This is a genomic window from Halorussus aquaticus, assembly GCF_024218795.1.
Lineage (GTDB): Archaea > Halobacteriota > Halobacteria > Halobacteriales > Haladaptataceae > Halorussus > Halorussus aquaticus.
This window is the reverse complement of sequence record NZ_CP100400.1, coordinates 57672-111762: the sequence shown is the minus strand read 5'-3', so window position 1 is coordinate 111762 and position 54091 is coordinate 57672. Positions and strand designations below refer to the sequence as shown.

Here is a 54091-nt window from a genome sequence, read left to right as displayed (position 1 = left end):
CGCCGTGGCCGTCCATCTGGTCGTCGGCGAGGTCGTGTTGGGGATGCGAGTCGAGACCGGGGTAGTGGACCGCCGAGACGCGGTCGTGGGATTCGAGGTAGGCCGCGACCTCCGCGGCGTTCGTCTCGTGCTGGGCCATTCGCAGGGGCAGGGTCTTCATCCCGCGCAGGACCATGTAGGCGTCGAACGGAGCCATCACGTTCCCCATCCCGACCTGCTGGAGGAACCCGATTTCCCGCGCGTACTCGTCGTCCGAGAGGACGGCCACACCGCCCAGCGAGTCGCTGTGGCCGTTGATGTACTTCGTGGTGCTGTGGACCACCACGTCCGCGCCGAGTTCGAGGGGCCGCTGGAAGTACGGTCCCATGAAGGTGTTGTCCACCCCGAGCAGGGCGTCGCACTCGTCGGCGACGGCGGCCATCGCCTCGATGTCACAGAGTCGGAGCAGGGGATTCGTCGGGGTCTCCATCCACAGCAGGGCGGTCTCCTCGGTCGTCGCGGCCCGAACGTTCTCGGGGTCGGTCGCGTCCACGAAGTCCACCGCGACGTTCAGTCTGTCGCGGAACAACTCCTTGAGCATCGTGTTCGTCCCGCCGTAGAGGTCCTCGAAGGCGACGACGTGGTCGCCGGGTTCGACCGCGGCCATCACGGTCGAGACGACGGCGCTCGTGCCGGAGGCGAACGCCATCGCGTGGTCGCCGCCTTCGAGCGCGGCGATGCGTTTCTCGACGGCGTGGCGGGTCGGGTTCGAGAGGCGAGTGTAGAGGAACTCGTCGGCCTCGGGGTCGAGGTCTTCGAGCGCGGTGTCCATGTCGATGCCCTCGACCGTGTAGGTCGAGGCGAGGTGAATCGGCGAGGTCACGTCACCCACGCCGTTCGAGAGGTCCGGCTCTTCGCCGTAGGTCACCGAGAGCGTCTCGAAGCGTCTGTCGTCGGCCGCAGTCGATTTTTCGGAGGACATACACAACCATCGGACCTCCGACGCAGAGACACATCATTGCTTCGACCGAGTAATGCACCGAAAGAATCTGTGTCTCGCAAATATTACCGCCGAAAATACAGGCAGTTTTTGCCACGGACTCGCGCGAAATTTCATAATTCGACAAGACCGAATCGAATCGCGCGCGGTCGCTCGGAGACCGGTGAGTGCGCCTCGGCGCGGGTGAGTGCGCCTCGGCGCGGGTCAGTGCGCCTTGGCGTAGACGTTCTCCGTCCGGGTCGCTCCGTCGAGTTGAGTCTCCGCCTCGTCGGTCTTCTCGAACCCGTGGTCCTCGTAGAAGGCGTTCCCCATCTCGTTGTCGGCCAACACCATCGCCTGAATCGTCTCCGCGCCCATCGCGGTGAGTCGCTCCTCCATCGCCTCTAGCATGGCAGTCCCGATGCCCTCGTTCCACCTGTCGGGGTGGACGTACAGCCGGAGTACGTCGCCCGCACCGTTATCGGTCGCTCCGTGCGAGAACCCGACGATGTCGCCTCGCGGTTCGCTCCGCTCCTCGCTCGCGTCTTCCGAGTCGCGGGACGCCTCGCCGTCGTCGATGGCGACCAGACACACCTGCTCGTCGTCGGCGATGATTCGGGACATCGTCTCCTCGGCGTACCACTCGGAGACGGCGCTCTCGACGACCGATTCGGGAACCGTGTCGGCGTAGGCTTCCGTCCACGCGTCGCGAGCGACCGACCGGATGGTCGGGATGTCGTCGTCGGTGGCTTCTCGGATTTCCATGGTCGGTGTTAGCGCGGAACTCGGTTAGCAGTAGCGGTCGATTTCGTGGCGCGGTATGAACGAACGATAGCAGGTCGACCGCATCGACTCCCCTCCTCTTTTTTGGGACAGCTATTCCCGTAGAACAGTCGGCCACTACGGATGCGTCTCTACCGTTCCTTCTTGGCCATGCCATTCATGCAAATCGAGACTCCAGTGATACAGTAGAGCTCAGACACTTCCATGGTCGAAACAACCGCTGTCGTCTTGGGAGTGCTTGTCTCCTTCACCATTGCTATCGGCGTTCGAATTCTGGCAAACCGAATCTTGCTCCCGTACACCGTTTTACTCGTCACAGTCGGGTTCACGTTGTCGGTTTTTCCTCTTCAGACGTACCTCGGGTTCAGCCTCGACCCCCTCTTTACGCACGACGCGATTCTCTTCATATTTCTGCCTGCAATCGTGTTCCTCGGCGCCGCGGAGATCGACCACAAGAGATTCCGACAAAACTTGCTGATTACTGTAATAACGGTTCTCGTGGGCCTCCCCCTCGCCATCACAGCCATCGGCTGGCTCGGGGCGAAGCTCTTCGGAATGCCGCTGTTGATCATGCTCCTGTTCGGATCGATGGCCTATCCGATCGATCCCGTTGCCGTCCTCTCACTGTTCGAGGACGCCGGAGTTTCACCACGACTGGCGGTTCTCGTCGAGGGAGAGAGCCTTCTCGATGACGGTCTGTCGATCGTCGTGTTCTCGGCGTTGTTAGCACTCGTACGAGATGCTACTCCAGCGGAACTTACCGGAACCGGACTCTTCTCGTTAAACCGGTTTGGGGGGTTCGTGATCGATTTCCTCACCGTGAGTCTCGGCGGAACTCTCGTCGGAATCGGTATCGGATACGCCACGTACCGAATGCAACGGGCGACGAACGACCAAGCGAATCTCTTCATGATATCGTTCATCGCGGTCTACGGGGGTTTTTACGTCGCGGAACACGTGCTCCACGTGAGTGGAATTCTCGCCACGGTAGTTACGGGCCTCATCTTGGGGACGTTCTCCAAAGAGTACGCACTGACCGAGGAGAATCTGGAGTTTCTGGTGGGGATTTGGGAGAGCATCGTCTTTCTACTCGAAACGATGCTGTTCGTCGCCATCGGCATCGAGGTATCGTCGAGGCAAGTGCTCAGCACTCTTCCAATCGTGCTAACTACGTTTGTCCTCCTGATCGGTGTCCGTGCCGGCGTAATCTACGGAATCATGAATCTCCTGAACCAAGTGATCGAGGACCCCGTTCCCGTGAGCTACCAGCACGTTATGATCTGGGGCGGAATGCACGGCGTGATACCGATCGCTCGCGCGCTCAGTCTCGGACCGGCCATCCCCTTCGGAGGGCAGCTCAGAACGGCGGTGTTTGGTGTTGTCGTCGCAAGCATGATCATCCAGGGACTGTCGATAACGAGCGTGCTCGAATCGACCGGTGTAACCTAATCCGATTCTGTGTCTATCCTCTTATTTAGACTGATGAAGGCGCGAAGCTACCCGAGAAAAGCGATAGCGGCGTTCAGTCGTCGCCGGAGGCCGCCGCGCCGCCGGAACTCACGCCGGTACCGGGGCCGACGTCGATGCCGAGTTCGTCGAGTTTCTCGTCGGGGACCACGCCGTCCTCCCAGTCGCGGACCTCGTAGTACTCGTCCTTGAGTTGGTCGAGTTCCACGAGTTGACCCTCGGAACCGCCCTCTCCGGGGATGGCCTTCTCGTTGCCCTCCACGAACCGGGCCGGAAGGTCGTCGTCGCTCCCGTCGAACCCGACGAGGTTGTTGTAGTAGCGTTCGAGGTTGTAGATGCGCTCGCCCGCCTCCATGAGTTCCTCCTCGCTCACGTCCAGTCCCGTCATGCCGTTGTACTGCATGACGTACTCCTCGATACCCTCCGCGAAGGCGTTGAACTTGCAGATGTCGAACGAGTCGCTGATGGCGTGGAGGTCTTGGAACGTGGCGCAGAGTTCGCCCTTCCCCTCGGGTTCGCTCGGGTCCACCTTGTTCGGGATGCCCAGAATCTCGGCCGAGGGCGTGTACCCCCGGAGGTGGCAGGCCCCGCGGTTCGAGGTGGCGTAGCCGATAGCCATCCCCTTCATGGCGCGCGGGTCGTAGGCCGCCATGCTCTGGCCCTTCACGTCGAGGGACATGTCGCCGTCGCCGAGTTCCTCGGACGCGCGCATCGACCCCTCCGCGAGCAGGTCCGCGAGGTCGTCCTCGCGGTTGGCGACGCGCTCTATCATCTCTATCATGGTGTCGGCGTCGCCCCAGTCGAGGCCCTCGTCGAGGTAACCCTCTTCGGAGGCCTCCATCGCCATGGCCATCGTGTTGCCCATGTCGATGGTGTCCACGCCCATGTCGTTGCACCGGTCTATCATCATGGCGACCTTGTCTCGGTCGTCGTTCATCGAGTTCGGGCCGAGCGCCCACGCCGACTCGTACTCGTAGGACTCCATCCGGACGTTGTGGTCCTCGCCCTTGTGGTGGACCTGCACCTCGACCTCCTTCTTACACGCGACGGGGCAGGAGTGACAGGTGGGTTCGTCCACGAGGATGTTCTCCCGGACGTTCTCGCCCGAGACGTTCTCGGCGTCGATGTTGGGTTCGGAGGGGTCGGCCGCCGCCTCGCTGCTCGTACTCGTGTGCTGGGCGTTGCGCGTCGGCAGGCCGTCCATCTCCTCGGTCAGGTTCATGAGGACGTTGGTGCCGTACATCGACAGGCCGCCCTCGTTCGGCGCGGTCACGTCCGACTCCTGAATCACCTGCATCGCCTGCTGGTGGCCCTCTCGGAACGTCTCTTGGTCGGCGGGCTTTGGCATCTTCGTGGAGGACTTGACGACGACCGCCTTGAGGTTCTTCGACCCCATCACAGCGCCGGTGCCGCCCCGACCCGAGGCGCGGTCGTCCTCGTTCATGATGCAGGCGTACCGGACCTGATTCTCGCCGCCGGGTCCGATGGCCATCGCCGAGAGGTTCTTGCCGTACGACCCCTCGCACTCGTCTTCGAGTTCGTCGATGGTGTCGTGGACGCCCCAACCCCAGACGTGGGAGGCGTCGCGGAGTTCGACTTCGCCGTCCTCGACGAAGGCGTAGACGGGGTCTTCTGCCTCGCCCTCGAACAGCAGGCCGTCGAACCCGGCCCACTTGAGTCGCGCCCCGGACCACCCGCCGTGGTGGGAGTCGGTGACGGTGTTCGTGAGCGGCGACTTGGTACACACCGCGATTCGCCCGCTCATCACGGTCTGAGTTCCCGTGAGCGGGCCGTTCATGAACGCGAGCAGGTTGTCCGGACCGAGCGGGTCGACGTCCGGTCCTTGGTCGAAGACGTACTTCGCGCCGAGTCCGCGCGCGCCGATATACTTCTCGGCATCCTCGTCGTCGATGCCTTCGTAATCTACCGCGCCGTCGCTCAGGTCGATTCGGGCGACGTGGTCTTGGTATCCGCCGAGGTCAGTCATAGTAACGGTCTATCCTTATATTGGGCCGCAAGCGTGTTAGTCATTGCCTCGTATCCGTAACCGGTATCGGTTACGCCGTCCAGTTACGGCCAGTGAACGACACGCCAGTCACGGCGTCGCCGACCGCCGCATTTTACTCGCGGCCGTGGCAATCCCCACGCGATGAACCTCGCCGACGTTCGGCCGCCCCACTGGCTCCGCTGGTTCGCCGTCGCGTTCGTCGCCGCCGGAATCTTCTACGCCTCGGTCCTCGACTCGCCGTCGTCGGGTCTCCCGTCGCTCGGGCCGCTCGGCGTGTTCGGCATCGACAAGTGGCTCCACGCGCTCGCCTACGCGGCGCTGGCCGGGGCGCTCGCGAGCGCGCTCGCCCCCGGTCGCGCTCCCGCAGTCGTGGCCGCGCTCGCCGCCCTGCTGGCAGTCGGCTACGGCGTCGGCATCGAGTTCGTGCAGGCCCCGCTCGCGCGGCGACACTTCTCGGTCGCGGACATGGTCGCCGACGGGGTCGGGGCGTTCGTCGCGGTTCTCGTCTGGCGACTCGGCGTCGAGTTCGTGGGTCGGTCCTCTTCGGGGAGCACGGTAGAACGAGAGGTGTGACTGCTGGTTCGAGTCACGGAGTCGGTTCACGATTTCTTTTGACTATCTTTTCTGGCGCGCGAGTAACGCGCGAAGGACGAGCATCGGAGGGAGCGAAGCGACCGAGAAGCGCAGGAGGTTGGGGAGGACCGAGGTTGCGGTCTCATAGGAGTCGGCAGTAGCTAGCTCGTTTTGACGAAACACAAAGAAGCTAGCTACTGCCGACGCAAAGGAGTAACCGCACTGCAACCGCACAGCACCGCGACAGCCTCGGGCCTCCCCAGCCTCCTGCGTTGCTCGTTTCACTGCGCTACTCGTCCCTCACGCGCATGGGCGCGACCCCGTGTCGCGCCAGCGCGTGCCGGACGAGATTGTCGAGGACGACAGTCAGATTCCGAGCTATCCCGAAATGCCCCCGGTCGGACCCGAAGCCGATTTACGCGCCGGACCGCTACTCGTCCGGTAATGAGCAAGCCGAGTCCGGACGTCTACGAGCAGGGCCGGGGGATGGACGCGCACAACAAGGTGATGCGCGACATCCGCGCCCAGAAAGATAAGACGTACGACCCCCACGAACCCACGCGGGTCTGGATAGACGAGGACCGCACGCCCGGCGGCGTCTACCAGAGCCTCACCATCATCCTCAACACCGGCGGGTGTCGGTGGGCGCGCGCCGGCGGGTGTACCATGTGCGGCTACGTCGCCGAGTCCGTCGAGGGCGGGTCCGTCGCCCACGACGCGCTGATGGACCAGATAGACGTCTGTCTCGACCACGAACAGGAGCAGATCGAGGCGGGCGAGGCCGACGGGAAGTCCGGTCTCATCAAGATCTACACCTCCGGGTCGTTCCTCGACGAGCGAGAGGTCGGCGCGGAGACCCGGCGGGCCATCGCCGAGACGTTCGCCGACCGCGAGCGCATCGTGGTCGAGAGCCTCCCGGACTTCGTGGACCGCGAGAAACTGGCCGACTTCACCGAGCAGGGCCTCGACACCGACGTGGCCATCGGTCTCGAAACCGCGACCGACCGCGTGCGCCACGACTGCGTGAACAAGTACTTCGACTTCGAGGACTTTATCGAGGCGAGCGAACACGCCGAGGCCGCCGGAGCGGGCGTGAAGGCCTACCTCCTGATGAAGCCGCCGTTCCTCTCCGAATCCGAGGCCATCGAGGACATGAAGTCCTCGGTCCGGCGGTGCGCCGAGTACGCCCACACCGTCTCGATGAACCCGACGAACGTCCAGCGCTACACCATGGTGGACGAACTCTACTTCCGGGACGGCTACCGCCCGCCGTGGCTCTGGTCGGTCGCCGAAGTCCTCGAAGACACCGCGGACGCCGACGCCATCGTGGTCTCGGACCCCGTGGGTCACGGGTCGGACCGCGGCCCCCACAACTGCGGCGAGTGCGACGACCGGGTTCAGAAGGCCATCAAGGACTTCGACATCCGCCAGGACCCGAGCGTCTTCGCGGAAGTGTCCTGCGAGTGCGAGGCGACGTGGGACGCAGTCGTGGAACGCGAGAAGAGCTTCAGCCTCCCGCTGGCGCGGTAGTTCGGCGAGTTCGGTGCTGCGGCCGGTCCGTGACTCGGGTTCTACTGTCGGTCCGTGATTCGAGTTCCGTTATCGGTTCCCGAGGGAACGTCTAGAAACCACCGCCACAACCCATCGCCGTCGAAATCGTCTGGCTCTCCATCTCGTCGTCCCGAATCGCCACGTCGGTCGCCGAATCGTTGCAGTCGAACTGGGACTTCCGAACTTCGACGATTTTCTGGCGGTCACCGACCTCGACCGCAATCGCGTATTTGCGGCTCTCGCGCAGGTCGATAGCGAGGTTCGCGTCGGCGTCGAGCGCGTAGCGCTCCCGAAACCACGGCTCCTCGTCGGGCGCGCCGCCGATTCCCAGTGTGACCTCGCGACTCCGTCCGGTCGCGTTCCAGATCCAGACCTGATGGTGTTGGCTCCCGCGGCCGACCGCGAGCGTCGCGCGCGTCGCGTTCGCGGAGAGGTCGTGGATGGCCGAGGGCACGCCTCTGTCGGGGGGGTCGGACTCCTCGCGGACTTCGGGCGGTCCGCCCGCGAGCGGAACCGACGAGAGACACCCGGAGAGCGAAGCGGCGAGACCCGCCCCGCCGACCGCGAGGAACGCGCGTCTGGAGGGCACGGCGGGGAGATTGTCGTCGTCCGACAAGTGTCTTCTGTCGGAGCGGGGACGGTCGGCAGAGCGCGCGAGACGGTGACGTATCGTCCCTGTCGCGAGGGTAAGCGGGCGCGGACTCGATTCAACGTGGCGTTCGCGCGGCTAAGGCGCTCGTACCGCCGCGATACTCACCGGATAACAAAGTCCGCAGTCGCCATCTGATTGGCCCGGGGGTGGCACATCGAGGGCGGCGCGCGGCGACCCGGGGAGTTCGCCGGACGCCGCCGACTCGGTGTGTCGGACACAATGTCCGAGGGATGGGGCGACTACGAAACTATCTTCTGTTCGAACGGCTGGATCGAGATTCGGAACAGCGACGAGACCGACGACCAGTGGATCGCGAGCGACACGCCCGTCTCGATAGAACGATGACGGTCGCCGCAGGGCCGCTCTCGGCGTGGTCGCTCGTGGTCGTAATCGGGTGGGTCGTCGTCGTGGTGCTCGTCTGGGCGCTGCTGTTCGCCTACGGCAGGGACCGGAAGCGACGGTCGAGGTTCTGAGTTCGACGCAGAGGTCAGGATAGAGAGGATTCGACCCGCGCGTCCGGAGCGAGTCGGTACTCGACGCTTCAGGTCTCGAATCCGCGCAGAATGCCCTGACCGTCGGTCCCGCCGATGTCCGGGAGCGAGATCCGCTCGGGATGGGGCATCAGCACCGCCACGTTCTCGGTCTCGCCCGCGACGCCCGCGACGTTCTCCTTCGACCCGTTGGGGTTGGCCTCGTCGGTGACGTTGCCAGCCTCGTCGCAGTACCGGAAGAGAATCCGGTCGTCGGCGTTCAGGTCGGCGAGGTGGTCGTCGGTGACCTCGAACCGGCCTTCGCCGTGGGCGATGGGCAACTCCACGACTTCGCCCTCGTCGTAGTCGGCGGTCCACGGCGTGTCGGCGTTCTCGACCCGGACGTGGACGCGTTCGCACTGGAACCGCGCGGATGCGTTCGTCGTGAACGCGCCGGGGGTCAGGCGCGACTCCGAACCGATTTGCGCGCCGTTACAGACGCCGAGGACGGGCGTGCCGGACTCGGCGGCGTCTCGGACTTCGGCCATGACGGGACTGTTCGCGGCGATGGCTCCGGCCCGGAGGTAGTCGCCGTAGGAGAACCCGCCCGGCAGCATGATTCCGGACACGTCCTCGGGGAGACCGTCCTCGTGCCAGACGAGTTCGGCGTCGATGCCGAGGTGCGAGAGCGCTTGCTCGGCGTCTCGGTCGCAGTTACTACCGCCGAATTGGACGATAGCGACCGTCACGCCGACCGCCTCCTGTGGCGTCGGCAGACAGTCGGTGTCGTCGAGATAGCGACCGTCACGCCGACCGCCTCCCGTGGCGTCGGCAGACGGTCGGTGTCGTCGAGATTGCGCCCGTCATTCTCGGGGTTCGACCTCGACGTCGTAGTCGTGGATGGTCGGATTCGCCAGCAGGCGCTCGGCCATCTCGTCCGCGCGCTGGGCCGCGGCGTCCGTGGATTCGGCGTCCACGTCGAGTTCGAACCGGTCGGCCGACCGGAGACTCTCCAACTCGAAGCCGAGTCGCTGAAGCGCCTTTTTGGTCGTCTCTGCCTCGGGGTCCAAGACGCCCTCCTTCAGGCGAACCGTGACCGTGGCGGTGTAGGCGGTCATCGTGTGAGGGTGGTCGTCCATGCTCAAAAGCACTTTCGGATTCCGCCGTCAATCCACGAACGTGCATACTGTCCGGGGATGTTGCACCGAAACGGTCCCTTTTTACGCCAGACCCCCTCAGAACCGCCAACAATGTCCCCCGCGCAGGTGGTACGATGAGCCAGCGTGAACTGACCGAAATCACCGTCGTCGGCGACGACGACACCGGACTCGTCGCGCGCGTCACCACCCTGCTGTTCGAACGCGGAATCAACATCGAGGACCTCGACCAAGCGGTCCGCGACGACCTCTTCCGGATGACGATGCGCGTCGACGCTCGGGGGATGGACGGGTCGAAGGCCGACCTCCGGGCCGACCTCGACGAACTCGGCGCGGACCTCGGCGTGGACGTGAACGTCCGGTTCCCCGCCGACCGCGAGACCCGACGCATCGCGGTGCTCGTGACCAAGGAGAGCCACTGCCTCCGGCGACTCTGCGAGGCCGAGGCCGACGGCGACCTCGACGCGGAAATCGCGGTCGTCATCGGCAACCATCCGGACCTCCAACCGGTCGCCACGGAGTACGGGATTCCGTTCCACGACGTCGGCGACGCCGAGGGCAACCCCGACGAGGACGAACTGCTCGACCTGCTGGCGGAGTACGACGCCGACCTCGTCGCGCTGGCGCGCTACATGCGCATCCTCGGCCCGAACGTCGTCTTCCGATACGAGGGCCGCATCATCAACGTCCACCCGAGCCTCCTGCCCGCGTTCCCCGGCGCGAAGGCCTACCGGCAGGCGAAGGAGGCGGGCGTCCGCATCGCCGGGGTGACCGCCCACTACGTGACGACAGACCTCGACCAAGGCCCCATCGTCGCCCAACGCGCGTTCGACGTGCCGGACGGCGCGAGCGTCGAGACCATCAAGGAGCGCGGTCAACCGCTCGAAGCCGAGGTGCTGCTGGAGGCGGTTCGACTCCACCTCGCCGACGACCTGACCATCCACCGCGGCCGGACGGAACTCCGCGAGAACGCCGCCGAGGAGCGCGAGGACGAGGACGGCTACAGGCTCGGGATGGGGCCGGAACTCGACCGACTGACGCCGGACGAACCCACCGACGAGAGCGTCGTCACGCCGCCCAACGCCGACGACTGAGGTTCGGACCCGGTATCGACTGACGTTCCGAACCGCCTGCTCTTCGACGCCGAAAACCATCGAACCGCCGAGAGCTATCGCTGCCGTTGGCGTTCTATACCGTGAAAATCGCGTGCGCCCGACCGGTTCAGAGGTCCCGGACCTCGGCCACCGCGTCCTCCAGCGAGGGCGCGTCGAACAGTTCGCGGCCGACGTAGGCGTTGGTCCCCGCGGCGTAGAGGTCGCGGGCGGCCGCGACGACCTCGTCGTCCAGCGGTTCGGGCGACTCCTCGCACAGCGACTTCCAGTCGGCGACGTCGCGCTCCTCGGCCTCACGCTTCGCCGCATCGACTGCCTCGACCCACTCGGGTTGGGTGCGCTTGTGGTACTGGCGCACGAACTCCTTGCTGACCTGCTGGCCGTGGAAGGTGAAGCGGTTCTCGTCGAAGGTCCCCACCACGTCGGCGACGCGAATCTCGCCGTCGAAGTAGCAGCACTCGATTTTACCGTCTTCGTGGACTAACTCGGCTTCCGCGGCCCGTTCGGTCACGACGCGGTTCACCTCGCGGGCGACGTCCTCCAGTTCCGTCACGTCGGCCAGTCCGGCGATGCGGTCGGCCTCGGCCCGCGAGAGGTAGCGGTCGCTCTCCTCGTACTTGGTGGAGAACTCCACGATGGGTTCCTCCAGTTGGACGACGCCCTCGGGCCACTCCTCGAAGTCGAGAGCGTGGTCGGCCGGAGTGGTGCGCTTCCGGAGGCTCGACCCCACGGGGACGCTGTTGCGGAAGACGACTTCGAGCGGAATCAGGTAGTTGTCGCCCGCCGCGGCGTGGAACGCGTCGTAGTCGTAGTCCCGACCCTCGTGTGGTAAATCCGGAACCTGCGTCAGTTCGATGGCCATCTCAGTCGGCGGTTCGTCCGCCTCCGAGAGCGAGACGACGTCACCGCTGTCGGGGTCGTCTCGCGGTTCTCCCGCTCGACCGTCCGAGGCGCTCTGCGCCTCGCTGACCACTCCCCGGTAGTGGGTCGGCACGCCCTCGTCCTCCAGCAGTTCGAAGTTGAACGCGCCCATCGAACAGAGACTCGCGCCCTTGTCGGGGATCTCGTCGGGCATCTTCCCCCAGTCGAACACCGAGTAGTCGTCGGTGAAGACGAACGCGCCCCGGCCGAGGGTGTTCGCGGTCGGTTCGCGCTCGACGCGGAACTCCTTGACGCTCGTCACCGCAACCACCTCGGCGTCGCGCCGCCACTTACGCGTGCCCCGTCGCTGTCGGTCATGTGCGAGGGGTTGCTTCGGTCGGACTAAGGCGTTTCCATTCACGTGCGCACTTTCGAACCTGTCACCCGCGAAAGTATGCATCTTCACGCATCGACCCGCGGCACCGCGAGTCGCTTCCGACGAAGCGGCGTCGTAGACCGACGCTCTGCCGTAACCCGTCGGTTTTTATCGCTCCCGGTCGTCGTCTGGAGTGATGGAAGACGCGGCCCGGACGAACGTCCCGCGAGAGCAGTTCGACTTCGACTGCGTGCCGGAGACCGACCAGTCGTTCGAGAACGCGCTGGCGAAGGCCAGCGACGGCGACCGCCTCACGGTCGCGGACGGCATCGAGTTGCTGACCACCGGCACCGACCGCGAGGGCATCGACCTCGCCCGCAAGGAGCGCGTGCTGGAGGCCGCCGACCGGAGGCGGGCCGAGGTGGTCGGCGACGACGTGACCTTCGTCGCCAACCTCAACAACAACGTCACGACCGCGTGCAACACCGGATGCCTGTTCTGTAACTTCAAAGACACCGCACAACACTTCGAAGAAGAGTCCGACGACGACCACGCCGGGTTCACCAAGACGCCCGAGGAGTCGCGAAGAATCGTCGAATCGGCCCGCGAGACGGGCATCTACGAGGTCACGTCCGTCAGCGGTCTCCACCCCGCGCTCGCGCTGGACGACGACCACGTCGAAATCCTCGAATCGAGCGAGCGCGGCGACCTGAACTACAAACCCGCGGCGGCCTACGAGACCGACCCCGGCACCTACGTCGATCAGATGGAGGCGATGGACGTCGAGGGGATTCACCTCCACTCGATGACGCCCGAGGAGGCCTACCACGCCCGCCGGGGCACCGACTGGTCCTACGAGGAGGTGTACGGCCGCCTCGCGGACGCCGGACTCGACAGCGTGCCCGGTACCGCGGCCGAGATTCTGGTGGACGAAGTCCGGTCGGTCATCTGCCCCGGCAAAATCGGCTCCGACGAGTGGGTCGAGGCCTTGGAGGCCGCCGCCTCGGTCGGACTCGACACGACCGCGACTATCATGTACGGCCACGTGGAGAACGAAGCCCACCGCGTCCGGCACCTGAAACGAATCCGGGACCTGCAGGACCGCACCGACAACATCACGGAGTTCGTCCCCCTCTCGTTCGTCCACCCGAACACGCCCCTCGCCGAGCGCGGGATGATAGACGCGGGCGCGACGACCCACGAGGACGAACTGATGATAGCCGTCTCCCGCCTGTTCCTCGACAACGTCGAGAACGTCCAGTCGTCGTGGGTGAAGTACGGCGACGAGCAAGGTCTCAAGATGCTCTCGTGCGGCGCGAACGACTTCATGGGCACCATCCTCAGCGAGGAGATAACAAAGCGCGCGGGCGGCGAGTTCGGCGAGGCCCGCTCGTTCGCGGAGTACGTCGAGATGATAACCGCGGTGGGCCGGACACCGGTCGAGCGCTCGACCGACTACCGACAGACGCGAGTTGTCGACCCCTCGGACCCGCCGTTCGGTCCCGAACTGGGTCCGGCCGCCGACGGGACGCCGCTGGTGAACGCGAACGGGACGGCGGCCGCCGCCGAGGACACCTCGCCCGCCGACGACTGAACTCGACCCCCGAGAGAGACGACGCATGATGAACACCACCCACGCCGCGATGGGGGTCGCGCTGGCGGCCCCGCTCGCGGTCGTCGCGCCCGAACTCGCGCCCGTGGCCGCACTGCCCGGACTCGCTGGCGGGGTCTTCCCGGACCTCGACCTGCTGTCGGGCCAGCACCGCCGGACGCTCCACTTCCCGGTCTACTACTCGGTCGCCGCTCTCGGCGCGAGCGCACTGGCGCTCGTCGTCGGCGGTTCCGCGGCGCTCGCCGCGGCGTTCTTCCTGCTGTCGGCCGCGCTCCACTGCGTCACCGACGCCGCGGGCGGCGGTCTCGAACTCCGACCGTGGGAGGCCACCGACGACCGCGGCGTCTACGTCCATCCCGCGAAGCGGTGGGTGCGGCCGCGGCGCTGGATTCGCTACGACGGCGCGCCCGAGGACCTCCTGCTGGTGGGCCTGTTCTCGCTGCCGGGCCTGCTCCTGTTCGACGGGGTGGTGCGACAGCTCACGGTAGTCGGACTGGCGCTCTCGGTTGTCTACGTCGCGGTCCGGAAGCGACTGCCGGAGCTAGAGACGCGGTACCTGCGGTAGAGTCGTCCCGCCTCGGTCGCTCGACGTTCCGTCAGACCGTCGAGTAGTCCGTGTTCGCCCATTCAGGCGCGTCAGTTCAAAGATAAACAAGATTGTGAGCGAGTTCAGTACACTTATGAAAGTAGATACGAACCTGCCAGACACATGGACACCTCTATAAGGGTGTTAGTCGTCGACGACAGCAGTTTCTACGCGCAGGTCGTCGCCGACACGCTCGCGACCGACTACGACATGACGACGATGAAGGCGAACGACGCCCGCGAGGGGTTGGAACGCCTCGACGCCGCGGACGTCGACTGCGTCGTCACTGACTATCAGATGCCGGAGACGAACGGAATCGAGTTCCTCGAAGCGGCGCGCGAGCGCGGTTTCGAACAGCCGTTCATCCTGTTGACAGGCACCGGAAGCGAGGCGGTGGCGAGCGAAGCGGTCGCCGCCGGCGTTACCCACTACTTCCAGAAGGACGAAGGCGAACAGCAGTTCGAGAAACTGGCGAACCAGATAGACAACGCGGTCGAACAGCGCCGCACCGAGCAGAAGTACGAACTGCTGGTGAACAACTCCCCGGACCTCATCGCGCAGATAAAGGCAGACGGAGAGTTCGTGATGGCGAACGCCGCGATGGCGGAGACGCTCGACTCCACGCCGACGGCGCTGACGGGCCAGTCGCTGTTCGACGTGGTTCCGGACGACGTGGCCGAGCGGCGACTCGAAATCGGTCGGGAGGTCATCGAGACCGGGACGACCAGACGGTTCGAGGACGGGTACGATGGGAAGTACTTCCACAACGTCTTCGCGTCGGTGGACCTGCCGGGCGAGCGCGAGACGTTTCAGGTCATCACGCGCGACATCACCGACCGCAAGGAGGCCGAGATAGAACTGAAGGAGACCGTCGAGAAACTGGAGGAGTCGAACGCCCAGTTAGAGCAGTTCGCCTACGTGACCTCCCACGACCTCCAAGAACCGCTCCGAATGGTGTCAAGTTACATGCAGTTGCTCGAACGCGGGTACAAGGAGGACCTCGACGAGGACGCTCAGGAGTTCATCGACTACGCGGTGGACGGAGCCAACCGGATGAAGGAGATGATAAACGACCTCCTGAAGTACTCCCGGGTGGACTCCAGAGGCGGCGAGTTCGAGCGGACCGACTTCGAGTCGGTCGTCGATCAGGCGACCGACAACCTGCAGGTCGCGATTCACGAGAGCGGTGCCGAGGTGACCCACGACCCGCTCCCGGCCGCGGTGTGCGACGAGAGCCAGATGGTCGTGTTGCTCCAGAACCTCGTGAGCAACGCCATCAAGTACTGCGACGAGGAGACGCCCCGAGTTCACGTGTCGGCCGAGCGCGACGGCGAGACCCACGTGTTCTCGGTGAGCGACAACGGCATCGGCATCCCCGAGGACGAGTCCGACGAGGTGTTCCGCATCTTCTCGCGGCTTCACGGCAACGACGAGTACTCCGGCACCGGCATCGGTCTCGCCATGTGTCAGAAGATACTCGACCGCCACGAGGGCGACATCTGGCTCGAATCCGAGGTGGGCGAGGGTTCCACGTTCTACTTCACCCTCGCGGCGGGAGGTGTCGGCGATGAATAGCGACCCGCCCGGAGAGGCGATAGAGATTCTGTTAGTGGAGGACAATCCCGGCGACGTGCGCCTGACCAAGGAGGCGCTCAAACAGGGCGACGTGCTGAACAACCTCCACGTGGTCAAGGACGGCGTCGAGGCGATGGCGTTCCTGCGCCGCGAGGGCGAGTACGAGGGCACGCCCCAACCGGACCTCATCCTGCTCGACCTGAACCTCCCCCGCAAGGACGGGACGGAGGTCCTCGAGGAGATAGACGAGGACCGCGAACTCCGGCGCATCCCCGTGGTCGTGCTGACCAGTTCGGAGGCCGAGGAGGACATCGCGAAGAGCTACGAGTTACACGCCAACGCCTACATCACCAAGCCGGTGGACATCGACCAGTTCATCGAAGTCGCACAGAACCTAGAACAGTTCTGGCTCTCGATAGTCAAACTCCCCCCGAACGATGAGTGAACAGGACAAGACGACGGTCCTGCTGATAGAGGACAATCCGGGCGACGCTCGCCTCTTCGAGGAGATGCTCCAGATGAAGGGCAACATACTGGACGACAGCGACAACCTCTCGCCGAACCTCTCGCTCGTCCACGAGGAGCGCCTCGAAGACGGTCTCGAACAACTCGAAACCGAACCGGTGGACATCGTCCTGCTCGACCTGATGTTGCCCGACAGCGGCGGCGAGGCGACCCTCGATTCGGTCCTCGACCAGACCCGCGAGGTCCCCATCGTCCTGCTGACCGGACTGAACGACCGCCAGTTCGGCGTGGACGCGGTCCAGCGCGGCGCGCAGGACTACCTCATCAAGGGCGAAATCGACGGCGAACTCCTCGTTCGCACCATGCGGTACGCCATCGAGCGCAAGAAGAACGAACGGGAACTCGCCCGCCGGACCGAACAACTCGCCATCCTGAACCAGATTCTCGAACACGACATCCGCAACGACATGAACGTCGTCCGGGGCATGGCCCAACTCCTCCGAGAGGAAATCGAGGACGACGACCACGAGGAGTACCTCGACCGGATGCTGGAGAACACCGGCCACGTGGTCGAACTCACCGAGACGGTCTCGACGCTGCTGGAGACCATCACGGGCGAGGAGGACCCCGACCTCGAACCCGTGGACGCTGACAGCGTCCTCGAGAGCGAACTCCGGAAGGTCCGGACCTCGTACGACGACGCCACCTTCGTCGTGGACGGCGAGATACCCGAGGTCCGGGTTCGGGCGAACAACATGCTCTCGTCGGTGTTCAGCAACCTGCTCAACAACGCGGCCCAGCACAACGACGCGGACGACCCGAGGGTGGAAGTCGGCGTCGAGACCGACGACGACGCCGTGACGGTTCGCATCGCCGACAACGGGTCGGGGATTCCGAGCGACCGGCGCGAGGCAATCTTCGGCCGGGGCGAACAGGGCATCGACAGCACGGGCACCGGCATCGGTCTCTACCTCGTGGACACGCTCGTAGAGCAGTACGGCGGCGACGTTCGCGTCGAGGGCGAGGACCCCCGAGACGCGGCGTTCGTGGTCGAACTGGTGAGACTGTAGACGAGAATACGGACTCTTCGTTCCGACTTCTCCGTGCGAGCGTTCGTACGTCGAGGAGTCGCCAGTGGTGTCGTCCGGTCAGCCGACCGACTACCTGTTGTCGACTGACCGACGCCGAAATCCTGTTGGAACACCAACAGACGTTAACTGGGTCGGTCGAATACGTGGAACCGATGTCGGAGACGCTCCTCGACGGACTCCGCGAGCGAGTCCGGGTTCGGTCGTTCCTGCTCAGCAGCGGGGTGCTCGCGGCGCTACACGTACTGTTCGACGCGTCGGTCGCACAGCTCGTGACTACGGCCGTCACTGCGGCCATCGTCGGCCTGTCTGAGGTCGTGGAGGACGCCTACGGCCTCCAGTCTGGCGTTCGGGCGCTGGGATTCTCCGTCGTACTGCTCGTCTCGGGGGCCGCGCTTCTGGCGTTTGACGGCGGAAGCCACTGGCTCCCCGGAGCCTTCCTCGTCGTCGGCGCGTGGATTCTCCTCGATTCGGTCCAAAGACTACGCTATGACGGACTCACGGACGACGACGCCCGCGACGGCGAGACGGTGTACCGGACGTACGTCGCACGGCGTGTCCACGAGACGCTCGCCGAGCAGTCCCGAACGCGGCGAGAGTTGTCCGAGGCGCTCGACGCCGACGACGAGGCCGTGGACCGTGCACTCGACGCGCTCCGGGAGCGCGGCGTCGTCGACCGTGAGGGGAGCGAGCTTTGCGTCTCGTCGTCGGAGAGAGGAACGCTGGAATCCATCCGGAAGAGAATCGGCGACGGGGCTAGCCGACTGGCCCGACCGCTCGCGCTGGAGTTCGAAGAGCGATAGCGGGTCCCGTGGCGCTTCGGGTGCGGTCCGGTTCGGCCCCGACCGAATCAGTCGTCGACCACGGCGCGGTACCGCCCGTCGGTCTCGATGGTCCGTCGGACTCGCTCGGAGACCCACGATTCGTCGTCGAGAAACCGCCGGTACACCGGCAGGCGCTCGCGCAGGGGCACCCCGGCCTCGTCGGCGATGTCCTCCAACTCTTGCAGGGCGGGCCACTTGTACTCCGGATTGATGTGGTCGTCCGTGATTGGCGAGACCCCCCCTAAATCGTCCACGCCGCAGTCGAGCAGGTCGCGGGTCGGCGAGAGGTTGGGCGGGACCTGCACCGACACCTCCTCGGGGAGGCAGGCGCGGGCCATCGCCACGACCCGGCGCATGGTCTCGACAGAAGGTCGCTCGTAGGACGACCGCTCGTTGGGCACCACGTTCTGGACGATGACCTCCTGCACGTGGCCGTAGCGCTCGTGCATCTCGCGGATGGCCAGCAGGCTCTCGGCCCGGTCGCGCCAGTCCTCGCCGATGCCCACGAGGATGCCGGTGGTGAACGGGACGCCGAGTTCGCCCGCGGTCCGGATGGTGTGGAGGCGCTGGCCGGGGTTCTTGACGCGGGGACCGGCGTGGGCGTCCACGTCGGCGGTGGTTTCGAGCATCACGCCCATCGAGGCGTTCACGTCCGCGACGAGTTCCATCTGCTCGCGAGTCTGGTCGCCGGGGTTGCTGTGGGGCAGGAGGCCCTCCTCCAGCGCGATTTCGCAGACCTCGCGTAGATACGTGTGAATCGAGTCGTGGCCCCACTCCGCGAGTTGGTGGTGAATCCGGTCGTAGCGGTCGTCGGGGTCGTCGCCGAAGGTGAACAGCGCCTCCGTACACCCGGCGTCCGCGCCCGTCCGGACGATGTCCCGGACCTCCTCGGGCGAGAGCAGCGACGCCTCGCCGGGCGCGTCGAAGTAGGTGCAGTAGGTGCAGGTGTACCGGCAGGCGGTCGTCAGCGGGACGAAGACGTTCTTCGCGAAGGTGAGTTCGTCGGCGGCGTCCACGTCCGCGGGTTCGACCGAGAGCAGTCGCCGGACCTCGGTCTCGTCGAAGGTGATAGCAACGTCGTACTCGTCGGCCCCCGGAATCATCGTCCCGTTGTTCCCGCGCGGCGCTGAAAACGGTTGCTACTCCGGAAAGACCGCCGCTCCCGAACTACTCGTCCCGAACCACGCCCACGCGACTCTCGTCGCTCGCCAGCGAGAACCCCGCCGATTGCAACCACTCCAACGACTTCCTCGTCGCTCGCGGCTCCGCCGCTCGCGTGGCCGAGGCGCGTCGCGCCTCGCTTCCCCCGTGAATCAGCACCTCCGCCAAGTCCGCGCGCTCGTCCACGTCGGTCGCCAGTCGGTGCGAATCGACCACTTCGACCGCCGCACCGACCTCCTGGGCGGCCGCGAGGTGGTCGAGAAACGAGGTGCCGTGGTAGTCCACTCGGAACTCCGGATGGCGCGCGACCAGCGCGTTCGTCCCGCCGCCCCGGCCCGGCGCGATTACGACCCCGCCGTCGCGCTCGAACAACTGCCCGAACGCGTCGGGCGTCGCCAGCGCGAGGTCGGCCATCACGATAGCGACCGCCTCGTCGGTCTCGGCCAGTACGGCGTTGACCGCCTCGGTCAGCGGTCGGTCGTCCACCGTCACCGGCGCGTCCGCAGCGACCGGCGCGGTGGCGAGGAGTTCGGGTTCGCGGCCGGTCGCCCGAACCGCGGCCAGCACGTCCGCCAGCATCGCCTCGGCGAACGCCGTCCGCTCGTCGGCCGACAGCGCGTCGGCTAGTCGCGTCTTCGGGTCGGTCGCGGCGTACGGGACAACGACTCGCATCCTGAGTAGGAACTCGCTCGTCCTCGCTTAAGAGACTACGGAATAGCGTTCGGTGCGGAAAACGTCGCGGACGCGAAGCGTGAACCCCCGAAATCCCGGTCCGGAAAATGCGGCCGCGTCAGCGCAGTTTGTCGTAGTCGTCCTGCTGGTTGGAACGGTACCAGAGCGCACCGCCGACCACGACGACCAGCGCGAGCAGTCCGGCAGCGCCGTACAACAGCATCTGGGTCTGCTGGCTCGACTGCTTGGAGCTTTCGGCTTTCTTGGTGGCCTCGTCGGCGAGGTCCACCGCGTTGCCGAAGTTCTCGGCGTCGAACGCCGAGACGGCGTTCTCGAGCGTGTCCTCGGCACCCGACACGTCCGCGCCGGAACTTCCCGCGGCGTCGATAGCCTTCTGAGCCGAGTCGATGGCGTCGCGCGCCTCCTGACTCTTCTCGGTGTACGGTCGGAACGTCCACGTCTTGATGGACTCGCTACTTCCGCCCTCGCGAACCTGATTCAGTTCGGCCAGCACCAGTTTCTGCGCGGGGTCGTAGGTGAAGTTCCCGACCTCGGGCACGGTCCCCTTCACGACGACCTTCACCTCGTAGGCGTCGCTCTTCTTCAGCGCGTGGTCGAACGACTGGCCGTCGTAGGACTTCTGGTTGATTTTCGACCCGCCTTGGTCGTACAGTTGGACGGTCCACGTCACGTCTTTCAGTTCGGTGGTCGCGTTCAACGTCCACGTGTCGTACTCGCTGAACGGCTTGGTGACCGTGAACGTCGATTTCACGTCCTCGCCGACCTTCTTCTCGTCGGGCGCGCCGCTGGCCGAGGCCGACATCGCCGCGGCGGGACCGACCGCCGAGACGACCAGCGTCGTGGCGAACAACAGCGCGAGTAGTTTAGAACAGTGGTTCGAGTTCATCGTCGTCGTCCTCCACAAGTTCCTCCAAGTTCTCCTCGCTCTCCTCCTGAATCTCGTCGATGTTCTCCTGGGCCTCGATGGCGATCTCCTGTAGCTCCTTGATGCGCGGGACGTTGTTGACGCCCGACAGGAGGACCACGCTGGCGACGTACTGGGAGTCGCTAACGGGGTAGTCGCCACCGCGGACTTCCATCGACCCGGTCTGCTCCTCGAGCCACTTCCGACCGCGCTCTATTCCCTTCCGATTGAGGTGTCGAGGCGGACCGCTCAGGACCAGCAGCGCGCGCTCGGTTCCCTCGATTTCGCAGGGGAGGGTGAGTCGGCCGAGCGCGGCCTTCCGGACGAGGCTGGTGATGCGGTTCGTGGTGTTCGCGGTGTCGGTCTGGGTGTCCTCGTCGCCGCCGGTGAACCGCGAGAGCAGACCGCTGGAGGAGTCTTCGGTCTCGACTTCCTCGGCGGCGTAGCCGATGGTCGAGACGCCGCCTCCGGCGAGCGTGTTGATGATCTCGCTGGAGTCCACGACGCTCTCTGCGACTTCGTCGTTACCGCCGACTTCGCCGGCGCCGAAGAGGATGCCGAACCGCCGGACTATCTCCTCGTTTATCTCCGCGTACCCGCTCTCGATGGACTCGCCCGACTGTCGCCACGCGTCGTTGTCGAACACCATCAGGTTGTCCACCTCGCGGACGAACGTCTGGAACGACCGCGCGGCGTTCAGCGTGTAGATCCCGCCCTCGTCGCCGCCGGGCAGGATGCCGAGACCGTACACCGGTTCGGTGTAGATTCGTTTGAGGTGCTTCGCGAGAACGGGAGCGCCACCGGAACCAGTGCCACCACCCATCCCCGCGACGATGAGAAACGCATCGACTTCGTGAACCGGGATGTTGTCGATGGCTCCCTGAATCTCGTCGATGTCCTCCTCGGCGATTTCCGCGCCGAGTTCGTTGTCCGCTCCGACGCCGTGACCCTTTACTCGGGACTGACCGATGAGGACACGATTGTCCTGGGGGACCTTGTCGAGTCCCATGAGGTCGGCCTTCGCGGAGTTGACCGCGACCGCCGACCGCACTATTTCGCTTCCAGTTCGCTGGTCGTACTCCAGGAACTTGTCCACGATTTTCCCACCGGCCTGCCCGAAACCAATCATTGCAAGCTTCATTTTCCGGACCGTACTCCGTTGGGAGAAATACAACCACGAAGGGGTGATAATCCTTTTGGTCCGTTCCACAGAATGGAGAAACGGCTCGTTACGCAAAATCGCAAGACGGTAACGCGATGTTTCCTAAATGGGTGAATCAGCACCAGATGTCGAACATGTCTCTTTAAGTTTGTCCGCCGAGGGACGTGTCCGAAAACAGCAGGGAGTGCGCCCCCGTCAGACGTCCGTCAGACGGGCGTTTCCGCGGTTTTTAGGGTCTTCGACGGACCGTCCCGCGGGGGGAGACCTGACTACTGTCACTCCGAGAGACCGAGATACGACGACAGCGTGGTCAAGTCACCCTCGTCCACACCGAACGCGTCGATGTCGTTTCGAGAGACGGTGTTGTCGAGTCGCAGCGACCGGAACTGGTCGGCACCGAAGGGGACGAACGGGACGAACTCGGCCGCGCTCAGGCCGACCTTCACCAGCGGCATCGGAATCGGCACGACGGTCGCCGGTTTCCCCTCTGCCCGGTAGACGAGTTTCGTCACGTCCCCCAGCGAGAGCACCTGCGGACCGCCGATTTCGTAGACTTCGCCGTCGCGTTCCTCCTCGACGCCCGCGGCGAGTATCGGTGCGAGGTCGCCCACCCAAATCGGCTGGAACCGAGTGGCCCCGCCGCCGGGGAGCGGAGTGACGTAGGGCGTACTCAGTTTCTTCGTGAACGAGACGAACTCCCCGCCCTCGCCGAAGACGACGGAGGGCCGGAAGATGGTGAACGCCAGACCCGAGTCGCGGACGACCTGTTCGGCCTGCCCCTTCGTGCGGAGATACTCCGTCGAACCGGTCGGGTCCGCCCCGAGGGCGCTCATCTGGACGATTTTGCGCACGTCGTGGTTCTGGGCCGCCGTCACGACGTTCTCCGTGCCGCCGAGGTGGACCCGCTTGTGGGACTGCCCGCGCGACGGTTGGAACAGCGGCGAGAGCGCGACGAGATTGACTACGACGTCTTGTCCCTCGAAAGCCCCCTCGATGGAGTCGTAGGCGGTCACGTCGCCGCGGACGCGCTCGACGCCCGCGGGGAAGTCCGCCTCGCTCGGGTCCCGCGCCAGAGCGGTCACGTCGTGGCCGTCGTCGTCTAACGCTCGCACGAGGCGCGTACCGATGAATCCGGTTCCTCCGGCGACGAGAATGTTCATGTACGGGATACGTATCGACGGGAATTAAAAGTACCTGCTACGGCGGGTCGTTCCGCTGCCGACCCGCAGGTCTTTATACCGAGCCGAAACCACCTCCGAGTATGCTGATTACCTTGGAGGGTCTCGACGGGAGCGGGAAGACGACGGTCTGGGAAGTGCTGCGCGAGGAGTTCCCCGAGTTCGTCTTCACCCGCGAACCGACCGAGACGTGGTACGGCGAGGCGGTGAACCGCTCGGTCTCGGACGACGACGCCGACTCGCTGGCGGAACTGTTCCTCTACACCGCGGACCACGCCGCCCACCTCTCGGAGACGGTCAGGCCCGCGCTCGAAGACGGGAAAGTCGTCGTCTCCGACCGCTACTCCGACTCGCGGTACGCGTATCAGGCGGTCAGCATCGAGGACCACGTCAAGCGCCCGCTGGAGTACATCCGCGGCGTCCACCAGCCGTGGACCCGACCGCCCGACGCGACCCTCTACTTCGAGGTGGACCCCGAGACGGGCGCGGCCCGGAGCGGCGCGACCAACAAGTTCGAGCAGGCCGCGTTCCTGAGTCAGGTCCAGCGGAACTACGAGCGACTCGTCGACGCCGAACCCGAGCGGTTCGTCCGCATCGACGCCACTCGGTCGCCCGAGGAGGTCATCGACTCGGCGGTGGACGTGGTCGGGCGACTCCTCGACGACGGCGAGGAGCGCGACGGGCGAGACGACCCCGACGAGTAGGTCTTTGAATCCCGACCGCGTAGCACGCGCCATGGCAGACGAGGACGCCGGGCGGACCCGGCCTCGCGAACGAGGACCCCGCGAGCGCGACGAGGAGACGAAATTCAGCCTCTCGCTCCCGCCGATGTCCCTCCCGGAGATGCGCTTGCCCGAGCGCATCCGACTCGTCTTCCCGGTTCCGGACCCCCCGGAGAAGGTCTCACGGCCGACCCGCGTCAGGGTGTCGTGGGTCCTCCTCGCGGTCGTCCTCGCGGACGCGCTGGACGCGTTCGCGGTCGTGTGGGCCGGGCCGGGGACGCTTCCGTGGGTGCGCGCCGCGGTCGGACTGCTGCTCTCGTTGGTGCTGGTCGGCGGCGCGGGACTGCTCTACGCGTGGGAACTGCTGGCGGTTCTCGGCGGGTTCGGCGCGCTGTCGCTCGCGCCGACGCTGACCGCGCTAGTCCTCGCGCGAATCGTCCTCTCTCGGTAGTCGGCCGTTCGGCCGGGATACCGAGCATCTCCGCCACCGAGAGACCGAGCAGTTCCTCCATCGAGAGACCGAGCGACTCCGGGGGACAGTCGGCTTTTTAGTTGCGGGCCGTCTCACGTCCAAATATGAACGACGCAGAACTCGCCGCGAAGATAGACCACACGGTCCTCGGACCGGAGACGACCCTCGACGACGTGACGGCGGTCCTCGACGAGGCCGACGAGTACGGCATGAACGCCTGCATCCCGCCGTGCTACGTGGCCGAAGCCGCCGAGCACGCTCCGGAGGTCACCCTCGCGACCGTCGTCGGGTTCCCCCACGGACAGAACGCCACGTCGGCCAAGCGCGAGGAGGCCGTCGTCGCGTACGAGGACGGCGCGGACGAGTTGGATATGGTCCTCAACGTCGGCCGCCTGAAGGCCGGGGACGACGAGGCCGTCCGCGAGGACATCGAGGAGGTAGTGGCTTCGGTTCCCGTCCCTGTCAAGGTCATCATCGAGACGGCGCTGCTCTCGGACGAGGAGAAGCACCGGGCGTGCGAGGCCGCCGCGGAGGCCGACGCCGCGTTCGTCAAGACCTCGACCGGATTCGCCGACGGCGGGGCGACGGTCGCGGACGTGGAACTGATGAGCGAGTACCTGCCCGTCAAGGCCAGCGGCGGCGTCGGCAACTACGAGCAGGCGAAGGCGATGATAGACGCCGGGGCCGAGCGCATCGGCGCGAGTTCGGGCGTCGAAATCGTCGAGGACTTCCGAGAGAACTACTGACGGCGCGGTGACTGACTCCTACGGTTCTTCGAGCGCGTGGAGTCGCGTCGGTTCCTCCGACGGGGCGGTGTAGGCGTACAGTCGCCCGTCGGCGACCGTGACGCCCTCGCGGACGCGACCGCCGAGGTCGGTCTTCCAGCGGCGCGCCCCGACGCGGACGCCACCGAAACCGGTGCCGCCGCTCGTCTTCACCGCGTGAACGCGCCCCGACTCGTCGCCGACGTAGACGGTGTCGCCAGCGACCGCCGGGGCGCAGTTGACGTTGTCGGGGGTCGAGACCGTCCAGTCGGTCGTTCCGGACTCGGCGTCGATAGCCAGCAGACCATCGCCGTCGGTGGCGATGACCCGGCCGTCGGCGACCGCGAGGTGGTGTTCGCCGAACGCCCGACTCTCGCTGGTCCACTCGACCGCGCCCGCGTCCGCCGTCGAAAGCCTGTGGACGTTACCGCCGGACGGCAGGACGTAGACCCCCCGGCCGACGACGGCCGGAGCGACCTGAATCGTGCCGGGGACCTTCTGTCGCCACGCGCCCTCCCCGTCGTCCTTCGAGAGGGCGTACACCTCGCCGCCCTCGGTCGCCACGTAGAGGTGAAAGCTGTGCTGGGCAACCGCGACCGGCGCGACGACGTGGCCGAACAGTTCGGTGCGCCAGCTCTCCGCGCCCTCTTCGAGGTCGAAGCAGTGGACCCAGCCGTCTCGCGTGACCACGAACACCCGCTCGCCGTCCCGACCGAAGCGCGGCGCGGCCGAGACTTCACCGCGAGTGCCGAACTCGCGGACCCGCTCGCCCGTCTCCGCGTCGAGGACCCGGAGGCTGTCGGCGTTCCCTCCGGAGACGTACACCCGACCGTCGCGCACGGTCGGGGCCGACCACAGGACCATCGCGTCGCCGTCGTCGAACGAGTGCGTCCAGACCTCGCTCCCGTCCGCCTTGGCGAAGCAGTGGAGGTCGTCGCCCGAAGGGACGTACACCCTGTCGTCCGCCACGACCGGCGGAGTAGTCGCCGCGGTGAGTTCGATGCTCCATCGCTCGCGGACGCCCGACTCGGGACCGCGACCCTTCGGGTTGTACCCTGTGTTCGCGGCGTCGTGAGCGAGCGTCGGCCAGTCGGTCGCGTCGCTCGCGGCGTCCGCGGCGGCGTCGTGACCGCTGTCGGCGGTACAGCCAGCTATCGCCGCGGTTCCGACCGTCGCGACACCGGCGAGATAGCGTCGTCTGGAGGGCATGGCTCGGCGTTCAGGCCGCCGCCACAAATGTTTTTCCGGTTACAGCTACGAGACGTCGGCGACTACTCGGTCGCTCGGCGAGTCCTCAGCCGTCAGCGAACGTTCAGTCGTCCGCGGGGCGCTCGCTCGCCCCGACCGCTTCGGACTCCTCGGCGACGGTCCACTGGAGCGTGACCGTCCACCGGCGCTCGCCGTCGTCCACCGTCTGGTGTTCGACCAGTTGCACGTCGCCCGCCGGACGGGGGCGTCGGTCCTCGTCGTCCGAGTGGGCGGCCGGGCGCATCCCGTCGTAGCGCCCCGCGAGTTCGTTCCGGAGGTCCGCGAGGTAGTCGGCGAGTTCCTCGCGGTCGAGTCTCTCCTCGCACTCGGTGTCGTAACTCGTCGCGGCCCGTCCCACTCCGCCGGGTTCGCCGGAGGAGTGCCCGCCGACGACGGCGTTGATGACGGCACCGAGGAGCAGTACCAGTCCGGAGAAGTAGAGGTACGTGACGACGAGGATGACGCTCCCGAAGAAGCTCCCCGACCCGGGGTCCTTGAACAGGAGGTAGACCTGAAAGACGCCCTGAAGCCCGGCCCACCCGACGGCGGCGAACACCACGCCGGGCAGCACGTCGTCTAGTCCCACGTCCGTGTCTGGGAACCGATAGTACATCGGGTAGAACGCGACGACGAGTCCGGCGACGAGGACCAGCGGCGTCAGCAACCCGACGAACGGAATCGCGTCGGAGAACCGGGAGAACGCGACCGTGACGCCTATCGTCGAGACGACGGCGACGACGAGGGCCACGAGGACGACGATACCGTCTTTCAACTGGTCGGCGAACGAGTTGCGACCCCTCGTCTCGTATATCTCGGAGAAGGCCGTGTCGAGACCGCGGAATATCTTGAGCGTCCCCCACAGGAGGACGACGAGACCGACGACCGACGCCCCGGCGGTCGAGGAGTTGCCTCGGAATATCTCCTCGACGACGTTGGCTATCGGGCCGGGGAGCCAGTTCCCGGCGACGGCGACGACTCGGGCTTCGAGACCGCTGCCGAACGTGGAGACGACCAGCAGGAGCAACAGCAGCATCGGTGCGAGCGACACGAACGCGTTGTACGCGATACCCGCGGCCATGAAGGTCACGTTCTTCTCCGAGAAGTCGGCGTACACTCGCTTTCCGAACCCCCGTGCCCGCGAAAGAGCACTCATACACCGAACTGCGTCGGGCGGTCAAAAAACTCACGCGGCCAGTTACCGAGAAGCCGGGGAGCGTCGTCAGTCGTCGTCCGAGGTCGAGCCTTGGCCCTGCTCTTGGGACATGCTCGACGCGCTGGTCTTGGCGGTGCCCGCCCAGCGGTTCATGTTGTTGGCGATGTAGTCCTTGCTGCCCCAACCGAAGCCGACGCCGATGGCGAGCGCGAGACCCGCGGCGAGACCCCACGCGAGGGCCTGCGCGAAGATGTACAGCAACTGCACGTCGATTCCCATCGTGTCGAGACCGATGACGACGGCGGTGAAGTACAGGAACATCCGGACGCCGGTGGCGAAGTAGTGGGTGTACTGCGACTGAGTCGCCGCGCGCGTCCGTTCGATGGCGTCGCCGATGAAGTCCGAGACGATGAACCCGCCGATGATGACCAGGAGTCCGGCGACGAACGCCGGGAGGTACGACACCGCCGTCGCTATCCACTCGGAGAGTATCGGGATGGCGAGCGTGTTCGCCGCCGCGAGGATGGCCAACGCGTAGACGAACCACGCCGTGACCGACCCGAGGAAGTTCGACAGCGCGTCGCGTGAGTCTCCCATCATCCGTCCTATCGGCGTGTCCTTTGCGCTGCGGTCGATTCCGGCCCGGTCGGCCACTCGCTGTACGACGCCACCGAGTATCTTCCCGACCGCCCAACCGATGAGGAGGATGACGATAGCGCCGACGAGTCGCGGGAGCGCCGCCACTATCTCCGAGAGGGCGCTGCCGAGCCACTCCGGGAGGTTTCCTAACACTTCGCCGTCTGCCTGAAGTAGTACGTTTGGTCCGTTCATGATTTCTCGCCGGGTGAGACCGGCAGATAGGAACAGGCGATAGTCGTAGTTTGTTCTTGGCCGCATAACGAGTCGAGGGTTTCAGCCCCGAACGTCGGTGTTTCGAGACACGAATCACGGGCGCGTCGCGGACATCTCGGGGAGTTGTCGAACACCACGAGCGGACCGAGACCGCAGTGAAACACGACGAAACGAACACACGCTTGAAATTTCGACGGAACGAAGCCGACGCGACGTTCTCGGCGCTCGCCGAACCGACCGACGGGACGGTGAATCTCGTGGTCAACCGACTCCGCCCGACCTCTCGGAATTCGGGGAGCTATCGAGGGCACGTCGCCGCGCGGTCGGGAGGGTCGGAATCGGCCGCGGACGTGTCCGACTCGAAGGAGTTGAAACGAACGTTTTCTACCCCCGACACGTCTGCGATAGAAGGTCTCGCAGTGAAGAACTGCAATAGGTTGTCACGCCCGCAGTCTCCAACGTCGGAAAACACGAGACGGACCCAGAAGGACGTTTCGGCGGGCTACGGAACGGATCCACCGTCGGTCCACACCGCTGTCGCATCGTGTCCGCCAGCGAGGTCCCGACCTGTCTGTCCGTCGCCGTCGGACGCCACGAGTGCCCGGTAGAAGACGACGCGATACGTCTGTAAGACCGCCCAGCCGACGGTTCCGACGGCGAGGATTCCGAAGGTGAGCGGTGTCGAGTCGGGCGTGACGGTGGCGAGGATTCCCTCCAATTCGGAGCGCTCGACGAGCGTAGCGCCGTGGAACAGGCCGAGAGGTACTTCGAGAGCGGTGTACCCGAGGACGGGACCGAGATTCGAGGTGGCGAGGTCGTAGCTCCGTCGGATGGCGTCTCTCGGAGTCTCACCCTCCAGAACGATGGCGAGGTCGGCGAACTGGAACACGAGCGCCGCCGCGACTATCGCTACGAGGCACACGACCAGCGCCAACTGAACGGGGAGGACGGCGAGAAGGAGTATTCCGGCGATGCCACCGCCGAAAGCGAGTAGGAGAGACATCCCGACGACCCGCAGATAGTTCCGGACGCCCGCGTGGACGACTGCGTCTCGCTCCACGCTGCCGTCCACGACTGCGCGGTTCACGAGGTCGAGGACGCCGACCGTGATGGCCGGGCCGACGACTATCGAGGCGCGAGCCAGCAGTTTCTGACCGAACTCCGAGAGACCGAAGTAGTGCCCGCTCCCCAAGAGGTTCGCGACGAGACCGAGAGCCACGAGATAGCCGAAGAGCGTCGGGCGACGGCGGAGCAGCGAAACGGCGTCGCCGAGCGTATCGAGAACGACCATACGTGGGCCGTCGAATTTCGGCGTCAAAAGGTTGGCCTTTTGAACTTACCGCGGCAGGTCGAACACGTCCTGATTCGTCGCGCTTTTGCCCGCGTAGCCGAAACGTCCCGTCAGCGAATGGCCCGGTATCACATCGAAACCTACGGTTGCACGTCGAACCGGGGCGAGAGTCGCCAGATAGAGCGGCGACTCCGCGACGCGGGCCACCACCGCGTCGAGGGTCCCGGCGAGGCCGACGTGGCCATCCTCAACACCTGCACCGTAGTCGAGAAGACCGAGCGCAACATGCTGCGGCGGGCCGAGGAGTTGGGCGAGGAGACGGCCGACCTCATCGTGACCGGTTGCATGGCGCTCGCGCAGGGCGAGCAGTTCCGCGACGCCGAGGTGGACGCCGACGTCATCCACTGGGACGAGGTACCCGAAGCCGTCACGAACGGCGAGTGTCCGACGACCACGCCCGACGCCGAACCCGTGCTGGACGGCGTCATCGGCATCCTCCCCATCGCTCGCGGTTGCATGTCCGACTGCTCGTACTGCATCACCAAGCAGGCCACCGGCAAAATCGACTCGCCGCCGGTCTCAGAGAACGTCGAGAAGGCCCGCGCGCTGGTCCACGCCGGGGCGAAGGAGATTCGAATCACCGGGCAGGACACCGGCGTCTACGGGTGGGACACGGGCGAGCGCAAACTCCACGAACTGCTCGACCGAATCTGCGACATCGAGGGCGACTTCCGGGTCCGCGTCGGGATGGCGAACCCGAAGGGCGTCCACGGCATCCGCGAGGAACTCGCGGAGGTGTTCGCGGAGAACGAGAAGCTATACAACTTCATCCACGCGCCGGTCCAGTCCGGGAGCGACGACGTGCTGGGCGACATGCGCCGCCAGCACCAGGTCTCGGAGTACGTCGAAATCGTCGAGACGTTCGACGAGTATCTGGACTACTGGACGCTCTCGACCGACTTCATCGTCGGCTTTCCGACCGAGGAAGACGAGGACCACGCCCAGAGCATGGCGCTCCTGCGCGAGACCCGACCCGAGAAGATTAACGTCACTCGGTTCTCGAAGCGCCCCGGCACCGACGCCGCCGAGATGAAAGGTCTCGGGGGCACCAAGAAGAAGGAGCGCTCGAAGGAGATGTCCGAACTCAAGATGGACGTGGTGGCCGAGGCCTACGACGCGATGGTCGGCGAGACCCACGAAGTGCTGGTCGTCGAGGAGGGGACCGGCGACTCCGTGAAGTGCTACGACGAGGCCTATCGACAGGTCATCGTCCAGAACGCCGACGACCACGGCGTCGAGGTCGGCGACTTCGTGGACGTGGAAATTACGGGCCACAGCACGGTGTACGCGTTCGGCGAGCCGGTCTGACGGCGTTCGGCGAACCGGCCGGAGAACTTCGGTTACTGCTCGACTTTCTCGTCATCGACCAACTCGTCTATCGTCTCGTCGGTCTTCCACTCGCCGAGTTCCTTCGGGTCCACGTGGACGAACACGTCGTCTACTTCCTCCAGTTCGCGGATGGACTGCACCACGTCGGTCTCGATGCCGTGGGCCTCGAACAGCGTGCGGTCGCCCTCGACTTCGATGTGGAGGCTCACGTCTATCTCCGGGCCGACGTAGTGGGCGATGACGTCGTGAGCGCCCTCGACGTCCGGGTGGGCCAGCACCCGTCGGACGATTTCGGCCCGGAGGTCGTCCGGCGGGGCGCTCCCGACGAGGTAATCGACGTTGTCTTGGACGATTTCGTAGCCGGTGTAGAGGATGCCGAGCGAGACGACGCCCGCCGAGATGGGGTCCAGAATCGGCAGTCCCACGCCCGCCCCGAGGACGCCCGCCAGCGCCGCGCCCGCGGTCAGGATGTCGTTGCGGTTGTCGAGCGCAGTCGCGGTCAGCGCCGGAGAGCGAGTCCGTTCGGCGGCAGTCATGCAGTACCGATAGAGACCGAACTTCGCCGCGGCGGTGGCGACCAGCACCGCGACGGCGGCCGGGGAGGTCACGGCGGCCCCGACCTCGCCCGAGAGAATCGACGTGGTCGCCCGCCAGAGGACCGCACCGCCCGCCGCGAACACGCCGAGCGCGATGAACAGCGAGACGAACGGTTCGATTCGCTCGTGTCCGTGGGGGTGGCTGAAGTCGGGCGGTCGCGTCGTCAGGTAGAGACCCGCGAGGATGACCACGCTGTAGCCCGAGTCGGCGAGGCTGTTGACCGCCTCGGACCCGACCGCCAGACTGCCGGTCGTCCACCAGACGAACCCCTTGGCGACCACCAGCAGCACGTTGACCGCCAAGACGACCGCGCCGACGCGGCGGACCGCGTGCTTGCTCATCGCGCCCACCTTCGGACCCCGGAACCAAGGGCGTGTCGTTCGGTGGGAGTCACCGTCCGAGACAGCACCCGCCCGCCGACGCTAGAACCGGAAGCGGACCGCCGACTTCTCGTCGTCGGGAATCTCCGCGCCTTCCTGTTCGGCGAACGCCTCGCGCACCCGGTCGTACGTCTCGTCGATGGCCTCCACGATGACCTTGGTGTCCGAGACGACCGGCATGAAGTTGGTGTCGCCCTCCCACCGCGGGACGACGTGCGTGTGGAGGTGGTCGTCGATGGACCCGCCCGCGCCCTCACCGAGGTTGAGACCCGCGTTGAACCCGCTGGGAGAGAGTGCGGTTTCGAGCGCGTCGAAGGTCCGTTGCTTGAGGCGGGCGTGGTCGAGCAGGACCGCCTCGGAGAGGTCGCGGTAGTCGCCCGTGTGTTCGCGCGGGACGACCATCGCGTGGCCCGGGTTGTAGGGGTAGTTGTTGAACATCACGAAGGCGTGGTCGCTGCGGGCGACAACGAGATTGTCGCGGTCGTCGTCGCGCTCCGGAAGTTCGCAGAACACGCACCCTTCGATTTCGTCCTCCTCGTCGTCTCGCTCGACCCACTCGATGCGCCACGGTGCGAAGACCTGTTCCATGCGTCGCCGTTACGGGCGCGACGATTTATATCGTCTGCTGTCGGTCGCTCCCGATTCACGTCTCGTACGCGACCGGGCGAGTTTCGAACGAGCGACGAACTCCGGGGAGCGAGTCCTCCCGCAGTTCGAGGCGACGCACGGAGCGGAACTACCCCGTTACTGCTGTCCGCTCGCAGGTAATCTCGACTTAGAACGCGAGCCGGTCGGTTCCGATTCGCGCGAAACGCCGTGCAATCGTTCGACGGTGAAACGGAGACTCCGCTTTCCCTTGGGTAGTCCCGGTATCGAGCGACGGCGGTTCGTTTCGAACGTAGTGTTGGAAGTGCTACAGTACGTCGTCAGTTGATACCACGGTTTTGATAGCGGTTCGGGAGTCTCGATGCCCCGACTGTGCCCACCGCGTCCGTCTCGCTCCGACCTCCTCCGACAGTTCTCGGAGGTCGTTCTACGACGCCTACGACCGTGAACGCGGTACCGCCTGCAACCGCCGACGCGGTTCTCCCTGCGGACGGCTTCGGTTTCGGTCACGAAACGCCCGGTTCTACCGGCCGAACACCGCCGAAAGTAGTATATAAACATTCCGGCCGTTGCAGGCGGTTTTTGTTTCATTACTTCCGCAAACGAGCCTATAAACTGTTTCGGCCACTCTCGTCCAATTTTGCGTCTAAATCGCAAGACGGGAGCCGAATGAACGGTTCGAACGCCCCCCAACGGATTGGGGTTTTTATGCTCCTATCAGCGCAAGAAGACAGTGAGAGGAAGGTCACGATGGCAACACAAAACCAAAGCTTCCAGGCGATCACGGAATCGTGCGACGAATGCGGACGCGAGACGCCACACGACGTCTCCGTCCAGATTCGGACCGAGAGCCAGAAACGCGAGAACGCCGAGTTCTCGCGCGAACCGTACCGTGTGACCGAATGTCAGATCTGTGGTGAGGAGTCTATCCAGCGGATGAACAACGCGTAACGCCGCCACCGCTCTCCCCGCCGTAGCGAAGCGTGGGTGGAGGTTTCCGAGAAGTCCGTTCCGAGCGACCGGTCGTACTCTCTTTTTGCGGACGCCAAACGTTCGAGATATCCGACGTCCGACCTGCTCGGAGAAGGAGAAACCGGAGATACCGAGTGAGTCGCGCTACTTCGTCGTCACTTCACAGCCGTCCTCGGTCACGATGAGCGTGTGTTCCTTCTGGCTGACGAGTTTGCCGTCGTCCTCTTTGAGTACCGGGTAGCCGTGGACGATATCGTTCATCTTCAAGCGACGGAGCGCCATCTCCGCGCGGGAGACGTCCAACCACCGGGTGGCGAACGGGAGGGTCTTGAACTCCTCAGATATCTGTTCGAGTGCCTGTCGGGCCTGTCGGTCGCGGACGGACCCCTCGCGTTCGAGCGCGAAGATCTCCTCGTCGTTGCCCTCGCTGACCTTGCCGGACCCGTCGGTGGCGAACGGTTCGATGGCGACCACGTCGCCGACTTCGAGTTCGACGCCCTGCGACACCGCGCGGTTCGGGATGTTCGGCGAGACGTGCTGCTGGTACTGGTCGAGACCGTGGCCGGTGAGGTTGACCACGGGGTTGTAGCCGTAGCCGTCGATGACCGACTCGATTTCCGCGCCGATTTCCCCGGTCTCGACGCCGGGTTCGACCACGTCGAGGGCGGCCTCCAACGCCTCGGCGCTGGCCTCCTGTAGTTCGGGGTTACCCGATAGGTCCACCGTAATCGCGGTGTCGGCTATCCACCCGTCGACGTGGACGCCGATGTCGAGGTTGACCATCTCCTCGCCGAACTCGGTGTCGTCGTCCGCGGAGGGAGTGGCGTGGGCGGCCTCCTCGTCCACGCTGATGTTGACCGGGAAGGCGGGTTCCCCGCCGAGTTCCCGGATTCGGTCCTCGGCGTACTCGGCGACTTCCAACTGCGTCGTCCCGACTTCGACGCGCTCGGCGGTCTCCTCGCGGACCTGTGCGAGAATTTCGCCCGCCTCGCGGTGCTTCTCGTACTTTTCGGCGTCGAGGTCGATTTCGGTGCTGCTCATGCCCCTACGTTGGCCTGAACGCCGGAAAGAGTTTGCGTCTCACGAGGGGCGCGTTCGTGACAGCCCGTCTACGGTTGGACAGACGTTCCCGTCGGGCCACATATCACCGAGCGGTTAGGGGTGTCGTACCAGCGGGACAACTCCGCGGTAACGGCAGTAATAGGCCGTCAAAACCCCAAACGGTACGAAACAGTTGGTCCCGTTTATTGGCGGCTCCGGCGATATGACTGCCTGCATATGCAACGAGAAACCGGTGCAGTGCTGATGGTGACAGCCCTGATGCTCGCCAGCGTCCCGCTGGCGGCACTCGGCGGCACGTCACCGTCCGCATCCGACGAAACGAACGGAGTGGAGTTACAGAACGTCACGGTCGAACAACTGGAGTTAGCCAACGCCACGGTTCAGAACGCGACGATTCAGGTGATGCAGGTCGATACGGTCGAAGTCGTCGGGCAGAACGAGACCCTCGACAACGCGACGCTGCGGAACGTCAGACTCGAGAACCTGACGTTCGAGAACGTCTCGATGGAGAACCTCCAGACCGACGACCAGACGCTCTCGCAGGCGCTGAGCGGGAACGCGTCGGTCCAGTCGGTCGTCGTACAGGACCTGACGATTCAGCAGATGAACGTCTCGCGTCTGGTCGTTCAGGACATCCGCGTCCAGAGTAGCGCGGGCCAGCAGGCGGGTGCCCAGACGACCACCGAGGAGGCCGCACTACAGGAGGAGACTACGACGACCGAGGAAGGTATGGGTGCACAGGAGACCACCACCACCGAAGCAGACGGACAGGAGACCACCGCCGCGGGTCAGCAGACCACGACCGCCGCCGACGGTCAGACCCAACTCGGCGAGGTCAGTGTCGATAGCGCGACCATCCAGTCCGTCGACGTTCAGGAGATGAGCATCCAGTCGCTCGTCCTGCTGAACGTCGATACCGGCGGTATCCAGACGCCGACGACCACCGCCGAAGAGACGACGGTCGCGGCCGAAGAGACCACGACAACCACCGAGGAGACCACGACGACCGAGGAAGGCGTGGGTGCCGAGGAGACGACTACCGAAGAAGGTGAAGTGGGCGTCGAAGAGACTACCGCCGCAGAAGGCGGCGTCGGTGCGGAGGAGACCACGACCGAAGAGGCCGCGCTACAGGAAGAGACGACGACCGAAGAGGGCGTCGGTGCGCAGGAGACCACCACCGCGGAAGGTGAGGTCGGTGCCCAAGAGACCACGACCACCGAGGAAACCACCACGACCGAAGAAACCACCACGACCGAGGCCGCGGGCGCACAGGCCGGTGACGGAACCACCGTGAGTAGCGTCTCCGTCGAGAGCGTGAGCGTCCAGCAGGCCACCATCGGTACGGCCTCCGCCGACGCCGTGCAGGTGCAGGGCGGCGAACTCTCCGTCGTCTCGTTCCGGAACCTGCAGGCCCCCTCGGAGGTCCAGCAGGGCGAGCAGTACACCGTGAGCGCGACCATCGTCAACATCGGTACCGACCGAACCACCAAGCAAGTGTCCTACCGCATCGCCGGGAACGTCATCGAGGCCCAACTCGTCGAGGTGCCCGCGAGGGGTGCCGCGACCGTGACGTTCAACGTCAGCGTCGGACAGTTCCCCGCAGGAAACTACAGTCACGGGGTCTACACGGACGGCGCGCGACTGACCGGGCAGCTATCTATTGCGGAGAGTAACCAGACCGACACGGGCGAGATGAACGTCGGCGCTCAGGAGACGACCGAGGCCGGTCAGCAGACCACGACGACCGAAGAAGAGACGACGACCGACGAAGGCGCAGGTGCCGAGGAGACGACCACCACGGAGGAAGCGGCCGAAGGCGAACAGACGACCACTGCGGAGATGTGAACGGCGCTCCGACGCCGATTTCTTTTTTCGAGCGCGACGACGGGTAGCCGCGGCGTCGTCCGCCAGTAGCAATCGTGTCCTCGTCGTTCAGCGTCCGACTCGCAGTTCGTCTCGCTACTCGGTCTGACTACCTGTTCGCGGTCCGACTGCTCACCGACGTCTGCATCGCGTCGCTGTTGAAGGCGCTCCCGGCGTTCCCGTCGCGGTCGAGGACGATGACGCCCGCCGACGACCCAGTGAGTTCGGCGAACTCCTCGACGGCCCGGTCGGCGGCCTCCTGAGCACCGTGACCGGATTCGAGGTGTCGGACCGCCCGCCGGGTCAGCGTGGCCTTGGCGATGTCTTCTCCCGCGCCCGTCGCGCTGGCCGCGCCCGCGGGGGCAGCGAAGAATCCGCTCCCGATTTGGGGCACGTCGCCGACTCGACCCGCCAGCGCCAGCCACCGGCCGCCCGTCGAGGTCGCGGCGGCGAACTCGTCGCCGTCGTACGCGACCGCGCCCACCGTGTCGGCCCCGCCGAACTTCTCGCGGAGCCAGTCGAGGTGTTCGCTCGGCGTCCCGTCCGGAGTGTCGTCGAGGTCGGCCCACTTCTCTCGCTGCTTCTCCGACCAGAGGTCCGCGCCCGTCTCGACCCCGAAGTCGGCCGCGAGGTCCACGGCGTGGTCGCCCGAGACGAGGACGTGAGGCGTCTCCTCCGCGACGACGCGCGCGGCGCTTACGGCGTGTTCGACGCCCGGCATCGAGCAGGCCGCGCCCGCCTCGCGGTCGCTCGTCATCACGCCCGCGTCGGTCCGGATTTCGCCGTCGCTCTGGACCGCGCCGCCGACGCCCGCGTTGAACCGCGGCGAGGATTCGAGGACGTGAACCGCCGACTCCACCGCGTCGAGGACGCCGGATTCGGCCGCGCCGGTCTCGGCCGCGTCGTCCAACACTGCCTGTCTCGGTTCGGGTTCGTCGGGGTCGCTTCCGGCCCCGCCGTGAACGATGACCTTCATACGATGGGGTGGTTCGCGGGGGTTCTTAACTTCCGGTCAATCGGAAATCCGGGACGGAGGCGCGCTCGCGGTCCGAGAACAGGCGACCGAGCGAACCCTGCGACCGCAATAGCTACGTGGGAGCGAATATCAAATCGCTACCATGACGACCTTCGTCAGAGACGACCCCGCCGGCGTTCGAGTAATCGACCGGTGGAGCGACGGTCTCGGTTGGATAGCGCACCCGGACGAGGACGGACGCCGGGCCAGCCACGCGGTTCGAGGCGAGGACGGCGGGGTCTGGCTGTTCGACCCGCTCGACGCGCCCGGCATCGACGATATCGTGGCCGAACTCGGAGACGTGGCGGGGATCGCCGTCCTCTCGAACTACCACGCCCGCGACGCCGGGGTCCTCGCGGCGCGTCACGACGTTCCGGTCTGGCTCCCCGAGTCGATGACCCGCGTCGAGGACCGCATCGCCGCGCCGACGGTGCGCTACGGCGCGCGACTCGGCGACTCCGGATTCCGGGTCCGCACCCGCGCTCCGTTGCCGGGGTGGCGCGAGTCCGTCGCCTTTCGCCCCGCAGACGGGACCCTCTACGTGCCCGATTTGCTCGGGACCGCGCCGCTGTACCGGGTGACCGACGAGCGCCTCGGCGTCTACACGTTCCGGCGGCCGATGCCGCCCCGCGACCTGCTGGGCGGTCTCGCCCCCGAGCGAATCCTCGTCGGTCACGGTGAGGGCGTGTTCGAGGACGCCGCGAGCGCGCTCTCGGGGGCGCTCGACCGTTCGCGACCGGGGTTCCCGAGAGCGCTCCTCGAGAACGGGGCGAGTCAACTCCGCGCGCTCGTCGGGGTCGTTCGGGAGTAACCCCCCGGATATATTATTAGGAATTTAAGGTTGGTTATAGCCGTCCGCGGCCAAACGGCAGGCCTTTTATCCCTCTCTCACGCAGGTTTAGCTGTTATGAGCTACGACAAGGTGGAAGTTCCCGAGGACGGGGAAAAGATTACCGCCGTGGACGCCGAGAACGACGAACTCGACGTACCCGAGAACCCGATTATCCCCATCATCCACGGGGACGGAATCGGACAGGACGTCGGTCCGGCCGCCCAGAAAGTGCTGCAGAAGGCCGCAGAGGCGACCGGCCGTGAGATTCACTGGATGCGCGTCTACGCTGGCGAAAGTGCCCGCGAGAAGTACGACGAGAACCTGCCCGAGGAGACCGTCGAGGCCATCCGCGAACACCGAGTCGCCATCAAGGGGCCGCTCACGACTCCCGTCGGCGCGGGCTTCCGTTCTCTGAACGTCGCGCTTCGAAAGAAACTCGACCTCTACGCGAACGTCCGACCGACCTACCACCTCGACGGCGTCCCCTCGCCCGTCAAGGAACCGGAGAAGATGGACATGGTCAACTTCCGGGAGAACACCGAGGACGTGTACGCCGGAATCGAGTGGGAAGAGGGTACCGACGAGGTCGAGAAGGTCCGAGAGTTCGTGGAGGACGACATGGGCTTCGACGAGACCATCCATCAGGGCGCGGTCGGCATCGGCGTCAAGCCCATCACGGAATTCGGCACCAAGCGTCTCGTCCGCAAGGCCATCGACTACGCCCTCGAAAACGACCGCGACTCCGTGACACTGGTCCACAAGGGCAACATTATGAAGTTCACCGAGGGCCAGTTCCGCGACTGGGGCTACGAGGTCGCCGAAGAGGAGTACGGTGACGAGGTCATCACCGAGGACACCCTCTGGGAGGAGCAGGACGGCGAACAGCCCGACGACGCCGTCGTGGTCAACGACCGTATCGCCGACAACATGCTCCAGCAGTTGCTGACCCGTACCGAGAACTACGACGTTCTCGCCATGCCGAACCTCAACGGTGACTACCTCTCGGACGCCGCAGGCGCTCAGATTGGTGGTCTCGGCATCGCGCCCGGCGCGAACTTCGGTGACGGCCGCGTCCTCGCCGAACCGGTCCACGGCTCTGCTCCCAAGTACGCCGGACAGGACAAGGTCAACCCCTCCGCGATGATTCTCTCCGGCCGACTAATGCTGGAGTACATCGGCTGGGAAGACGCCTCCCAACTCGTTCGTGACGCCGTCGAAGCGACGATCTCCTCGAAGAAGGTCACCTACGACATCGAGCGCCAAATCGAAGGCGGCGAGAAACTCGCAACGAGTGAGTACGCCGACGAGATCTGCAAGAACATCGAAGACCTCGCGTAGAGCGCTTCGGCTTCCGTTCTTCTATCCTCTCCTCGTTCTTTCTGCGTCATCGCCGCTCTTTCGGACGCGGTCGATTCACGCGAATCGTAGACTGTGCGATGCGCCGGGCTACCGCCGCCCGACGATAGTCGATTCACTGACCGCTCGTTCCGAGACGTGATTAGTAAATTATTTCGCCCGAGAGATTTATAAAATATCGCGCCAGTGGGTAGCACATGAACACGACGGAGGTCTCTGGGGGTGCGAGTCGGTTCGACAGGTGGCTCGGGGAACACTTCGACCGACTCCTCCCGTGGAAGCGACGCGCGGAGGCGTTCTACTGCGGGAGACGCGCGAAGCGCGCCGAGAACCGCGGCGACTACGAGGCGGCGCGGGAGTACTACGACCGCGCGGTCGGCACGCGGGGTCGCCTCGGCGACCGGGAGGCGACGATTACCCTCGGACTGCGACTGGCCGACCTCGCCCGCGAACACGGCGACGCCGCCACCGCGCGCGAACACTACGAACGCGTGGTCGAACTCCACGCCCGGCGGGAGAACGCCCGGGGCGCGCTCGACGCGCTCGAACCCATGCTCGACGTTCTCGACGCCGAGGGCGAGGACGACGAACTCGCCCGGTGGTGGGGTCACGCCCTGATGATTCTGGGGAAGGCCGAACCGGGCGAACTCTCGGCCGAGCGCCGGGACGACCTGATTCGCCGGTACGCAGACCGAATTCGCACCGAGGAGAGCGCCGGACGGCTCTACGGGTTCGCGCTCAGGCGCTTGCTCGCGGACGAAGACGAACTCGGCGCGGAACTGCTCGACGCGACGTGGGAGCGCCGCGACGTGGTTCGCGAGCAGGTGGGTCAGTTCCGCGTCGTCCTCGCGGCGGGCGTCGGCCGGGTCGCCCACGCCGAGTGTACCGGCCGGGACGTGGACCGCGAGGAGACCCTCGACTTCGTCGCCGACCACCGCGGGCGACTCTCGGTGTCGGCCGCCGCGCTCTTCGAACGTCTCCGTGATGGCGAGACAGACGCGGAGCCTGCGGACCTGAAGACCGGGGTCGGCCCGGACGACGAGGCGGAACTCCGGGACGTGGAGGCCGAGGCGTTCGGGCGGTTGCTCGAACGATTGGGGTGAGTCGGCGAGCGCGATTGCGGAGTTTCGACCCCGGCGCGTGCGGCGCGACCCGGCAGTGGTCGCGCCAAGCGCGTGAGGGCTGAGGACCGTGGTTCGAGAGAGCAAAGCTCTCTCGTCATCCCGAAAATCCCCGATTTTCGGAGACAACGGAGTGAGGACCGCAAGCGGTTGGGGAGGCGCGAGGTTGACGCGGTGCGGCGCGGTGACTCCTCGGTGTCGGCAGCAGCTAGCCCCGACTCGATTTCCACACCAGTCACTGCCTTCGACTCGATTACGACCGCGACCAACTCCGCCCGACTACCAGAGAAAAAGCAGTTCTCAGTCCTTCCAGTCCGGGTTCTCGCGCGGCGGACTGAAGATGTCCACGCCCTCCACGGGCACGTCGCCCCGGTTCTCGGCAGCGTGGGGTTCGTCGGCCGGGATGGCGTAGGAGTCGCCCTCGCTCACGTCGAGTTCCTCGCCGTCCACGAGGAAGGTCAGCGTGCCATTGGTGATGTAGCCGGTCTGCTCGTTGTCGTGGCTGTGTTCGGGCACCTCCGCGCCGGGTTCGATGGAGAAGTGCTGGACGTTCATCTCCTCGGCCCCGGCGAGCAGCGAGAGGTGGACGCCCTCGACCGCTTCCGTGGACTCTTCGGCGTCTTTGGGTACGATTTCCATGTCTAACTGTACCGAAGAGGGCTGGCTACCTAAAAGTTCGACTACGGGTAATCGAGTCGGAGAGTCGAGTCAGATTCTGCAGCCGAGACCGAAGATTCACGTACGAAAAAGCCCGACCTGCGAGTATGTACGCCGTCGTGGGGTGTAGCGACTGTCAGGCGCTCAAAATCGTGGAAGGGCGGCCCGAGACCACCCAGTGTCCGCGGTGCGGGAAGCGCCGGAAGTTCGAGAAACTCCGGAAGTTCGTGGAGACCGACGACGAGGACCACGCCCGGGAGGTCCGGTCGTCGATGCTCGCCAACCGCCAAGACGAGGGCGAGGCGTACGCGGAACTCGACTCCTTCGCCGAGATGGACGAGCAGGTCGAGGACGCGGGCGTCTCCGACGAGGAGTATCTGGAGGCCTCCGGCATCGACTCCGAGGCGGTCGCCGAGGCCGCCGAACGCGTCGAGAATCGGTCGGCCAGCACCCGCGGCAGTTCCCGGAAGGACACCGTGCTGGCGGCGCTGCGCGAACTCGACCGACCGACCGAGGACGAGGTGGTCGCGTACGCGAGCGAACGCGGCGTCCCGGCCGAGTACGTTCGCGACGCCCTCGGGAAACTCGCCCGCCGGGGCGAGGTCAGCGAGAGCCGCGGCCGGTATCGGTTGCTCTGAGCGGTCGCGATGACGCCCGGCGGGGCACCGACCGAGAACTCGCGTTCCGTACGCGAACTGAGGAGAGTCTCTCTTGGAGACTGTCGCGGAGAACGGTCCCCGGAGCAGCGCGAGCGCGGAGTACGGTAGGGATGACAGAGTACGGGAGTTCGCCGGATGGAGACCGAATCGAACTCGCTCCGCGCCGAACCGGAGCGGCGAGTGTCGCGTGCAGGAACTATCCACCCTCTCGTCCGGGGCCACTCGGGGACCAATTTCAGCTACGAACGAGACCGACATAAACATCACGGATGAGCGCGGTGAAAGTAAAAGTAGTCGCGTGCCCTGAAAGGGCCAGCGGTAACGCCTGTCCGCGCCGAGTCGGCGGTCCCCCGACCCGAATGGGAACTGTTAGGGGGCGTCCGGCTAACCGTTCGGACATGAGCGACGGTTCCGAGCCTTCACGTCTGGCCGAGAAGGTGCGCGAGGGCGAACTTCGACTGCACGAACTGGAGGACCACACCGACTCCGAGACCGCGGCGGCGGCCCGGAGACAACTCCTCGAAGCCGAGACCGACGCCGAACTGGAGACTATCGGCGACTTCGCGCTCGACGCCGAGCAAGCCACCGACGCGAACGTCGAGAACATGGTCGGGGCGGCACAGATTCCGATGGGCGTCGTCGGTCCCGTGCAGGTCGCGGGCGGCGCGGCCGACGGCGAGTACTACCTCCCGCTGGCGACCACCGAGGGCGCGCTGGTCGCGAGCGTGAATCGGGGATGCTCCGTCATCGCCGGGGCGGGCGGTGCGGACGCTCGCGTCACCAAGTCGGGGATGACCCGCGCGCCGGTGTTCCGGGTCGGCGGCATCGCCGAGGCCGAGGCGGTCGTCTCGTGGGTCGGCGAGAACACCGAACGCCTGCGCGAGGCCGCCGAGTCCACGACCAGTCACGGCGAACTCCTCGACGTGGACACCTACGTCGTCGGCGACTCCGTCTTCCTGCGGTTCGTCTACGACACCAAGGACGCGATGGGGATGAACATGGCGACCATCGCCACGCGAGAGGCCGCCCAAGTAGTCGAGGACGAGACCGCCGCGTCGCTCGTCGCGCTCTCGGGTAACCTCTGCTCGGACAAGAAGCCCGCCGCTATCAACGCCGTCGAGGGCCGGGGTCGGAGCGTCACCGCGGACGTGAAGATTCCCCGCGAGACGGTCGAGGAGCGACTGCACACCACGCCCGAGGCCATCGAGGAGGCCAACACCCGCAAGAACCTCGTGGGGTCCGCCAAGGCGGGGAGCCTCGGCTTCAACGCCCACGCCGCGAACGTGGTCGCCGCGGCGTTCCTCGCGACCGGACAGGACGCCGCGCAGGTCGTGGAGGGGAGCAACGCCATCACGACCGTCGAGGCCCGCGACGGGGTCTCCGCGAGCGATGCGAGCGGAGGCTCGTCGGACGAGTCCGACGGTGGCCTCTACGCCAGCGTGAGCCTCGCCAGTCTGGAGGTCGGCACGGTCGGCGGCGGGACGAAACTCCCCACCCAGTCCGAGGCGCTGGACGTACTGGGTCTCCGCGGCGGCGGCGACCCCGCGGGAAGCAACGCCGACGCGCTCGCCGAAATCATCGCCGTGGGCGCGCTCGCCGGGGAACTCTCCCTGCTCGCGGCGCTAGCCTCCCGGCACCTGTCGAGCGCCCACGAGGACCTCGGGCGGTAAGCGTTCGGGGGACGCTCGGCGAGACCGACCGCAGTCGTTCGTCGCGCATCCGGTAGCCACAAGAGCGCCGAGTTCCAAGTGACCGGTAGCAATGGCCTCTGTCGCCACAGTCTTCGGGTTCCTGCTCATCATGGTCGTCAATACGGTCGTGGCAGCGGTCGCTATCCGCTTCTTCCGCCTCCGGCTCTCGACCACGTGGGGGACGGTGGTGTACACCGCGCTACTCGTCCCGCTGCTGTACGTCGTCACCACCATCCTGCTCTCGGGGTTCATCGGCTTCGGCGGGAGCGGCGTCCGGGACCGGGGCACCGCCCTGATTCTGGTCTGGGTCGTGCCCTTCACGCTGGCGGTGTCGCTGGACGTCTTCTGGATGCCGTCGCCCGAGGAAGTGGACCTGCCCGAACAGACGCGCTGACCTCCGTGTGAGGCTGGGTGAGCTCTCACCGGTAGGCGACCCGTTCGTTTTTCCCCCCTTGGCCCGTACCTGCCAGTCATGAGTCACTCCGACGCAGACATCCATCCGACCGTCGAGGAGGCCGCAGACGACATCGCCGACATGGAGATTCGCGGCGCGGCGACCATCGCCGACGCCGCGGCGGGGGCGCTCGCCACGCAGGCCGAGGACAGCGACGCCGAATCGCCCGAGAGCTTCCGGGCGGAGATGCGCGCCGCGGGCCGTCGCCTCCGCGAGACGCGGCCGACCGCGGTCAGCCTCCCCAACGCATTGCGGTACGTCCTCCGCGGGATGGAGGGTCGTTCGGTCCCGGACCTCCGCGAGAGCGTGGTCGAGAGCGCCGACGAGTTCCAGCGCGAACTCGGGCAGGCCCAAGACAACCTCGGACGCATCGGTGCGAACCGCCTCCGGGACGGCGACACCGTGATGACCCACTGTCACTCCACGGACGCGCTCTCGTGCGTCGAGAAGGCGCTGGACCAAGGGAAGGAGATTCACGCCATCGTCAAGGAGACCCGCCCGAGAAAGCAGGGTCACATCACCGCTCGATGGCTGCGGGACATGGGCGTGCCGGTCACGCTCATCGTGGACAACGCCGCCCGCCGATACCTCGACCAGACCGACCACGTGCTGGTCGGCGCGGACTCCATCGCGGCCGACGGGTCGGTCATCAACAAGGTCGGTACCTCGGGGCTGGCTGTCAACGCCCGCGAGCGCGGCGTCCCCGTCATGGTCGCGGCCCAGACGCTGAAGCTCCACCCCGACACGATGACGGGCCACACCGTCGAAATCGAGATGCGGGACGAGCGCGAGGTCCTCACCCTCGACGAGGAGGAGGAGATCGGCGACGTGACCGTCGAGAACCCGGCCTTCGACGTGACGCCGCCGCGGTACGTGGACGCCATCGTGACCGAGCGCGGCCAGTTCCCGCCCGAGAGCATCGTGACGCTGATGCGCGAACTGTTCGGCGACCAGCAGGGCGGCGAACCGTGGGAGGAGTAACCCGGCGACTCCACGGGTGGTGAAGACGCCCGGTACCCGTCGAAGCACTCGGCAGACGTGAAGACACTCGAAACGTCGGGGAAAGCGGAGCTTACCGGGGACGTGAAGTCGGAAACGGCCGATTTCCGGCGGAACGGTGACGCGGATTCATGACGGTTCCGGCGAGTGCGCGGAACGGATGGCACTCAGCAGACGCGAACTCCTCGGCTACGCGGTCGCTGGCACGACAGGCACGGGAATCACCGCGGCGGCTCGGCGCTCGGACGGGGGCGACGCGTCCGACGGGTCGGAGTCCGGCGTGGGACGGAACTGGCAGTTGGGCGGCGTCTACGCCCGGCCCGCCGAAATCGGCGACACCGCCGTCACGTTCCGCGCCGCGGTCGAATCGGCGTACGACACCGATTACGAGGTCGAGGTGAACTTGTTCTACCGGCCGAGACCGAAGAGCGACTCGAGCGCCGCAGCGAGAGCAAAGTGGCGGCAACTCGCCACCGAGACCGGCCCGCTCGCCGACGATATCTACCTCGAAGCCACCGCGTCGGGTCTCGAACCCGGCCGGACCTACGAGTACCGCGCCGAGGCGACCCTGACCGACTACGAGGGCCAGTCGCGGCGCGTCAGCGAGACGCTCGCGGTCACGGCGGGCAATCCCTGTTCGGGTCCCTCGACCAACTGCCTCCGGGTGGAGACGCTGGCCCCGGAGACGAACGACGCCGGGAGCGAGGTGACGCTCCGCGGGTCCGCGGAAGGGATGGACGCCTACGACGATGTGACGGGCCACTTCTTCTACCAGCGCGAGGACGGCGAGAAGCAGTGGACCGACTACGTGGAACTCGACGGTGGCGGCGGGTCGGGCGAGTTCTCGGTCACGCTTTCGGACCTGCCGACGGGGTCCTACACCTGCTACGCGGAGGCCCGCGGCGAGGGCGGCGAGACGAAGAACATGTACGGCGAGGGCCGAGAGCGGCAGTTTCGGGTGGAGTAAGGGCCAGTAGGAACTGACCCAACTTCGTCGTTTCCCTGAGAGAGTCATTCGGTCGCTTGTTCGTCGGGCGCAGAAGTCGGACGCTTGCCGAGTAGCTTCACTCCGGCAACGCCCGCGACGACTCCTCCGAGGACACCCGCGATGCTGAACACGAGGCGCTGCCAGTACAGTATCTCGGTGTTGGTCAGGATATAGCCGGTGTGAGCCAGCGTGAGGACTCCGACTCCCAGCAGGAACACACCGACTAGAAGCCACCGTCGAATCGACCTGAGGAGGACAATTGTTTCGGAGGGCACGGGTGAACGTTACTCGTAGGAAACATTACTGTGGTGGAAACTCTTCTGCGCTCGCGGTCATCTCGCGCCTCCGCAATCGCCTCAGTCCGTCAGACCGTACCCGCGCTTGAACAGCACGACGTCGAGCGCGAAGATGGCCGCGGTGAGGCCCGAGAGGACCGCCAGCGACCAGTTCGGGTCCACCTCCGAGACGCCCAGAAAGCCGTACCGGACGCCGTTGACCATGTAGACCATCGGGTTCAGCATCGAGAGTTCCTGATACGGCGAGGGGAGTTCCCGGATGGCGTAGAACACGCCCCCGAAGAAGACGAGGGGGCGGACGATGAACTGGTTCATCATGGTGAGGTTGTCCCAGTCGTCGGCCCAGAGACCGACCACGACGCCGAAACTGGCGAACAGCAGGCTGACGACCAGACCGAACGCGACCAGATAGAGCGGTTTCGCGACGCCGACCGTGGTGAAGAACGCGCCGATGACCGCGATGAGCGACCCGACCAGCAGGCCGCGGGTCGCCCCCGCAACGATGTAGGCCACGACCATCCGCGAGTAGGACATCGGCGAGGTGAGCGTCTCCTCGATGTAGTCGTTCCAGCGCCCGTGGAAGATGGAGAACGAGGCGTTCTCGAAGGCGTTCGAGATGGCCCCCAGTACGACGAGTCCGGGCAGGATGAACAGGATGTAGTCGATGGGGTCGCCGCCGTCGATGCTGATTTGACCGACGCGGTCCCCGAGGATGACACCGAACACCGAGAAGTAGAGGACGTTCGTCACGAACGGCGGGACGAAGGTGTTGCGGGGCCGCCGGAGGAACCGCAGGATTTCGCGACGCGCGAGGGTCTTGAAGCCAGTGAGACCGCGGAGGTTCATTCGGAGACACCTCCGTCGTCGCCGACGGTCGCGTCGCGGCCGCCGTCCGCCGCGACCGCCTCGGCCGACTGGTCGCTGCCGCCCTCGCGAGTCATGTCCACGAACACCTCTTCGAGCGAGGTCCGGGAGATGTCGAAGTCCACGATTTCGAGACCGGCACGGTCGAGCGCCCGCACGAGGTCGGGCGCGACGAGTCCGCCCTGCGTCGCGGTGACGACCAGTTGGTCGCCGTCGAGTTCGACGCTCTCGACGCGGCCCTCGTCGGACGCCCCGCGGGTCCCCGAGAGCATCGGCAGGTCGGGCACGCTCGCGGGCGCGTTCCGGAGCGTGACCCGAATCTTGTCCGGGCCGCGGTCCATCAGTTCCTCGGGGGTCGCCACGGTGAGCAGGTTGCCCGAGTCGAGAATCGCCACCTCGTCGCAGAGGCGCTCGGCCTCCTCGATGTAGTGGGTCGTGAGCAGAATCGTGGTGCCCGACTCGTTGAGTTCGGTGATGAGGTCCCAGAGGTCGTGGCGCAACTGCACGTCAACCCCGGCGGTCGGTTCGTCCAGAATCAGCAGGTCGGGGTCGGTGATGAGCGCCCGCGCCAGCATGAACCGGCGCTTCATCCCGCCCGACAGCCAGTTGAACCGGGTGTCGCGCTTCTCGTAGATGCCGACCTGTTTCAACACCTCGTCGGCGCGCTCGCGGGCCTCGTCGGCCGGAATCCCGTGGTAGCCCGCCTTGTGTTCCAGCACTTCGCGCACCGGGAAGAAGTGGTCCACGTTGAACTCCTGTGGCGCGAGACCGATGGCGTCGCGGGCCTCGCGGTAGTCGTCCTCCACGTCGTGGCCGAACACCTCGGCCCGGCCGCCGCTCCGCCGGACCAACCCCACGAGGATGTTGATGAAGGTCGTCTTGCCCGCGCCGTTCGGCCCGAGCAGGCCGAAGAAACTCCCTTCGGGTACCGACAGCGACACTCCGTCGAGCGCCCGTACCCCCTCGTACTGCTTCCGAAGGTCTTCGACTTCGATGGCGGCAGTCATCGGCGAGACGTAGACGTGTCGCGGCGAAAAGGCCGTTGGTGCGACTCCGACGGAACGCGGTTATCCTTTCTACTCCCAAACCAGAATCGTATTAAATGTATCGTGGGAAAGTAGTCGCATGAGCGAACGGAGTCTCGGTCGTCTTCTCGCCGTTACGTTCGTCGTTAGTGCCGTTTTTCGTCTCACCGGCTTCATCGGACTTTTCTGGAGAGCAGTTACGTCGGGGTGGGAGACAGTCGATGCGATCGTCTCGTTTTGGTGGCCACTCGTTGGTACATGGATTGTACTCTGTGGCACCGTCTTGTTCCTCGATTACCTTCTTCGTCGGCGGTTTAGCTTCGGGGACCCCGTTCTGGAAGACGAAGAAGTCCACTTCGGGCAGTTAGACATCCCCGAGCATCCAAGAACGAAGACGGAGACGCTAGAACGGACTCTCGATAGAGCAGAGTCGGTGCTATCAGAACAGTTGCGCGTCCTCTCGGATACGGACGACAAGGCAGTGCGGACAGTACGGGCCGAAGTTATCCTTCTCGGTGCAATAGCATCCGCGGCCTAAATCACCCAACAGACGATTCCGGTCAACATCTGGATGAAAACGGGTGGTGCGCTCGTCATCGGGTCTATCGTAGCGGGAGTCTTCACCTACAGCACCTCGAGTCCGGACTTCGGTCCGGGACCAACGTACGTCCACGCTAACTTCGAGGACGGTGATGGTCGGACCGACATCTACGTCGAGTTGTTGGAAGGCCACAACGAGGCAATCGCTCATAACAGGGGGCAAGTGAACGACAGCGGTCGCTATTTATTCGTTACCCAAATTTTGCTCGTCGGTGCCCTCGTCCTCGGAGGTATCGGTGTTCTCATCGTTCTCTGAAGGACTGAACGAAGAAAACTACTAAATGGTAGCGGGCGCTACTTACCGATAGAGCGACGATGGCTAAAACGGAACGCGTCTACAAGGGGCCGAAATGGCTCAGTCGGTATTTCACCAAGCGAGGACGCAAAGAGGCCCGCGAATCCGAGGACGGCGAGTAGCCCTCCGAGTCGTCTCAGTTATTCTCTTTCGCGTTCGTTCCGTTTCTTCGAGGCGGGCTATCTCTCGGAGACGACTCACGCGAACTGGCGTTCGAACTCCCGAATCGTCGCGTCGGTTCCGGCCACGACGAGTTTGTCGCCGTCTTCGATTCGCACGTCGTCGGCGGTCAGGAACTCGCCGTCGCGTTCGACGCCGACGAGGACGTAGCCCGCGTCGGCGTCGGGTTTCGCGTCGTCGAGCGTCCGTCCCGCGAAGGCCGCGGCGTCCGCGCGGACGATTCGAAGCTGTTCGACGGGCGTGAGAACGTCCTCGCCCCGAAGCTCGCGGGCCAGCAACCGGGCACTGACCCGCTGGGTCGAGAGGACGTAGTCGGCCCCGGCGTCGAACGCGGTGGGCGACTTCGCCGTGCCGTCCACTCGAACCAGAATCTCGATGTCGTCGGTGAGGGTGCGCGCGATGGCGACCGCGAGCATGGCCGTCGAGTCGTCGCCCACGGTAACGACGAGCGCGCTGGCGTCCTCGATGCCCGCGGTTTCGAGCGTTTCCGGGTCGCGCACGTCGCCCACGACGTCCACGCGGCGGCCGTCCTCCGAGTCGATGGTCGTCGCGGTGACGCCCTCGTCCAACGCCTCGTACGCCGCGCGGCCGCCGACGCCCATCCCCGCGATGACGACGTTCGCGTGGCGGCGCGGCGGTCGGAGTCCGGCCGCGAACTCCTGCACGTCGTCGATGGCCGCCTCGGTCCCGGCCACGATGAGGACCGAGTTCGGCGTGACGACCTCCGACGGGTCTACGGGGAGTCTGAGGTCGCCGTCTATCCACGCACCGACGAGCGTGAGGTCGGAGTGGGTGGCGAGAGCGGTGTCCTCGATCTGGACGCCCGCGAGCGGACTGTCCCGTCTGACCAGCACCTCCCGAATCCGAACGTCGCCCACCGTCGCGTCGCCCATCGACTCCGGCGTGTCGGCCCACGCGCTCGTCTTCTGTCCCAGTCGGCGACCGATGAGCGCGTCGGGCGACACCACGGCGTCCGCACCGACGTTCCGGAGCGCGGCGTCGTGGTCCGGGGTGTCCGTGAACGATATCACCCGGAGGTCGTCGTTCCGTCTCAGCGCGGTCAGGACGATGCTGGCGTTGCGGTCGCCCGCGTCGGTGACGATGGCGCTGGCCTCGTCTATCATCGCGCGTTCGAGTTCCGCGCCTTCCTCGGGGTCGCCGTGAATCGCCTGATAGCCGTCGTCGGAGAGTCGCTTGGCTTCCTCGGGGTCGGACTCTATCAGCACGTAATCGACGTTCAATCGCTCCAGTTCGTCCAGCAGGACGCCCGAGTCGCGCCGGTACTCGCAGATAATCACGTGGTCGTCTTTCGCGGTCAGGCGGTCACTGAGGTCCATCGGCGCGCGCTCGAACAGCGGGATGATGAGGACCCGGAGCGTGGCGAACCCGATGATGACGCCCGTGAACTGGATGAAGGTCACGAACAGGTTCATTATCGGCGTCTCCCACGGGGAGTCAGCGCCGAACCCGGTCGTGGTCAACGTCTCGACCACGGTCTGGAACGACCGGAATATCGAGTGGTCGTGGCCCTCCAGCGTCCGCATCCCGTAGTTGTACAGGACCGTGTACAGGAGGATGAGCGTGACGAGGACGACGGCGTAGACGAGAACGAGGCGCTGGCGGCGGGTCAGCCACGGGAGCCACGAGCTATCGCCCTCGAATAGCTTCGACCAGTTAGTGGGCATGGGTGGAGCGCGTCGGGTCGAGAACGGTCGTCCGTCGGGCGAACCTCATCTCGCGTCACCGTTCGCGTTCGAGCGCCATGAGTCGTATGCCCGTGACAGGTCACGTCTCCCCGTCAGTTCACCTCGTAGTCACTGCCGCTTGCGATAACGGCGGATTCGCGGACCGCGTCTCCGTCGGTCAGAAGTCGGTCAGTTTCGCTTCGGTCGCCCCTTTGGCGTCGGTTTCGAACTCCGAGAGTCCGACGAACTCCAAATCGTTGTCCCGGAGCGCTCGCTTCACGCGCTCGGAGGCCGAGGGCGCGACGAGAATCCCGCGGACTTCGTCGTTGGTCTCTTCGTAGAGCGAGACGTAGCGCTGGAGTTGGTCGAAGTGGTTCAGCGTCGCCTGAATCCGCTTCACCTCCACGACGACGGGCGTGCCCGCCTCGTCGCGGGCGAAGAAGTCGATGAACCCGTACTTGCTCTCGCGCTCGTGTTCCACGATGCGGAGACCCTCCTCCAGCACGCCGGGGTTGGCCTCGATGTACTCGTGCATCTCGGCCTCGGTGCCCGACTCCTCGTAGGTCGCGCCGTCGGTGGCGTCGAAACGCGTCACGCCGTAGGCCTCTAAAATTCGGGCCTCGACGCGCTCGGTGGGGTTCGTGCGCCGCGCCAGCAGGACCACATCTCCGTCGCTCGTACGCGCGGAGACGGTACCCCCGCCGGGCATCCAGTTGACGGGCTTGTGGCCGGTGGGTTGGTGGACCAGAAACGTCCCGTCGGGCTTGGCGACCAGAATCCGGTCGCCCGGTCCGAGGTGGCCGGAGGTCCGGCCCTCGTACTCCACCTCACAGCGGGCCTGCACGGTCAGCATCGCGCCGTCCCGGAACGCCGCCTTCGCCTCGCCGACGAGGGTTTCGGGGTCGGGCGCGTCGAGTTGTTCGGCGACCATCGTCTTTGCTCGGTGGTCAGCACCGGAGCAAAAAGGTAGTGGTTCGCGACTCCCGACCGTCAGAACGTCTCGGCGACCTGTCGGGTCGTCTCGTCGAGTCCCTCGGAGTTGTCCACCGTGACGTGGTCCATCGAGATGGGGTCGAACTGCTCGCGGTACATGGCGTGAACCTCGAAGTCGGCGTCGCTCTCGTCGCCCTCCCGGCGTTCGATGCGCTCGCGAACCACGTCCTCGTCGCACTCGACGGCGACGAGTCGGAAATCGACGCCGAGCGACGCCGAGAGCTCGGTCGCCCGGTCGCGGTCGGCGGCGTCCTTGAACGTCCCGTCGAGGACCACGCTCCGGCCGTCTTCGACGGTCCGGCGCGCCCGGTCGAACAGTTCGCGGTAGACCATCCGGGACTCTTCCTCCGTGTAGTCGGGGTCGGACAGAATCTCCTTGCGGATTACGTCGGTCCGGAGGAGCAGTCCGTCGAGGCGCTCGGCGACTTGCTCGGCGACGGTGGTCTTGCCGACGCCCGGCAGGCCGCAGACGACGACCAGCGTCGGCGTCTCCTGTCGTGCGTCGAGAGTCTCCGCCTCAGACACGGCGACCACCGACCGCCCCGGAACGCTGTTTCGAGCATGTCCGAGTCATTTCAATTACTGTAATCCACGAAGCCAATCCCTTATCAAGGTGGGGTAAAGGAGTCCGCCACCGCAACTTTCCCGACAAGGGTCGAACGGGCGTGACGTGACGCGAAACGCCGACTCCGGCGGCCTCGTCTCGGTGGTCGTCCCGACCCACTACCGGAACGACCGCCTCCGGGGGGCGCTCCGGAGCGTCGAGGCTCAGGAGTACCGACCGATAGAGGTCCTCGTCGTGGACGGGTCCGACGACGAACACGCCCGGCCGGTGGCCGAGGCGTTCGGCGCGACGTACGTCCCACAGGAGCGCGACGAGGGGCCGCAGGCCGCCCGGAGCGTCGGCGCGGAGATGGCCGACGGCGAGTACGTGCAGTTTCTGGACGACGACGACCGACTCGCGCCGTCGAAGTTGCGCGAGCAGGTGCCGCTGCTCGGTCCGGATGTCGGCGTCGTCTACTGCGGAATGGACGACGAGGACCGGGGCGAAATCCTCCCCAACCCGGTCGTTCGTGGCGACGTCATCGAGCGCGCGCTGGAGATGCGGACGTTCCCATGCATCAACTCCACGATGCTGATAGCCAGTGAGGTGCTGGAACGCGTCCTGCCGCTCCGCCACCGCCACGGGGCCGACGACACCGGACTGAAGGTGGACCTCGCGCTCCAGACGCGGTTCGACTTCGTGGCCGAACCGCTGGTCGTCCGGGGTCGGACCGGCGAGTCGCTGTCGGACTCGTGGGACTACCTCGGCAGTCGGATGGAGGTGATAGCGACGTACGACCGGTTGTACCGGCTATTTCCCGACCGGGTACGCCAGCGCGCGCTCCGCGAGACCCACTACCAAGTCGGCCGGAAGCTCCTCGCGGAGGAGGGCCGGTCGCCCCGCGCCACGGCGGCGTTCGCCCGCGCGGCGTGGGCGACGCCCGACGACCACGCGTACCACCTCGCGGCGACCCTCGGGTCCGCCTTCGGCCGGGAGGGACTGGCGGCCGTGGATCGACTTTTCGGTCGCGTCGAACCGTGAGACCGACGAGTCGCAGGCGGGTCGCGGTTCGCCCGTGAATCACTCCCAACGCCCGGACGGACCCGGGTTATAACGCACTGGCGGCCGAACGACGGACCACAGACGATGACGACCCGACCGGACGAGGAACTCGCGGACCTCGCGGCCGAACTCGTCCGCATCCCGACCGAGAACCCGCCGGGCGACGAGCGTCCCTGCGCCGAGTTCGT

The 54091-nt window shown here is 65.8% G+C and carries 57 protein-coding genes (2 of these 57 only partly in view); 30 read left to right on the top strand and 27 right to left on the bottom strand.

Annotated features, from left to right (window positions below):
* On the bottom strand, positions 1 to 961 hold the 5' portion of the coding sequence (locus tag NGM06_RS00530) for a trans-sulfuration enzyme family protein (RefSeq protein WP_254268425.1). Its footprint begins 326 nt before the window's first position; only the first 961 of its 1287 coding nucleotides appear in the window; its start codon is at positions 959 to 961; its stop codon lies beyond the left edge, outside the window.
* 222 nt (positions 962 to 1183) lie between these two features.
* Positions 1184 to 1723, bottom strand: a complete 540-nt coding sequence (locus tag NGM06_RS00525; RefSeq protein ID WP_254268424.1) for a GNAT family N-acetyltransferase — start codon at positions 1721 to 1723, stop codon at positions 1184 to 1186.
* A 222-nt stretch (positions 1724 to 1945) separates the two neighbouring features.
* On the opposite strand from NGM06_RS00525, the gene NGM06_RS00520 reads away from it, so the two are divergent.
* A complete protein-coding gene (locus NGM06_RS00520) occupies positions 1946 to 3190 on the top strand; it encodes a cation:proton antiporter (protein WP_254268423.1) in 1245 nt (414 codons plus the stop codon).
* A 73-nt stretch (positions 3191 to 3263) separates the two neighbouring features.
* Here the strand turns inward: NGM06_RS00520 and NGM06_RS00515 are convergent, their stop codons facing one another.
* Positions 3264 to 5195 carry an aldehyde ferredoxin oxidoreductase family protein gene (locus NGM06_RS00515; protein WP_254268422.1) on the bottom strand — a complete coding sequence of 644 codons (1932 nt, stop codon included), beginning with the start codon at positions 5193 to 5195 and terminating at the stop codon, positions 3264 to 3266.
* Between the two features lie 162 nt (positions 5196 to 5357).
* Here NGM06_RS00515 and NGM06_RS00510 point away from each other — a divergent pair, with 162 nt between their 5' ends.
* Both NGM06_RS00510 and NGM06_RS00505 read left to right on the top strand, forming a co-directional pair.
* On the top strand, positions 5358 to 5789 hold the full coding sequence (locus NGM06_RS00510; RefSeq protein WP_254268421.1) for a VanZ family protein: 432 nt from the start codon (positions 5358 to 5360) through the stop codon (positions 5787 to 5789).
* A gap of 444 nt (positions 5790 to 6233) precedes the next feature.
* Positions 6234 to 7319 (top strand): archaeosine biosynthesis radical SAM protein RaSEA, encoded by a 1086-nt coding sequence (locus NGM06_RS00505; RefSeq protein ID WP_254268420.1) that lies wholly within the window; start codon positions 6234 to 6236, stop codon positions 7317 to 7319.
* Between the two features lie 91 nt (positions 7320 to 7410).
* On the opposite strand, the gene NGM06_RS00500 is transcribed toward NGM06_RS00505, so the two are convergent.
* Positions 7411 to 7929 (bottom strand): hypothetical protein, encoded by a 519-nt coding sequence (locus NGM06_RS00500; protein WP_254268419.1) that lies wholly within the window; start codon positions 7927 to 7929, stop codon positions 7411 to 7413.
* 282 nt (positions 7930 to 8211) lie between these two features.
* Here NGM06_RS00500 and NGM06_RS24095 point away from each other — a divergent pair, with 282 nt between their 5' ends.
* Both NGM06_RS24095 and NGM06_RS24090 read left to right on the top strand, forming a co-directional pair.
* Positions 8212 to 8337 carry a hypothetical protein gene (locus NGM06_RS24095; RefSeq protein ID WP_255457533.1) on the top strand — a complete coding sequence of 42 codons (126 nt, stop codon included), beginning with the start codon at positions 8212 to 8214 and terminating at the stop codon, positions 8335 to 8337.
* The gene (locus NGM06_RS24090; RefSeq protein WP_256567959.1) at positions 8334 to 8465 is read left to right on the top strand and encodes a hypothetical protein; all 132 of its coding nucleotides are present in this window, start codon (positions 8334 to 8336) and stop codon (positions 8463 to 8465) included. The genes NGM06_RS24095 and NGM06_RS24090 overlap by 4 nt, the downstream gene beginning before the upstream one ends.
* Before the next feature lie 68 nt (positions 8466 to 8533).
* Here NGM06_RS24090 and purQ read toward each other — a convergent pair whose 3' ends face one another.
* Both purQ and purS read right to left on the bottom strand, forming a co-directional pair.
* Entirely contained in the window at positions 8534 to 9211 is a 678-nt protein-coding gene (gene purQ, locus NGM06_RS00495; RefSeq protein ID WP_254268418.1) for a phosphoribosylformylglycinamidine synthase I, read from the bottom strand.
* A 114-nt stretch (positions 9212 to 9325) separates the two neighbouring features.
* Positions 9326 to 9580 (bottom strand): phosphoribosylformylglycinamidine synthase subunit PurS, encoded by a 255-nt coding sequence (gene purS / locus NGM06_RS00490; RefSeq protein ID WP_254268417.1) that lies wholly within the window; start codon positions 9578 to 9580, stop codon positions 9326 to 9328.
* 155 nt (positions 9581 to 9735) lie between these two features.
* Between purS and NGM06_RS00485 the strand changes: the two genes are divergently transcribed.
* A complete protein-coding gene (locus NGM06_RS00485) occupies positions 9736 to 10713 on the top strand; it encodes a formyltetrahydrofolate deformylase (RefSeq protein ID WP_254268416.1) in 978 nt (325 codons plus the stop codon).
* 127 nt (positions 10714 to 10840) lie between these two features.
* Here the strand turns inward: NGM06_RS00485 and NGM06_RS00480 are convergent, their stop codons facing one another.
* The gene (locus tag NGM06_RS00480) at positions 10841 to 11914 is read right to left on the bottom strand and encodes a phosphoribosylaminoimidazolesuccinocarboxamide synthase (RefSeq protein WP_254268415.1); all 1074 of its coding nucleotides are present in this window, start codon (positions 11912 to 11914) and stop codon (positions 10841 to 10843) included.
* A gap of 250 nt (positions 11915 to 12164) precedes the next feature.
* Between NGM06_RS00480 and cofH the strand changes: the two genes are divergently transcribed.
* From cofH to NGM06_RS00450, 6 genes are all read left to right on the top strand, one after another.
* Positions 12165 to 13562 carry a 7,8-didemethyl-8-hydroxy-5-deazariboflavin synthase subunit CofH gene (gene cofH, locus NGM06_RS00475; RefSeq protein WP_254268414.1) on the top strand — a complete coding sequence of 466 codons (1398 nt, stop codon included), beginning with the start codon at positions 12165 to 12167 and terminating at the stop codon, positions 13560 to 13562.
* 25 nt (positions 13563 to 13587) lie between these two features.
* Entirely contained in the window at positions 13588 to 14145 is a 558-nt protein-coding gene (locus NGM06_RS00470; RefSeq protein WP_254268413.1) for a metal-dependent hydrolase, read from the top strand.
* 144 nt (positions 14146 to 14289) lie between these two features.
* Positions 14290 to 15741, top strand: coding sequence for a sensor histidine kinase (locus tag NGM06_RS00465; protein WP_254268412.1), 1452 nt, complete (start codon positions 14290 to 14292; stop codon positions 15739 to 15741).
* Positions 15734 to 16186, top strand: a complete 453-nt coding sequence (locus tag NGM06_RS00460; RefSeq protein ID WP_254268411.1) for a response regulator — start codon at positions 15734 to 15736, stop codon at positions 16184 to 16186. Before NGM06_RS00465 ends, NGM06_RS00460 begins: the two co-directional genes overlap by 8 nt.
* Positions 16179 to 17276, top strand: coding sequence for a hybrid sensor histidine kinase/response regulator (locus NGM06_RS00455; RefSeq protein WP_254268410.1), 1098 nt, complete (start codon positions 16179 to 16181; stop codon positions 17274 to 17276). The genes NGM06_RS00460 and NGM06_RS00455 overlap by 8 nt, the downstream gene beginning before the upstream one ends.
* 173 nt (positions 17277 to 17449) lie before the next feature.
* Entirely contained in the window at positions 17450 to 18097 is a 648-nt protein-coding gene (locus NGM06_RS00450) for an MFS transporter (protein WP_254268409.1), read from the top strand.
* A 47-nt stretch (positions 18098 to 18144) separates the two neighbouring features.
* On the opposite strand, the gene cofG is transcribed toward NGM06_RS00450, so the two are convergent.
* The 5 genes from cofG to NGM06_RS00425 form a co-directional block, all read right to left on the bottom strand.
* A complete protein-coding gene (gene cofG, locus NGM06_RS00445) occupies positions 18145 to 19221 on the bottom strand; it encodes a 7,8-didemethyl-8-hydroxy-5-deazariboflavin synthase subunit CofG (protein WP_254268408.1) in 1077 nt (358 codons plus the stop codon).
* A 64-nt stretch (positions 19222 to 19285) separates the two neighbouring features.
* Positions 19286 to 19951 carry a 2-phospho-L-lactate guanylyltransferase gene (gene cofC / locus NGM06_RS00440; protein ID WP_254268407.1) on the bottom strand — a complete coding sequence of 222 codons (666 nt, stop codon included), beginning with the start codon at positions 19949 to 19951 and terminating at the stop codon, positions 19286 to 19288.
* A 118-nt stretch (positions 19952 to 20069) separates the two neighbouring features.
* On the bottom strand, positions 20070 to 20858 hold the full coding sequence (locus NGM06_RS00435) for a DUF4398 domain-containing protein (RefSeq protein WP_254268406.1): 789 nt from the start codon (positions 20856 to 20858) through the stop codon (positions 20070 to 20072).
* Positions 20836 to 22017 carry a tubulin/FtsZ family protein gene (locus NGM06_RS00430; RefSeq protein ID WP_254268405.1) on the bottom strand — a complete coding sequence of 394 codons (1182 nt, stop codon included), beginning with the start codon at positions 22015 to 22017 and terminating at the stop codon, positions 20836 to 20838. Before NGM06_RS00430 ends, NGM06_RS00435 begins: the two co-directional genes overlap by 23 nt.
* A gap of 296 nt (positions 22018 to 22313) precedes the next feature.
* Complete coding sequence (locus NGM06_RS00425) at positions 22314 to 23198, bottom strand: complex I NDUFA9 subunit family protein (RefSeq protein WP_254268404.1); 885 nt, start codon at positions 23196 to 23198, stop codon at positions 22314 to 22316.
* A gap of 101 nt (positions 23199 to 23299) precedes the next feature.
* On the opposite strand from NGM06_RS00425, the gene tmk reads away from it, so the two are divergent.
* The 3 genes from tmk (at position 23300) to deoC (ending at position 25156) form a co-directional block, all read left to right on the top strand.
* Positions 23300 to 23920, top strand: coding sequence for a dTMP kinase (gene tmk / locus NGM06_RS00420; RefSeq protein ID WP_254268403.1), 621 nt, complete (start codon positions 23300 to 23302; stop codon positions 23918 to 23920).
* Between the two features lie 31 nt (positions 23921 to 23951).
* A complete protein-coding gene (locus NGM06_RS00415; protein WP_254268402.1) occupies positions 23952 to 24389 on the top strand; it encodes a hypothetical protein in 438 nt (145 codons plus the stop codon).
* A gap of 125 nt (positions 24390 to 24514) precedes the next feature.
* Complete coding sequence (deoC, locus tag NGM06_RS00410; RefSeq protein ID WP_254268401.1) at positions 24515 to 25156, top strand: deoxyribose-phosphate aldolase; 642 nt, start codon at positions 24515 to 24517, stop codon at positions 25154 to 25156.
* A gap of 18 nt (positions 25157 to 25174) precedes the next feature.
* On the opposite strand, the gene NGM06_RS00405 is transcribed toward deoC, so the two are convergent.
* The 4 genes from NGM06_RS00405 to NGM06_RS00390 all read right to left on the bottom strand — a co-directional run bounded on the left by NGM06_RS00405 (position 25175) and on the right by NGM06_RS00390 (position 29718).
* Positions 25175 to 26383 (bottom strand): outer membrane protein assembly factor BamB family protein, encoded by a 1209-nt coding sequence (locus NGM06_RS00405; protein ID WP_254268400.1) that lies wholly within the window; start codon positions 26381 to 26383, stop codon positions 25175 to 25177.
* A gap of 103 nt (positions 26384 to 26486) precedes the next feature.
* Entirely contained in the window at positions 26487 to 27575 is a 1089-nt protein-coding gene (locus NGM06_RS00400) for a YihY/virulence factor BrkB family protein (RefSeq protein ID WP_254268399.1), read from the bottom strand.
* A 66-nt stretch (positions 27576 to 27641) separates the two neighbouring features.
* Entirely contained in the window at positions 27642 to 28406 is a 765-nt protein-coding gene (locus NGM06_RS00395) for a mechanosensitive ion channel family protein (protein WP_254268398.1), read from the bottom strand.
* A 523-nt stretch (positions 28407 to 28929) separates the two neighbouring features.
* Entirely contained in the window at positions 28930 to 29718 is a 789-nt protein-coding gene (locus NGM06_RS00390) for a DUF7847 domain-containing protein (protein ID WP_254268397.1), read from the bottom strand.
* A gap of 117 nt (positions 29719 to 29835) precedes the next feature.
* Between NGM06_RS00390 and NGM06_RS00385 the strand changes: the two genes are divergently transcribed.
* Positions 29836 to 31086 carry a tRNA (N(6)-L-threonylcarbamoyladenosine(37)-C(2))-methylthiotransferase gene (locus NGM06_RS00385; protein ID WP_254268396.1) on the top strand — a complete coding sequence of 417 codons (1251 nt, stop codon included), beginning with the start codon at positions 29836 to 29838 and terminating at the stop codon, positions 31084 to 31086.
* A gap of 32 nt (positions 31087 to 31118) precedes the next feature.
* Here NGM06_RS00385 and NGM06_RS00380 read toward each other — a convergent pair whose 3' ends face one another.
* The gene (locus NGM06_RS00380) at positions 31119 to 32045 is read right to left on the bottom strand and encodes a cation diffusion facilitator family transporter (protein WP_254268395.1); all 927 of its coding nucleotides are present in this window, start codon (positions 32043 to 32045) and stop codon (positions 31119 to 31121) included.
* Positions 32046 to 32126: 81 nt separating this feature from the next.
* Complete coding sequence (locus tag NGM06_RS00375) at positions 32127 to 32672, bottom strand: HIT family protein (RefSeq protein ID WP_254268394.1); 546 nt, start codon at positions 32670 to 32672, stop codon at positions 32127 to 32129.
* A 768-nt stretch (positions 32673 to 33440) separates the two neighbouring features.
* Between NGM06_RS00375 and NGM06_RS00370 the strand changes: the two genes are divergently transcribed.
* Complete coding sequence (locus tag NGM06_RS00370; protein ID WP_163519993.1) at positions 33441 to 33641, top strand: DUF7835 family putative zinc beta-ribbon protein; 201 nt, start codon at positions 33441 to 33443, stop codon at positions 33639 to 33641.
* A 165-nt stretch (positions 33642 to 33806) separates the two neighbouring features.
* On the opposite strand, the gene map is transcribed toward NGM06_RS00370, so the two are convergent.
* Entirely contained in the window at positions 33807 to 34703 is an 897-nt protein-coding gene (map, locus tag NGM06_RS00365; RefSeq protein ID WP_254268393.1) for a type II methionyl aminopeptidase, read from the bottom strand.
* A gap of 237 nt (positions 34704 to 34940) precedes the next feature.
* Between map and NGM06_RS00360 the strand changes: the two genes are divergently transcribed.
* On the top strand, positions 34941 to 36569 hold the full coding sequence (locus tag NGM06_RS00360) for a hypothetical protein (RefSeq protein ID WP_254268392.1): 1629 nt from the start codon (positions 34941 to 34943) through the stop codon (positions 36567 to 36569).
* 127 nt (positions 36570 to 36696) lie between these two features.
* Here NGM06_RS00360 and NGM06_RS00355 read toward each other — a convergent pair whose 3' ends face one another.
* On the bottom strand, positions 36697 to 37563 hold the full coding sequence (locus tag NGM06_RS00355) for an isoaspartyl peptidase/L-asparaginase (RefSeq protein ID WP_254268391.1): 867 nt from the start codon (positions 37561 to 37563) through the stop codon (positions 36697 to 36699).
* A gap of 142 nt (positions 37564 to 37705) precedes the next feature.
* On the opposite strand from NGM06_RS00355, the gene NGM06_RS00350 reads away from it, so the two are divergent.
* The 3 genes from NGM06_RS00350 (at position 37706) to NGM06_RS00340 (ending at position 40893) form a co-directional block, all read left to right on the top strand.
* On the top strand, positions 37706 to 38413 hold the full coding sequence (locus NGM06_RS00350; protein ID WP_254268390.1) for a hypothetical protein: 708 nt from the start codon (positions 37706 to 37708) through the stop codon (positions 38411 to 38413).
* 96 nt (positions 38414 to 38509) lie between these two features.
* Positions 38510 to 39772 (top strand): isocitrate dehydrogenase (NADP(+)), encoded by a 1263-nt coding sequence (gene icd, locus NGM06_RS00345; RefSeq protein WP_254268389.1) that lies wholly within the window; start codon positions 38510 to 38512, stop codon positions 39770 to 39772.
* 215 nt (positions 39773 to 39987) lie between these two features.
* Positions 39988 to 40893, top strand: coding sequence for a tetratricopeptide repeat protein (locus tag NGM06_RS00340; RefSeq protein WP_254268388.1), 906 nt, complete (start codon positions 39988 to 39990; stop codon positions 40891 to 40893).
* 318 nt (positions 40894 to 41211) lie between these two features.
* On the opposite strand, the gene NGM06_RS00335 is transcribed toward NGM06_RS00340, so the two are convergent.
* A complete protein-coding gene (locus NGM06_RS00335) occupies positions 41212 to 41550 on the bottom strand; it encodes a cupin domain-containing protein (RefSeq protein WP_254268387.1) in 339 nt (112 codons plus the stop codon).
* Positions 41551 to 41675: 125 nt separating this feature from the next.
* Here NGM06_RS00335 and NGM06_RS00330 point away from each other — a divergent pair, with 125 nt between their 5' ends.
* From NGM06_RS00330 to NGM06_RS00310, 5 genes are all read left to right on the top strand, one after another.
* Positions 41676 to 42206, top strand: a complete 531-nt coding sequence (locus NGM06_RS00330; protein WP_254268386.1) for a DUF5817 domain-containing protein — start codon at positions 41676 to 41678, stop codon at positions 42204 to 42206.
* Between the two features lie 419 nt (positions 42207 to 42625).
* Positions 42626 to 43897 carry a hydroxymethylglutaryl-CoA reductase (NADPH) gene (gene hmgA / locus NGM06_RS00325; RefSeq protein WP_254268385.1) on the top strand — a complete coding sequence of 424 codons (1272 nt, stop codon included), beginning with the start codon at positions 42626 to 42628 and terminating at the stop codon, positions 43895 to 43897.
* Positions 43898 to 43988: 91 nt separating this feature from the next.
* Positions 43989 to 44312, top strand: a complete 324-nt coding sequence (locus tag NGM06_RS00320) for a DUF7991 family protein (protein ID WP_254268384.1) — start codon at positions 43989 to 43991, stop codon at positions 44310 to 44312.
* A gap of 78 nt (positions 44313 to 44390) precedes the next feature.
* Complete coding sequence (locus tag NGM06_RS00315) at positions 44391 to 45353, top strand: ribose 1,5-bisphosphate isomerase (protein WP_254268383.1); 963 nt, start codon at positions 44391 to 44393, stop codon at positions 45351 to 45353.
* Positions 45354 to 45531: 178 nt separating this feature from the next.
* Entirely contained in the window at positions 45532 to 46338 is an 807-nt protein-coding gene (locus NGM06_RS00310; protein ID WP_254268382.1) for a hypothetical protein, read from the top strand.
* A 44-nt stretch (positions 46339 to 46382) separates the two neighbouring features.
* Here the strand turns inward: NGM06_RS00310 and NGM06_RS00305 are convergent, their stop codons facing one another.
* The 3 genes from NGM06_RS00305 to NGM06_RS00295 all read right to left on the bottom strand — a co-directional run bounded on the left by NGM06_RS00305 (position 46383) and on the right by NGM06_RS00295 (position 48526).
* Complete coding sequence (locus NGM06_RS00305) at positions 46383 to 46634, bottom strand: hypothetical protein (protein ID WP_254268381.1); 252 nt, start codon at positions 46632 to 46634, stop codon at positions 46383 to 46385.
* Positions 46635 to 46715: 81 nt separating this feature from the next.
* The gene (locus NGM06_RS00300; RefSeq protein WP_254268380.1) at positions 46716 to 47501 is read right to left on the bottom strand and encodes an ABC transporter permease; all 786 of its coding nucleotides are present in this window, start codon (positions 47499 to 47501) and stop codon (positions 46716 to 46718) included.
* The gene (locus NGM06_RS00295; RefSeq protein WP_254268379.1) at positions 47498 to 48526 is read right to left on the bottom strand and encodes an ABC transporter ATP-binding protein; all 1029 of its coding nucleotides are present in this window, start codon (positions 48524 to 48526) and stop codon (positions 47498 to 47500) included. The genes NGM06_RS00300 and NGM06_RS00295 overlap by 4 nt, the downstream gene beginning before the upstream one ends.
* Before the next feature lie 118 nt (positions 48527 to 48644).
* Between NGM06_RS00295 and NGM06_RS00290 the strand changes: the two genes are divergently transcribed.
* Both NGM06_RS00290 and NGM06_RS00285 read left to right on the top strand, forming a co-directional pair.
* Positions 48645 to 49082: a hypothetical protein gene (locus NGM06_RS00290; RefSeq protein ID WP_254268378.1), complete on the top strand. Its 438-nt coding sequence runs from the start codon at positions 48645 to 48647 to the stop codon at positions 49080 to 49082.
* Between the two features lie 33 nt (positions 49083 to 49115).
* Positions 49116 to 49400, top strand: a complete 285-nt coding sequence (locus NGM06_RS00285) for a hypothetical protein (protein WP_254268377.1) — start codon at positions 49116 to 49118, stop codon at positions 49398 to 49400.
* A 236-nt stretch (positions 49401 to 49636) separates the two neighbouring features.
* Here the strand turns inward: NGM06_RS00285 and NGM06_RS00280 are convergent, their stop codons facing one another.
* The 3 genes from NGM06_RS00280 to NGM06_RS00270 all read right to left on the bottom strand — a co-directional run bounded on the left by NGM06_RS00280 (position 49637) and on the right by NGM06_RS00270 (position 52822).
* On the bottom strand, positions 49637 to 51304 hold the full coding sequence (locus tag NGM06_RS00280; protein ID WP_254268376.1) for a potassium channel family protein: 1668 nt from the start codon (positions 51302 to 51304) through the stop codon (positions 49637 to 49639).
* A gap of 178 nt (positions 51305 to 51482) precedes the next feature.
* Complete coding sequence (gene nucS / locus NGM06_RS00275) at positions 51483 to 52235, bottom strand: endonuclease NucS (RefSeq protein WP_254268375.1); 753 nt, start codon at positions 52233 to 52235, stop codon at positions 51483 to 51485.
* A 59-nt stretch (positions 52236 to 52294) separates the two neighbouring features.
* Positions 52295 to 52822, bottom strand: coding sequence for a P-loop nucleotide/nucleoside kinase family protein (locus tag NGM06_RS00270; RefSeq protein WP_254268374.1), 528 nt, complete (start codon positions 52820 to 52822; stop codon positions 52295 to 52297).
* A gap of 145 nt (positions 52823 to 52967) precedes the next feature.
* Between NGM06_RS00270 and NGM06_RS00265 the strand changes: the two genes are divergently transcribed.
* Together NGM06_RS00265 and NGM06_RS00260 are read left to right on the top strand one after the other, a co-directional pair.
* A complete protein-coding gene (locus NGM06_RS00265; protein ID WP_254268373.1) occupies positions 52968 to 53882 on the top strand; it encodes a glycosyltransferase family 2 protein in 915 nt (304 codons plus the stop codon).
* 105 nt (positions 53883 to 53987) lie between these two features.
* A protein-coding gene (locus tag NGM06_RS00260) for a M20 family metallopeptidase (protein WP_254268372.1) crosses the window boundary here: on the top strand, positions 53988 to 54091 show its 5' portion. 1123 nt of this gene lie beyond the right edge of the window; only the first 104 of its 1227 coding nucleotides appear in the window; it begins with the start codon at positions 53988 to 53990; the stop codon falls past the right edge of the window.

What these genes read in the sequence shown, in the direction of transcription:
- NGM06_RS24095 (WP_255457533.1), top strand. Translation starts at nt 8,212, where the DNA reads ATGTCCGAGGGATGGGGCGACTACGAAACTATCTTCTGTTCGAACGGC.
- NGM06_RS00310 (WP_254268382.1), top strand. Translation starts at nt 45,532, where the DNA reads ATGGCACTCAGCAGACGCGAACTCCTCGGCTACGCGGTCGCTGGCACG.
- purS (WP_254268417.1), bottom strand. Translation starts at nt 9,580, where the DNA reads ATGACCGCCTACACCGCCACGGTCACGGTTCGCCTGAAGGAGGGCGTC.
- NGM06_RS00425 (WP_254268404.1), bottom strand. Translation starts at nt 23,198, where the DNA reads ATGAACATTCTCGTCGCCGGAGGAACCGGATTCATCGGTACGCGCCTC.
- NGM06_RS00465 (WP_254268412.1), top strand. Translation starts at nt 14,290, where the DNA reads ATGGACACCTCTATAAGGGTGTTAGTCGTCGACGACAGCAGTTTCTAC.
- cofC (WP_254268407.1), bottom strand. Translation starts at nt 19,951, where the DNA reads ATGCGAGTCGTTGTCCCGTACGCCGCGACCGACCCGAAGACGCGACTA.
- NGM06_RS00385 (WP_254268396.1), top strand. Translation starts at nt 29,836, where the DNA reads ATGGCCCGGTATCACATCGAAACCTACGGTTGCACGTCGAACCGGGGC.
- icd (WP_254268389.1), top strand. Translation starts at nt 38,510, where the DNA reads ATGAGCTACGACAAGGTGGAAGTTCCCGAGGACGGGGAAAAGATTACC.
- map (WP_254268393.1), bottom strand. Translation starts at nt 34,703, where the DNA reads ATGAGCAGCACCGAAATCGACCTCGACGCCGAAAAGTACGAGAAGCAC.
- NGM06_RS00430 (WP_254268405.1), bottom strand. Translation starts at nt 22,017, where the DNA reads ATGAAGCTTGCAATGATTGGTTTCGGGCAGGCCGGTGGGAAAATCGTG.
- NGM06_RS00390 (WP_254268397.1), bottom strand. Translation starts at nt 29,718, where the DNA reads ATGGTCGTTCTCGATACGCTCGGCGACGCCGTTTCGCTGCTCCGCCGT.
- NGM06_RS00485 (WP_254268416.1), top strand. Translation starts at nt 9,736, where the DNA reads ATGAGCCAGCGTGAACTGACCGAAATCACCGTCGTCGGCGACGACGAC.
- cofH (WP_254268414.1), top strand. Translation starts at nt 12,165, where the DNA reads ATGGAAGACGCGGCCCGGACGAACGTCCCGCGAGAGCAGTTCGACTTC.
- nucS (WP_254268375.1), bottom strand. Translation starts at nt 52,235, where the DNA reads ATGGTCGCCGAACAACTCGACGCGCCCGACCCCGAAACCCTCGTCGGC.
- NGM06_RS00520 (WP_254268423.1), top strand. Translation starts at nt 1,946, where the DNA reads ATGGTCGAAACAACCGCTGTCGTCTTGGGAGTGCTTGTCTCCTTCACC.
- NGM06_RS00515 (WP_254268422.1), bottom strand. Translation starts at nt 5,195, where the DNA reads ATGACTGACCTCGGCGGATACCAAGACCACGTCGCCCGAATCGACCTG.
- NGM06_RS00285 (WP_254268377.1), top strand. Translation starts at nt 49,116, where the DNA reads ATGAAAACGGGTGGTGCGCTCGTCATCGGGTCTATCGTAGCGGGAGTC.
- NGM06_RS00510 (WP_254268421.1), top strand. Translation starts at nt 5,358, where the DNA reads ATGAACCTCGCCGACGTTCGGCCGCCCCACTGGCTCCGCTGGTTCGCC.
- NGM06_RS00380 (WP_254268395.1), bottom strand. Translation starts at nt 32,045, where the DNA reads ATGAGCAAGCACGCGGTCCGCCGCGTCGGCGCGGTCGTCTTGGCGGTC.
- tmk (WP_254268403.1), top strand. Translation starts at nt 23,300, where the DNA reads ATGCTGATTACCTTGGAGGGTCTCGACGGGAGCGGGAAGACGACGGTC.
- deoC (WP_254268401.1), top strand. Translation starts at nt 24,515, where the DNA reads ATGAACGACGCAGAACTCGCCGCGAAGATAGACCACACGGTCCTCGGA.
- NGM06_RS00400 (WP_254268399.1), bottom strand. Translation starts at nt 27,575, where the DNA reads ATGAGTGCTCTTTCGCGGGCACGGGGGTTCGGAAAGCGAGTGTACGCC.
- NGM06_RS00320 (WP_254268384.1), top strand. Translation starts at nt 43,989, where the DNA reads ATGGCCTCTGTCGCCACAGTCTTCGGGTTCCTGCTCATCATGGTCGTC.
- NGM06_RS00435 (WP_254268406.1), bottom strand. Translation starts at nt 20,858, where the DNA reads ATGAACTCGAACCACTGTTCTAAACTACTCGCGCTGTTGTTCGCCACG.
- NGM06_RS00405 (WP_254268400.1), bottom strand. Translation starts at nt 26,383, where the DNA reads ATGCCCTCCAGACGACGCTATCTCGCCGGTGTCGCGACGGTCGGAACC.
- NGM06_RS00455 (WP_254268410.1), top strand. Translation starts at nt 16,179, where the DNA reads ATGAGTGAACAGGACAAGACGACGGTCCTGCTGATAGAGGACAATCCG.
- NGM06_RS00290 (WP_254268378.1), top strand. Translation starts at nt 48,645, where the DNA reads ATGAGCGAACGGAGTCTCGGTCGTCTTCTCGCCGTTACGTTCGTCGTT.
- NGM06_RS00355 (WP_254268391.1), bottom strand. Translation starts at nt 37,563, where the DNA reads ATGAAGGTCATCGTTCACGGCGGGGCCGGAAGCGACCCCGACGAACCC.
- NGM06_RS00470 (WP_254268413.1), top strand. Translation starts at nt 13,588, where the DNA reads ATGATGAACACCACCCACGCCGCGATGGGGGTCGCGCTGGCGGCCCCG.
- NGM06_RS00460 (WP_254268411.1), top strand. Translation starts at nt 15,734, where the DNA reads ATGAATAGCGACCCGCCCGGAGAGGCGATAGAGATTCTGTTAGTGGAG.
- cofG (WP_254268408.1), bottom strand. Translation starts at nt 19,221, where the DNA reads ATGATTCCGGGGGCCGACGAGTACGACGTTGCTATCACCTTCGACGAG.
- NGM06_RS00295 (WP_254268379.1), bottom strand. Translation starts at nt 48,526, where the DNA reads ATGACTGCCGCCATCGAAGTCGAAGACCTTCGGAAGCAGTACGAGGGG.
- NGM06_RS00315 (WP_254268383.1), top strand. Translation starts at nt 44,391, where the DNA reads ATGAGTCACTCCGACGCAGACATCCATCCGACCGTCGAGGAGGCCGCA.
- NGM06_RS00360 (WP_254268392.1), top strand. Translation starts at nt 34,941, where the DNA reads ATGCAACGAGAAACCGGTGCAGTGCTGATGGTGACAGCCCTGATGCTC.
- NGM06_RS00300 (WP_254268380.1), bottom strand. Translation starts at nt 47,501, where the DNA reads ATGAACCTCCGCGGTCTCACTGGCTTCAAGACCCTCGCGCGTCGCGAA.
- NGM06_RS00335 (WP_254268387.1), bottom strand. Translation starts at nt 41,550, where the DNA reads ATGGAAATCGTACCCAAAGACGCCGAAGAGTCCACGGAAGCGGTCGAG.
- NGM06_RS00415 (WP_254268402.1), top strand. Translation starts at nt 23,952, where the DNA reads ATGGCAGACGAGGACGCCGGGCGGACCCGGCCTCGCGAACGAGGACCC.
- NGM06_RS00350 (WP_254268390.1), top strand. Translation starts at nt 37,706, where the DNA reads ATGACGACCTTCGTCAGAGACGACCCCGCCGGCGTTCGAGTAATCGAC.
- hmgA (WP_254268385.1), top strand. Translation starts at nt 42,626, where the DNA reads ATGAGCGACGGTTCCGAGCCTTCACGTCTGGCCGAGAAGGTGCGCGAG.
- NGM06_RS00330 (WP_254268386.1), top strand. Translation starts at nt 41,676, where the DNA reads ATGTACGCCGTCGTGGGGTGTAGCGACTGTCAGGCGCTCAAAATCGTG.
- NGM06_RS00340 (WP_254268388.1), top strand. Translation starts at nt 39,988, where the DNA reads ATGAACACGACGGAGGTCTCTGGGGGTGCGAGTCGGTTCGACAGGTGG.
- NGM06_RS00370 (WP_163519993.1), top strand. Translation starts at nt 33,441, where the DNA reads ATGGCAACACAAAACCAAAGCTTCCAGGCGATCACGGAATCGTGCGAC.
- NGM06_RS00525 (WP_254268424.1), bottom strand. Translation starts at nt 1,723, where the DNA reads ATGGAAATCCGAGAAGCCACCGACGACGACATCCCGACCATCCGGTCG.
- NGM06_RS00505 (WP_254268420.1), top strand. Translation starts at nt 6,234, where the DNA reads ATGAGCAAGCCGAGTCCGGACGTCTACGAGCAGGGCCGGGGGATGGAC.
- NGM06_RS00375 (WP_254268394.1), bottom strand. Translation starts at nt 32,672, where the DNA reads ATGGAACAGGTCTTCGCACCGTGGCGCATCGAGTGGGTCGAGCGAGAC.
- NGM06_RS00395 (WP_254268398.1), bottom strand. Translation starts at nt 28,406, where the DNA reads ATGAACGGACCAAACGTACTACTTCAGGCAGACGGCGAAGTGTTAGGA.
- NGM06_RS24090 (WP_256567959.1), top strand. Translation starts at nt 8,334, where the DNA reads ATGACGGTCGCCGCAGGGCCGCTCTCGGCGTGGTCGCTCGTGGTCGTA.
- NGM06_RS00450 (WP_254268409.1), top strand. Translation starts at nt 17,450, where the DNA reads ATGTCGGAGACGCTCCTCGACGGACTCCGCGAGCGAGTCCGGGTTCGG.
- NGM06_RS00280 (WP_254268376.1), bottom strand. Translation starts at nt 51,304, where the DNA reads ATGCCCACTAACTGGTCGAAGCTATTCGAGGGCGATAGCTCGTGGCTC.